General features: G+C 48.6%; 38 protein-coding genes (2 of these 38 running past the window's edge). 13 read left to right on the forward strand and 25 right to left on the reverse strand.

Going from position 1 to position 57,671, the window contains the following annotated elements:
- Together NGM62_RS00715 and NGM62_RS00720 are read right to left on the reverse strand one after the other, a co-directional pair.
- Positions 1 to 676, reverse strand: the 5' end (the start) of a protein-coding gene (locus tag NGM62_RS00715) for a SusC/RagA family TonB-linked outer membrane protein (RefSeq protein WP_315975841.1). It extends 2,537 nt beyond the left edge of the window; the window shows 676 of its 3,213 coding nt (coding positions 1–676); its start codon is at positions 674 to 676; the stop codon falls past the left edge of the window.
- A gap of 163 nt (positions 677 to 839) precedes the next feature.
- A complete protein-coding gene (locus NGM62_RS00720) occupies positions 840 to 4,052 on the reverse strand; it encodes a sugar-binding domain-containing protein (protein ID WP_262245161.1) in 3,213 nt (1,070 codons plus the stop codon).
- Between the two features lie 197 nt (positions 4,053 to 4,249).
- Here NGM62_RS00720 and NGM62_RS00725 point away from each other — a divergent pair, with 197 nt between their 5' ends.
- Complete coding sequence (locus NGM62_RS00725) at positions 4,250 to 5,143, forward strand: AraC family transcriptional regulator (RefSeq protein ID WP_262245162.1); 894 nt, start codon at positions 4,250 to 4,252, stop codon at positions 5,141 to 5,143.
- Between the two features lie 36 nt (positions 5,144 to 5,179).
- Complete coding sequence (locus NGM62_RS00730; protein WP_262245164.1) at positions 5,180 to 5,404, forward strand: hypothetical protein; 225 nt, start codon at positions 5,180 to 5,182, stop codon at positions 5,402 to 5,404.
- Positions 5,405 to 5,495: 91 nt separating this feature from the next.
- Here NGM62_RS00730 and NGM62_RS00735 read toward each other — a convergent pair whose 3' ends face one another.
- The 9 genes from NGM62_RS00735 to NGM62_RS00775 form a co-directional block, all read right to left on the reverse strand.
- Positions 5,496 to 6,575, reverse strand: a complete 1,080-nt coding sequence (locus tag NGM62_RS00735) for a family 20 glycosylhydrolase (protein ID WP_262245165.1) — start codon at positions 6,573 to 6,575, stop codon at positions 5,496 to 5,498.
- A gap of 2 nt (positions 6,576 to 6,577) precedes the next feature.
- Complete coding sequence (locus tag NGM62_RS00740) at positions 6,578 to 10,786, reverse strand: hybrid sensor histidine kinase/response regulator transcription factor (RefSeq protein ID WP_262245327.1); 4,209 nt, start codon at positions 10,784 to 10,786, stop codon at positions 6,578 to 6,580.
- 92 nt (positions 10,787 to 10,878) lie between these two features.
- The gene (locus NGM62_RS00745) at positions 10,879 to 12,687 is read right to left on the reverse strand and encodes an alpha-L-fucosidase (RefSeq protein WP_262245166.1); all 1,809 of its coding nucleotides are present in this window, start codon (positions 12,685 to 12,687) and stop codon (positions 10,879 to 10,881) included.
- A gap of 28 nt (positions 12,688 to 12,715) precedes the next feature.
- Positions 12,716 to 14,149, reverse strand: coding sequence for a sialate O-acetylesterase (locus tag NGM62_RS00750; protein WP_262245168.1), 1,434 nt, complete (start codon positions 14,147 to 14,149; stop codon positions 12,716 to 12,718).
- Between the two features lie 7 nt (positions 14,150 to 14,156).
- Positions 14,157 to 16,085, reverse strand: a complete 1,929-nt coding sequence (locus NGM62_RS00755) for a fasciclin domain-containing protein (protein ID WP_262245169.1) — start codon at positions 16,083 to 16,085, stop codon at positions 14,157 to 14,159.
- On the reverse strand, positions 16,082 to 18,643 hold the full coding sequence (locus NGM62_RS00760) for a glycosyl hydrolase family 95 catalytic domain-containing protein (protein WP_262245170.1): 2,562 nt from the start codon (positions 18,641 to 18,643) through the stop codon (positions 16,082 to 16,084). The genes NGM62_RS00755 and NGM62_RS00760 overlap by 4 nt, the downstream gene beginning before the upstream one ends.
- Positions 18,644 to 18,662: 19 nt before the next feature.
- On the reverse strand, positions 18,663 to 20,291 hold the full coding sequence (locus NGM62_RS00765; RefSeq protein WP_262245172.1) for a RagB/SusD family nutrient uptake outer membrane protein: 1,629 nt from the start codon (positions 20,289 to 20,291) through the stop codon (positions 18,663 to 18,665).
- On the reverse strand, positions 20,236 to 23,316 hold the full coding sequence (locus NGM62_RS00770) for a SusC/RagA family TonB-linked outer membrane protein (RefSeq protein ID WP_262245173.1): 3,081 nt from the start codon (positions 23,314 to 23,316) through the stop codon (positions 20,236 to 20,238). Before NGM62_RS00770 ends, NGM62_RS00765 begins: the two co-directional genes overlap by 56 nt.
- 215 nt (positions 23,317 to 23,531) lie before the next feature.
- Positions 23,532 to 25,982: a glycoside hydrolase family 2 protein gene (locus NGM62_RS00775; protein ID WP_262245329.1), complete on the reverse strand. Its 2,451-nt coding sequence runs from the start codon at positions 25,980 to 25,982 to the stop codon at positions 23,532 to 23,534.
- 198 nt (positions 25,983 to 26,180) lie between these two features.
- Here NGM62_RS00775 and NGM62_RS00780 point away from each other — a divergent pair, with 198 nt between their 5' ends.
- Complete coding sequence (locus NGM62_RS00780; protein WP_262245174.1) at positions 26,181 to 26,789, forward strand: hypothetical protein; 609 nt, start codon at positions 26,181 to 26,183, stop codon at positions 26,787 to 26,789.
- A 219-nt stretch (positions 26,790 to 27,008) separates the two neighbouring features.
- Here NGM62_RS00780 and NGM62_RS00785 read toward each other — a convergent pair whose 3' ends face one another.
- The 6 genes from NGM62_RS00785 to NGM62_RS00810 form a co-directional block, all read right to left on the reverse strand.
- Complete coding sequence (locus NGM62_RS00785; protein WP_262245176.1) at positions 27,009 to 28,499, reverse strand: sulfatase family protein; 1,491 nt, start codon at positions 28,497 to 28,499, stop codon at positions 27,009 to 27,011.
- On the reverse strand, positions 28,499 to 30,007 hold the full coding sequence (locus tag NGM62_RS00790) for a sulfatase family protein (RefSeq protein ID WP_262245178.1): 1,509 nt from the start codon (positions 30,005 to 30,007) through the stop codon (positions 28,499 to 28,501). Before NGM62_RS00790 ends, NGM62_RS00785 begins: the two co-directional genes overlap by 1 nt.
- Before the next feature lie 64 nt (positions 30,008 to 30,071).
- Complete coding sequence (locus tag NGM62_RS00795) at positions 30,072 to 31,583, reverse strand: RagB/SusD family nutrient uptake outer membrane protein (protein ID WP_262245180.1); 1,512 nt, start codon at positions 31,581 to 31,583, stop codon at positions 30,072 to 30,074.
- A gap of 22 nt (positions 31,584 to 31,605) precedes the next feature.
- Positions 31,606 to 34,977 (reverse strand): SusC/RagA family TonB-linked outer membrane protein, encoded by a 3,372-nt coding sequence (locus NGM62_RS00800; protein ID WP_262245181.1) that lies wholly within the window; start codon positions 34,975 to 34,977, stop codon positions 31,606 to 31,608.
- Positions 34,978 to 35,035: 58 nt separating this feature from the next.
- Entirely contained in the window at positions 35,036 to 36,154 is a 1,119-nt protein-coding gene (locus NGM62_RS00805) for a FecR family protein (RefSeq protein ID WP_262245183.1), read from the reverse strand.
- Between the two features lie 59 nt (positions 36,155 to 36,213).
- Complete coding sequence (locus NGM62_RS00810) at positions 36,214 to 36,786, reverse strand: RNA polymerase sigma factor (protein ID WP_262245185.1); 573 nt, start codon at positions 36,784 to 36,786, stop codon at positions 36,214 to 36,216.
- A 326-nt stretch (positions 36,787 to 37,112) separates the two neighbouring features.
- On the opposite strand from NGM62_RS00810, the gene NGM62_RS00815 reads away from it, so the two are divergent.
- Complete coding sequence (locus NGM62_RS00815) at positions 37,113 to 38,021, forward strand: sugar phosphate isomerase/epimerase family protein (RefSeq protein ID WP_262245187.1); 909 nt, start codon at positions 37,113 to 37,115, stop codon at positions 38,019 to 38,021.
- A 25-nt stretch (positions 38,022 to 38,046) separates the two neighbouring features.
- Here NGM62_RS00815 and recA read toward each other — a convergent pair whose 3' ends face one another.
- From recA to NGM62_RS00840, 5 genes are all read right to left on the reverse strand, one after another.
- Positions 38,047 to 39,054: a recombinase RecA gene (gene recA / locus NGM62_RS00820; RefSeq protein WP_262245189.1), complete on the reverse strand. Its 1,008-nt coding sequence runs from the start codon at positions 39,052 to 39,054 to the stop codon at positions 38,047 to 38,049.
- 53 nt (positions 39,055 to 39,107) lie between these two features.
- Positions 39,108 to 39,782 carry an endonuclease III gene (gene nth, locus NGM62_RS00825; RefSeq protein WP_262245191.1) on the reverse strand — a complete coding sequence of 225 codons (675 nt, stop codon included), beginning with the start codon at positions 39,780 to 39,782 and terminating at the stop codon, positions 39,108 to 39,110.
- A 12-nt stretch (positions 39,783 to 39,794) separates the two neighbouring features.
- Entirely contained in the window at positions 39,795 to 39,998 is a 204-nt protein-coding gene (locus NGM62_RS00830; protein ID WP_262245192.1) for a hypothetical protein, read from the reverse strand.
- Positions 39,999 to 40,086: 88 nt separating this feature from the next.
- Positions 40,087 to 41,715 (reverse strand): S8 family peptidase, encoded by a 1,629-nt coding sequence (locus NGM62_RS00835; protein WP_262245194.1) that lies wholly within the window; start codon positions 41,713 to 41,715, stop codon positions 40,087 to 40,089.
- A gap of 70 nt (positions 41,716 to 41,785) precedes the next feature.
- Complete coding sequence (locus tag NGM62_RS00840; protein WP_262245196.1) at positions 41,786 to 42,079, reverse strand: hypothetical protein; 294 nt, start codon at positions 42,077 to 42,079, stop codon at positions 41,786 to 41,788.
- 367 nt (positions 42,080 to 42,446) lie between these two features.
- Here NGM62_RS00840 and NGM62_RS00845 point away from each other — a divergent pair, with 367 nt between their 5' ends.
- The 5 genes from NGM62_RS00845 to argH all read left to right on the forward strand — a co-directional run bounded on the left by NGM62_RS00845 (position 42,447) and on the right by argH (position 47,773).
- The gene (locus tag NGM62_RS00845; RefSeq protein WP_262245198.1) at positions 42,447 to 43,157 is read left to right on the forward strand and encodes a GNAT family N-acetyltransferase; all 711 of its coding nucleotides are present in this window, start codon (positions 42,447 to 42,449) and stop codon (positions 43,155 to 43,157) included.
- 30 nt (positions 43,158 to 43,187) lie between these two features.
- Positions 43,188 to 44,372: an argininosuccinate synthase gene (gene argG / locus NGM62_RS00850; RefSeq protein ID WP_262245200.1), complete on the forward strand. Its 1,185-nt coding sequence runs from the start codon at positions 43,188 to 43,190 to the stop codon at positions 44,370 to 44,372.
- An 11-nt stretch (positions 44,373 to 44,383) separates the two neighbouring features.
- Entirely contained in the window at positions 44,384 to 45,403 is a 1,020-nt protein-coding gene (argC, locus tag NGM62_RS00855) for an N-acetyl-gamma-glutamyl-phosphate reductase (protein WP_262245202.1), read from the forward strand.
- Between the two features lie 3 nt (positions 45,404 to 45,406).
- Complete coding sequence (locus NGM62_RS00860; RefSeq protein WP_262245204.1) at positions 45,407 to 45,985, forward strand: Crp/Fnr family transcriptional regulator; 579 nt, start codon at positions 45,407 to 45,409, stop codon at positions 45,983 to 45,985.
- Between the two features lie 450 nt (positions 45,986 to 46,435).
- Positions 46,436 to 47,773 (forward strand): argininosuccinate lyase, encoded by a 1,338-nt coding sequence (gene argH / locus NGM62_RS00865; RefSeq protein ID WP_262245206.1) that lies wholly within the window; start codon positions 46,436 to 46,438, stop codon positions 47,771 to 47,773.
- Between the two features lie 6 nt (positions 47,774 to 47,779).
- Here the strand turns inward: argH and NGM62_RS00870 are convergent, their stop codons facing one another.
- Both NGM62_RS00870 and galK read right to left on the reverse strand, forming a co-directional pair.
- On the reverse strand, positions 47,780 to 48,850 hold the full coding sequence (locus tag NGM62_RS00870; protein ID WP_262245207.1) for an aldose epimerase family protein: 1,071 nt from the start codon (positions 48,848 to 48,850) through the stop codon (positions 47,780 to 47,782).
- A 15-nt stretch (positions 48,851 to 48,865) separates the two neighbouring features.
- A complete protein-coding gene (galK, locus tag NGM62_RS00875; protein ID WP_262245209.1) occupies positions 48,866 to 50,041 on the reverse strand; it encodes a galactokinase in 1,176 nt (391 codons plus the stop codon).
- A gap of 456 nt (positions 50,042 to 50,497) precedes the next feature.
- On the opposite strand from galK, the gene NGM62_RS00880 reads away from it, so the two are divergent.
- Together NGM62_RS00880 and NGM62_RS00885 are read left to right on the forward strand one after the other, a co-directional pair.
- On the forward strand, positions 50,498 to 52,843 hold the full coding sequence (locus NGM62_RS00880; RefSeq protein WP_262245210.1) for an ABC transporter permease: 2,346 nt from the start codon (positions 50,498 to 50,500) through the stop codon (positions 52,841 to 52,843).
- A gap of 75 nt (positions 52,844 to 52,918) precedes the next feature.
- On the forward strand, positions 52,919 to 55,285 hold the full coding sequence (locus NGM62_RS00885; protein ID WP_262245211.1) for an ABC transporter permease: 2,367 nt from the start codon (positions 52,919 to 52,921) through the stop codon (positions 55,283 to 55,285).
- A 233-nt stretch (positions 55,286 to 55,518) separates the two neighbouring features.
- On the opposite strand, the gene NGM62_RS00890 is transcribed toward NGM62_RS00885, so the two are convergent.
- A complete protein-coding gene (locus NGM62_RS00890; protein WP_262245212.1) occupies positions 55,519 to 56,391 on the reverse strand; it encodes a HEPN domain-containing protein in 873 nt (290 codons plus the stop codon).
- Between the two features lie 132 nt (positions 56,392 to 56,523).
- Here NGM62_RS00890 and NGM62_RS00895 point away from each other — a divergent pair, with 132 nt between their 5' ends.
- Complete coding sequence (locus NGM62_RS00895) at positions 56,524 to 57,237, forward strand: S24 family peptidase (RefSeq protein WP_262245214.1); 714 nt, start codon at positions 56,524 to 56,526, stop codon at positions 57,235 to 57,237.
- Between the two features lie 274 nt (positions 57,238 to 57,511).
- Positions 57,512 to 57,671, forward strand: the 5' portion of a protein-coding gene (locus NGM62_RS00900; protein WP_262245216.1) for a S41 family peptidase. Its footprint extends 3,101 nt past the window's final position; 160 of the gene's 3,261 nt are visible here — the first part of the coding sequence; the start codon lies at positions 57,512 to 57,514; the stop codon falls past the right edge of the window.

Below are 57,671 nucleotides of genomic sequence, written 5' to 3' on the forward strand. Positions count from 1 at the left end.
AATATTCCATGCCGTCTATCATAATTAGTGGGTCTACTTTGTACCCAAATGTGGTAGCACCACGTATAAAAAATTCCGCATTGTCGAGTCCAGGCTCGCCACTACGCTGATAAGCAATCAACCCGGCAAGCCGACCCGCCAACGCTGTCGTCAAGTTACTAGAGGGCACCTTCAATTCGGTGGGGTTTATCGACGTAACAGACCCAATAACAGACGTCTTCTTCTGCGTACCATAAGCGACCACTACAGCCTCTTCTATCTGTTGCACGTCTTTGACGAGGTGAACGTCCATTGAGCGTTGCCGGTCAATCCGAACCTCTTGAGTAAGGTGGCCCACAAATGAAATTATCAGTATACTGTCGGTATCTAAAACATCTAAGACAAACTTGCCATTCAAATCCGTCGAAGTACCAACAGAAGGCCTTTCCTTTACTTTCACCGACACCCCCGGTACAGCCTCATCGTCGACATACACAGTGCCGTAAATCGATCGTTGCTGATGGCTAGTAGCCCCTCGTACGCTTAAGGGTATTATACACCATATCGCTATGGACACGATACATAAACTTCTCAGTGTTTCAAGCACTCGTGTAGTTTTCCTTTTCATAAAAATTCTATCGATCATAATTAGTTTATTATTGAAAATGTCTGCCCTTTTAAATACAACAACCGGCATCAGCCTTATCAAGCATTTCACCAATTCTGGTCACGGCTTCTTAGTTAATCAGCATTTAAGATTATTTATAATATAGTCAATACAAAGATTGGTATAAGCAAAGTTCAAAATAGCCACTTATTCATTCATTTTTAACACTATTTTAACAAGTGTGGTTACCTAATCATTTAGTAAAAACTTCAAATTTTTGCAGCGTGACTTCACCGCTAACTTCCATCACAATTTCCCCATCCTGCGTATCTTCCCGCATAATCGGCAAATGCAACGCATACGCTCCATTTGTGTGGGCCAACGAATAGTGTCGGTTTTCGATTTTGATGCTACACTCATTCCCTATTTCTCGGAAGACCACATTCAAATCGCCCAACAGCCCCTGTGGGACCTTCACGACCAATCGAATATCATTACCGCTCCACCCGGCAGCATGCTCGTCTTTCTGATAAACTACGTTGTAGAATTCGTATGAGCTGGTATCGCCAATCAGTACCTGGTCCATTGATTTGCGATAAACACTTTGGCCATCTGTTTCGGGGCCGGGCAACACGGACAACAGCACATCGGCGAGCGCCGGGGCTTCCTGTTGGTTATCCGGCTGCTCAAATAATTCTCCCAACTGCAATAAATCCATGTCTACCTCCGGACTGAAGCGATTGCTCTCCATATACTTTAAAATACTATACCGGAGTTGCTTGGCCTCGATGGACTGATTGGCCTCGCTGATATCGTAACCGCAGACCAATAGTCGGCCGCCCCCGGCAGTCACTTCGAATATCGACCCTATCCGATCGCTGAAGTGAAAATCACTAATCGGCATGACAATCGGCATGTAAGTCTCGGGGAAGTCATTAAGTAGGAACCCGCGCGCACCCGCCGCGATATTCCACCATTGCCAATTAGAGTAATACGATGTTGGGAAATGATCAAACGAGGGATGATCGTGCTGGATAAGCGCTCCTATTGTTTTTATGCCCTGCCCCGGAAAAAAAGTTGCCGACCAATACAGTGGTTTCCAAGCCGCGAGCGCCCGATTCTCGGTAGGGCCCAAATTATTCGCGATCAACAATACCCTGCGCCCTGCTGCCAACGCAGCTATGGCAGTGTCATCAAACGCGCCTGTTATAAAAATATCATTACTAGCTATCAGATCGGTCTCGCTCGGGAAAATCCAAAGCGGCCAACTATTTGCGTATCCAGTACCTTCGATCCAGACATGTAGTGTTATTTGTGTATTCGCCAGACCCTCGGGGATGATTGCCTCTATCGTTCCCGCTTGGTGCAACTGTCCACTTTCGAACACCTTCTGCCCTAAACTTCCGCTTAACAATATACTTCCATGTTCATCTTTTAAATCCCAACACAGATTGCCGGCTATCGATGCTGCGGCATATTGGTGAAGTAACATGGGCACATTCATGGTCTGCCCCTCTTTCCAGCTGTATGTAGTTAGCTTTACCAGTGGGACCACCTCGTTGCAAAACTGTTTGAAATCGGACGGAGAAGTAATACCCTTTTCATCGTAAAAGGCGTCCAACCAACCAATTAATGCCTCGCCTTGGCCAGTATAATCCTGCATCCCCAACAATTGAAAGCCTGTGGCAGATGGTGTGCGCAAATACGATTCAATTTCATCCTTATAAAGCAGCAAGGCCAGCTTCCCTGAAGCCAACCGAAATTGCGAATCCAACCCATGAACCCTTTTCTGTTTAGCCAGCTGCGCCAATTGGTCTAAGTTCCACGCTTTGAGATTGCCCTGGTATTTTGTGTTTTCAGCCCAGACGGGATGTGTAGGCCACTGTCCGATCTCGTGTGCAATGGTCGGTACGGCAACTTGACTCAGCAGCTCTTCATAATCCCAATTATTATGGTTATACATCCTTTGGCGCACCTGACCCAGCGACGGATAATCATGAGTGACTGCATAGTCGCAGTAAGGCGTGATCGTTCTCGCCGTGGAGGCGGCGTATAGCCGACTTGGGTCTTTAGCTTTCAACGCTTCCACCCAGCGGCCGATTTCCTCGAAATCGGAACTACCTAGCTCGTTCCCCACGCATACCATAAGTAACGACGGGTGATTCCCATACCAATTCACAATATTCGCCAATTCACGTTTTACAAAATCATCCTTGGCCAGGTCGCCCCTTCCCAACCCCAATGGTTTACCCCGGGTAGCCAACTCCGCCCTTCCCTTTTCACTCATATCGACTTCCATCCATGAATCAATCCAAACAGCGGCCTCCGCTTGAATATATATGCCAATCTGATCGGCCGCTTCGAATGCTGCTTCAGGCGGACACCATGAATGAAACCTGACGTGGTTCAATCCATACGCCTTGTATTTCGCGAAAATAGCTTTCCACTCATCGATGTCCATCGGTGGATAACCCTTTAAAGGAAATAATCCGCAATCGTTATTGCCGCGCAGAAATACAGGCCGGTTATTCAGCAGGATACGATTCTTCTGCTTAGTCACTTCCCTGAATCCAACGCTCAACCGTTTACTGCTTCTATTCTTACCCACTTTCAAATCCACTGTCAACGTATATAAAACCGGATTGTGCTCACTCCACTGCACTAATGCCACAGACGGGGCCAGTCCAACCATTACAGAATCAGCATTTACCTGTTGCCTACTTCTGGTAACCAACTTGCCTGCATCGTCATGCAACGTCAGCGTCATTTCACCCTTCTCGGCCAGCAAGTTGGCAATAGATACCCTCGCTTTGATGGTGTTGGCTGCTACATCAGCGCGTACATTTACCGATCGGATATGGATAGGGTCATATGCCTGCAGTTCAATCTTCCCAATGATACCATTCCATAAGGTCTGTGTGTATTCGCCGTACGCGTGCCCCTTATCTCCGATATTGTAAATCATGTCGTTATCTACACATATGGTCAGCGTATGTTCCCCCCGTGTCAGGTGACCCAAAACATGGTTATGAGGACTACCCAGTGCGTTCAGTTTAGACACTTCTTCGCCATCAATAAACACAGTTGATTCCCATAAAACGCGCTCCAACAGCAAGTTAATCTGTTTATCCTCCCAATGACGGGGGACCGTTATCTTTTTCTGGTACCATGCCTTGCCCACGTATTTGTGCAACGGGGTAAGCCGGCCATAGTCTGATACGCTAGCACGGGTTCCATAACCTGCATCGCCAAGGGTCCCGGGAAGCATAATCGTATCGTTAAAATCCAAATTTTGCCAGTCCGCCGCTTTCGCCACACCGCTATGGTCTAAAACAACATTCCAACGTCCGGTTAGCGGAATTAATTCGTTGGAAAACGAACGAGTGAATAAAAACAAAAAGGCACTGAAACAAAGTAAACTCTTCATCGCTATACTTTTCAACTCCGACCGCTCTATAGTGATCATCCGACTTAGTGCAATCACAAAATGTCAATGTTATGGGTCTACAATCATCCGTACAAATAAAGGCCATTATTTAAGCTGATTTTTTCACTTTTTTAACAAAAAAAACACTATTCAAACACGTTTCAGAAAAGAAAGTGAAATTTTTGGCATTATAATGTTAAATATTTAGTTTTGATGAGAAGCTCGCCAAAGAGAATATGAAACCTCAATTGATAAACCTAGATTTTGTCCTGAAAGGTGATTTCCTGATGAAGGAGATCACTGCCCCTTATTTTATCAACACACATCATTTCCACGACGACTACGAGTTGGTTTATGTGGTCGAGAGTTCCGGCAAACGGATTATTGGTAATAGTGTGGGGAATTTCAAGAAACACGATATGGTGTTGGTAAGTCCCAACCTGCCCCATGCGTGGTTTAATGACCGGGAGTACTATGATAACGATGCGTTAACAGCCAAATCCATCGTCACATACTTCCGAAAAAATTGGATAGAAAAACAGTTGCTTGATCGGACCGGAGGAGAAAAATTCAAAACAATGCTTGATCACGCGTCCCGGGGCATTAAAATCACTGGAAAAACCAACAGACGGATCGCCGCCATGCTAGACGAAGCCCTGCATGCCCCCGAATTACTAAAGGCGGCGCAGATTCTGATGATTTTGCACGAATTATCAGAAACAACAGAATTTGAGCTCCTCGCTGATGCGCATTACGTAAACTCCTATGACCAACATGAAGCAATGCGCATCAACCAAGTATATGAGTATGTGATGAAGAATTTCACATCGGAAATCAAACTGGCTACCGTGGCAGACATGGCTCATATGTCGCCCAATGCCTTCAGCCGGTATTTCAAATCACGAACGCAAAAGACATTTTCACTTTTCGTCAATGAAATCCGCATCGGCCACGCGTGCAAACTTTTACAGAGCGAAGATTTTACCATGTCGCAGATTTGCTATGCGTCGGGATTCCAGAGCATGACCAACTTCACCAAGTTTTTCAAGCGGTTCATAAAAAAAAGCCCATTAAGATACCGTAAGGACATTATTGAACTTAATGCGGCTTATAAGAAAAAAACAATGTGAAATAGTTGAATCAACGGGCGAATTTGGGGTACATGTATGTTCGATGCAAGCGCTTTATCAGCCTGTCGAATCAATCATTGGTACGCCTACCTCGCACCCGATGTCATTTACTACTGCTGCTGGGCCTTCAGCACTCCATTATTCATATACAAACAAGCCGACGCCCCATGGTTGGCAATCGCGGGATCGCTGGCATGGGCGGCAGCCATGATTTATTTCACTTACCTACTAACACGGATATCCATCCGACTCAAACTCTAGTAGCCTTGAAACAAGCATTATTCATCCTCATCGGCACAATATCCGCTGGGGTATGTTTTGACCACCAATCCACAACAGGCACTAGTTTTCGCTACAGTTTCCCTATTTCAGCAAACAGCGCTTTGAAACAAGCCACATCGCTCTCTTCGCTAAACGGCTCCGCGCTGTAAAATTCATCCATGAATGCCCCCGCACTACGCCATACCGTTTGCATCATGCCTTGGTAACGTGGCGTCATCTCTTCGTTGGCGTGTTGTTTGGAACGGACCATATCCTGTAATTGGGCAATGGCGACATCACCTTTTCTCCATGGGCATGTAACTACCGAGAAACCCTTCGTCGCGAAGTATACCGCCGTCTGAACAGGCTGTTCGTAATGCCAATCACAGATCATCACGTCTTTGTTGATGAGGTCTATGGCGCGGTGCGTGTTGTTCATGCTGGCTTCCCACATACCGATGCCGGTGGTTCTGCCGTCGATGAGACGGTCTCCCCAAATCCAGAGCTGGCGATCGCGCTGCGCCAGATGGCTGGCGATCTTGTTCACTTCATTGGCAAACAGTTCAGCCTTATCATGCCCTGCACAACGTTCGCAACTGTCGTGACCGATGTAAAACACCTCATCCATTCCCGCATGGAAAGCATCGGCTTCAAAAACATCGCAGATTTCGTCCACGAGGTCAAACACCACGCCGTGCACTTCGGGGTGCAGTGGGCAATAGCTTTTACAGTACAGGCCATCAGCGTTAGGCCATGCATATTCTTCGGGCATCTGCACGTGGGGCGTTTCGTCAAACTGTGGATAAACTTCGAGTAGTTTTCCCAATTGCCCGGCCCACGATTGATGACCCAGCAGGTTAATCTGGGGGATGATCCGTATGTTGTGTTTCTGGCAGACGGCGACCAACTGCTTCACTTCCTTCTTGGATAGCGTGTTGTCGCTACGGAGTTCCGGTCGGCTTTTGAACGCGTAGTTGTGATCTACCCGTAGCACCAAGGTATTGACGCCGCGCGGGGCTAATTCTCCATCTATAAATTTGACAAAGTCGTCTAGCCTGTCGGGACTCGGGGCGGCGATACAAAAGCCGCGGACGGCTAGCTCGGTTTGACCTACCGCAACGCGGCAGCTAAGTAGCGCCAACAGTGCGATAATCGGATAACGTATACGCATGGTTAAAATGAATTGATTTTCTGTGTCAGTACATCCTGTTGCTCCACTGCATCTAGCGCCGTATAAGCCGTGGGCGACTTGCCAAAATAGCCCTTGAATGACTTACCGAAATATTTCGGGTCGCTGAATCCGACCTGATAGGCTACCTCACTCACCGACAGCTGGCCCTGAGCCAGGAGCTGGGCAGCTTTCTTCAGCCGGAGCACGTTGATAAGTTCGATGACGCTAAGATCGGTCATCTGTTTCAGCTTGCGATAAAGCACCGGACGGCTCATGCCCAATTCGCTGGCCAGGGCATTGACATTGAACTGTGTTTCCGTCAGGTTGTCTTCGATCAGTTTGATTACTTTTCCAAGAAACTGCTGCTCAGCGTCTGATATACCTACCGCTTGCTGCGGCGTGAGGACGTAATCCCGGATGAATTTTTTCCGGAAGCGTTCACGGGCTGCCAAGCTGTTGCGAATTTTGAGCGAAAGCACATCGAGGTGGAAGGGTTTGGTGATGTAATCGTCGCTACCGAGCTGGAGCCCTTCGATCACATTTTCCATAGACGTACGTGCGGTAAGCAACAGCACCGGGATGTGGTTGGTATCCACATGCTGCTTGATGTTTTTCAGCAGCGAGATGCCGTCTGCAACGGGCATCATGATATCGGTAATGACCAAATCGGGCAGCTTGGATTGGACCAACGCCCAACCATCCAAGCCATCGGCTGCTTCCAATACGGTGTAGTGTGTGCGGAGATGGTTGGCAATAAATGCACGGATGTCGGTATGATCTTCGACAACCAGAACGACCGGGCGTGAGGTGCCGGCGGTCAAGTTTTCAGTCGGCTCTTCGGGTACCGGGGCTACTATGGGCAAATGCTCGCCCTTCCCGCCGTTGCCGGAAAGTTGCCGTTCCTCGATATGCGTATTACCCAGTGGGAGTTCTACGGTAAAGGCGGTGTAGGTAGGCCTGTCATGGCCATCATAGCTCGTCACATTAATTTCCCCACCATGCATTTCCGTCAGGCTTTTCGCTAAAGCGAGGCCAATACCGGAGCCTAAATTGCCACGGTGCTGTTCACTATTGTGGCGAAGCTGGTAGTAGAATTCGAAGATGGATGTCAGTTTGTCTTCGGGTATTCCTTTTCCGTTGTCCCAGATGGTCACCATCGCCGACCCTTCCCGGTAACGCACCGAAGGTGCGATCTTTTCGACAGTTACCCGTACACTGCCGCCTACCGGCGCGAATTTAAACGCATTCGATAGCAGATTATAGATCACTTTCTCGAATTGATCGGCATCAAAGCAGGCCACAATGGTCGTAGTGGGCTTGCTATACTCCAAGTGGATGTGTTGCTCCTCAGCAAAATGCTGAAATTCGCTGACAATACGGTCGATGAACGCAATGAAATCGTGGGGCGAAACGTTCAATTCGAAACTACCGTTTTCCTGCTTCCTGAAATCCAACAATTGATTAACGAGATTGAGCAGCCGCAGGGAGTTGTTTTTTACGGTCGTCATCATGGCCCGCGCATGCCCATCGAGGGCCGCACCGGCCAGCAGGTGCTGCACGGGTGCCAAGATAAGGGTGAGTGGCGTACGGAACTCGTGGGATATGCTGGTGAAAAAATTGAGCTTGATTTCGTTGATTTCCCGCTGCCGTTCGTTTTCGAGATGCTCCAGTGCCAACTGGTGCTCAAGGCGGCTTCTGATTTTGGTAAACCGGATGACGGTGTAGAGGCCCGTTGCTACCAACAGCGCATAGATGAGGTACGCCCACCATGTTTTCCATAGGGGCGGTAAGATTTTGATGGTGAGCTTGGCCGGCACCTCGTTCCAAATGCCGTCGTTGCTGGACCCCATGGCCAATAGGTTGTACGTACCCGCGTGCAAATTGGTGTAGGTTGCCGAGGGTACATCGACGTAATTCCATTGGTCTTCCAAACCGTCGAGGCGATAAGCGTATTCGTTCTTTTCGGGCAGCACATAGTTGATCGCTGCAAACTCGACGGTGAAGATACGTTGCGAATGGCTAAGCACAACGGTGTCGGTGATGGAAATCGGCTTGTGCAGCACACTTCCCCCTCCGGGCGTAACCGGCTTGTTGAACAGCCTGAAATCGGTAAAAAGGATCGGCGGGACGTAGCTGCTCGAACTGAAATCATTCGGATTGAAAAGGGTAAGGCCGTGGGACCCACCGAATATCAACTGCCCAGATGCCGTACGGCAGTAGGCCCCGATGGAGAACTCATTGCCGCCGATGCCGTCTTTGGTATTATACGATTTCATGGTGCCCGAGTCGGGGTCGAACCGGCATATGCCGTTGTTGGTGCTTAACCACAGGTGGCCTGCATCTTCGAGGATGCCGAAGACGTTGTTGCCGGGAAGTCCGTCCTCCGCCGTCAGGTGGCTGAATGTTCCGGTATCGTAGTGGTACTGATTCAACCCGTTTTTGAAGGTGCCGAACCAGATGCGTCCCTTGCTGTCTTCGAAGATGCTGATGATGATGTCGCCGCTGATGCTTTGGGGGTCGTCGAGCGAAAAGCGGAAAACCTCGAATCGGTCGGCACCCGGGCGTTTGAGGTTTAGGCCGTCTTCGGTGCCTACCCAAAGGTTACCGCGGCTATCGATGAACACGGTCCGCACCAGATCTGAACTGAGGTGGTAACGTCCCGTTTTCCGCGCCCGGTAGCTTTCGAATTGCATCGCATCGCCGGGTTTTTTCACGTTCAAACCACCACCGTAGGTGCCAAACCATAGGTTGCCGTGCGCATCTTCCTTGATGGCATAGACGTTGTCGTTTGATATCGAGTGGGACACCGAAGGGTTATGCCGGATGTGCCGAAACGTATGGGTGCCTTTTTTCAATACGTTCAACCCTCCTGCATAGGTGCCCACCCATAGGTTTTCGTCTTTGTCGAGGTAAAGTGATTTGACGTGGTTATGGCTCAGGGAACCGGGAACGCCCGGGTTATGTTTAAAATGGCGATACACGTGACCTGACTGGTCCATATAGTTCAGGCCGCCCCCCTCGGTACCCACCCACAGGTTTCCTCGCGCGTCTTCCAGGATGCTGCTCACCACGTTATAACTCAGGCTACTGGTATAGGGCTGATGTGCGTGGTTTTGGAAGGTGGGGATATGGCGGTCATAAACGCAGACGCCACCGTAATACGTGCCTATCCATACCGATCCCCGCTTGTCTTGAAAGATAGGTCGGATGGAGTTGTTGCTGAGGGAGAATTGATCGTAGTCCTTGGCCGAAAACGTTCGGAAGCCCTCTTCCGGCGTATAATAATTGAGACCATTGATAGTCCCAATCCAAAAACCGCCGAATCGGTCCTCGATAATCGAACGGACGTCATTGTTGGCCAATGACCGGCCATTGGCCTCAGGCTGGTGGGTGATGTAAGCAAACGCGCCGGTATGGCTGTCATACACATTGATGCCGCCATCTTTGGTTCCGAACCAAAAAATACCGTCGGTTACCTCTCGTATCACACGCACCTCATCGCTATTCAATTGGCCCTCGCGACATCGGAAATAGTGGACAATACGTAGTGGCGTACCGGGTTGATAGGAGTCAAAAACGAGCACACCTTTTTCAGTTCCCAGCCAGATCCCACCGAGGGAATCTTCGTAGAACGAAAGGACACTGTTGCATTCCAACGGTACACCTTGGTCATTATACATGGTAGCGTCAAATACCAATATGAGCTGATTTGAGTTTACCTGATCATCGAGGCAGTACAGCCCCTGTGACGTGGCAAACCACACCCGGCCTTTACGGTCTTCCACGATGGCCGATACGTCGGGCTCTGATAGGATGTTACCCGATTGGTTGTTGACCAACGGGAATCGTACAAAGCGATCGAGATGCCGATCGTAAAGGGTGATGCCCGAACTGGTGCCCACCCATAGCCGCTTTTTGCTGTCCTCCAGGATGGACAGGATATAATTGTCGGTAAGTGAAGTGCTATCGGAAGGGATATTCCGGTAGGTAGTAAACTTACGCGCATCGTACCGGTTCAGTCCATCCCGTGTGCCTACCCACATGAAACCGAGGTAATCCTGGCAAAGTGCAAATACGCTGCTTTGTGACAGCCCTTCGCGTAGCCCAATGTGTGTGAACTTGGCCGTGTTTTCCGTGGGTTGGCCAAATGCGCCAACCGCTAGCAGGGTGGCAATTGCCAAGAGAAAGTAACGTATACCCACAGTGTGCATGATCACTCGCTTAATTACTAGGCAACAATCGTAACTGCAATATCGAAAATTAATTGGCGATATGCAATTTTTATATTTCGTTGTCCATACAGCTAATCGGCGGAAGCGAGGGTACGGACTGGTCTGACAACAATCGATTTTAATTTGAATAACTCTTTGCCGTTCGTTAACGGTGTAATCTTGATATTATAAAGTTGTGAGCTGTGGAGCTTTATCGTGGCAACATTGTGTTCAATGAATAACAAAGGCGCTTTCCGATCATATTCTCCTGTTTTCAGCGTGCGGAATAGAAAGCGTTCACCGTTGATGTCGAGTATTGCCTCTTGACCCGCACTCGCTTGTGGACAGGAATATTCCAACGCCACCTGATACACGCCTTCGTCGACGACTTTTACCTGAAACAGCGTACTGTCTGCCAAGCCAGCCATACCTACAATACAGTTTGTGTGCTTCCAATCGCCGTAGTAGTGACTGTGCGTTAGGCTTTCCAGTTTGGTTCCTCCATAGGGCTTACCATACACCGCATCTACCACACTTTCCTTATTATACTTGTCGGAAACCACTATTGGAGAATCCGCACCCAAGACCGATGCTGCATCTTGATAGGCTAAGACAATGACATTATGGGGGATGTCTTGCGGAAAGTCGCCGATATCAATCCACAAGTCGGCACCTTTATTTTCCCAGGCGAGGTCTCGGTTTCCGACAAGGGTATATATTCTTGTGGGCGTTGCGCCGAAATCTGGTATTAATAGCTTTCCGTCGATCGGTTTTTCCCAAACATGCAAGTATTGCTTTCCTTCCTTGGAGGTACTTACCCCCCATTGCTGTGGGGGTATCAACCCTTGTGTGGTACCATAAATGCTCTCGCCATTCAGCGCTAACCATTGGCCAACACTACGCAAAAAGCTTGCGGAATATGGAGGAATATTCCCAAGGCCGTCCGGCCCCACATTGAGCATTAAATTACCGCCTTTGGATGCTGCTTCCGAAAGTAATCTGATAATGACTTCAGGGGTTTTGAAATTCATATCGTGTTTGATAAACCCCCATGAGTCGTTATGGGTATAAATCGATTCCCAGGCTCCGGCAATAGGGAATGCAGGCATTTCGGAGTCACCGTAATCCCGGTAATCGCCTAACCCGTGGCCCACCCGGCTACTAAAAAGAGCGTTGGGTTGTAACGTCCTTAGGTCTGAAATAAATTCTTTGGTTTGCTCTTTTGTCAACCCTCCAGGTGTATCAAACCATACGATTCCTAGAGGGCCGTAATTTGTCATGATTTCTTTAAGTTGTGGAATCGCCTTCTCGTTATAATATTTTTGATAATCCTTTTCTGACTCATTAAAGTCCCAGGTATTCTTTCCCCCATTGGGTTCATACCAATCTTGAAACTGTGAGTAGTAGAATCCAAATTGGATACCTCGCTTTCTAACCGCTTCGGAAAGCGCTTTCATCGGATCTTTCTGATAAGGTGTGGCATCGACAATATTGAAGTTGCTCACGGCCGACTTGTACATCGCAAAACCCTCATGATGTTTTGCGGTAATGACCACGTACTTCATGCCGGCATCTTCGGCGAGCTGGGCCCATTCCTCTGCATCAAAGTTTACAGGATTAAATCCCTTTGCCGCGGCCTCATATTCTTTAACGGGTATTCGTGCCTGATTCATGATCCATTCCCCACTTCCGTAATAACGTTTGCCATTCCATTCCCCACCTAGATGGGAGTAAAGGCCCCAATGGATAAACATGCCAAATTTAGCGTCTTTAAACCATTGCACATTTGGATGCTCTTCGCCTGATGAACGACTGTCCCACATCTCATCCATCGTTTGCGTATTGGCCGTCAGGCATATCATAAGCGCTAAAAGCGCTGTTATCATGTTTTCTTTCTTCATATTTCTTTTGTGTTTAACTGATAGGGGTTCACCATTCCCAATTATCGGTTCGAAAAGGGGAGGCTGGCAGGCCCGCCTCATTGTATAAATTTGGGCGTGGAAAATTTTTCCATGCGAAACGTACTGCAATGGGCTGATTCACCTCGCTACTGGAGACCACAATAATATCCTGTTCGATGATGGCGTTTGCTTTGACAAATACCCGGTCCGCACCGCAAATCTCAAATTCCGTCAATGCCCCACCATTTGCATGCAAGCCTTCCGCGTATTTGAAAGAAAGCTCGATTTTCCTACCCGCTATCCTCATGGTATCATAAATCGGACCTGATGGACACACCCCCTCGATCTGATATACGTTCGCCAAGGCAAGTCTGGCCAGCCTATTGCCTGGTGTTTTTTTATCCCTTGGGTGAATATCTAACGAATCGGCTGCATCCGTGATGACGGCCATGCCCGTATGAGAAACTTGCTTCAATGTAAGTAGTTGCGCTTCTCGGATCAGAGGCCCTTTTTGGGCATGAGGTGCTATTTGCACATAGTAAAAAGGCAATATTGCCTTCCATTCGTTTCTCCAACTCTCAATTAGCGCGGGAAACAGGTGTCTATATTCTTTGGGTCGGTCCGAATTGGATTCACCCTGGTACCAGGCAATGCCCCTCATCGTAAAAGGAGCTAGCGGAGCAATCATGCCATTGTAAAGGACCGTAGGGTATTTAACCGGTGCATTCCGACCAACATGCTTTTGTTCCCAATTGGAAAGCTCGGACACTTGTTCGCGGATGTTGGCATACCTGGTGATATCATCATAAAAGACTTCCTTTCTCATCCAACTTTCAATTGCGGTCCCTCCGTATGAAGCATGAATAATGCCTATGGGATATGCCGTTTTTGCTGCTAATTCTTTAGCAAAATAATAGGCCACCGCCGAAAAATTATCAGCAAATTCCGGCTCACAGTACTCCCATTTCCCGTTAACATCGGTTTGGGGTGTGGCAGCGGTATGGCGTTTCACTTGAAACATTCGGATATTGGCATGAGACGCTGCTTTGATTTCTTTTTCGTAATCAAATACCCCCGTTTTCCACCTGCCTTGGAAGCCCAAAGGAAACTCCATGTTAGACTGCCCCGAACACAACCAGACCTCGCCGATGAGCACCTGTTTTAGCACGATAGCATCGCCCACTCCAGAGACCTTGATTTCATACGGCCCTCCTGCAGATGGAGTAGGAATGCGAACAAACCATCGCCCGGTGGAGTCGGCGGTAGCTTTTTCTTCTCGTAAACCCCAATCCGTACGTATCGTTATTTCGTCAAACGGTGTTGTCCAACCCCAGAAAGCAACCGAAGCATTTTGCTGAAGGACCATGCCGTCTGAAAACAACGCCGGCAGTCTAAGGTCTGCATAGGCGTGGACAGGGATAAACCAAGTCAGTATGCACACAAATCTTAATAAAACAACCATCTGGCAATCAACTATCATTATCTTCTGGAAGCAACAATAGCTGCTGGTCTTCAGCTACTTGTAGTGTTACTTTATTATTTAAAATATCGATGCTGGCGATTCTTTTTTTTCCTTCGAAATCCACTTGGTATATGGCCGCTTTCTTAACCCCTTTCCATTCATCCGGCAATTCCCATGTTTTGGAAGTATAGCCTGCTGTACTGTATGCAATAATCGCTTGGCTATTTATCCATTGTGCGGGCACAAAGACATCTCCGTTTATCATCAATGCCCGCCCATCTTGCGTGAGCGAATAGTTCCCCGCTTTATCGAGGCGCGATTCCACGCCTTCAGAAAAAATAGCAGTCTGAAAATCGCTATTTTTTTGGTAAGCTAGCCGCTCCAGCCTATTGAGGAAATACCAAGGTAATGTTTTTGTGCAAAAGTTGGCTTTAATATTCCCCATATTTAAGTGGAAACTCGTGCCAAATAGCCTTCCTAACTCGGTTTTATCCAATCCTCCGCAATAATAGGAGGCAGGCCAGTCTAAATATTCCTGGGCAGTGATTCTAAAATGCCAAGCAAAATGTTGATACCCCTGAAACCCAAAATCCCGAAATTCATGGACAAACTCCGAGGTCACATTAGCCCCTTTGGAGGCAACATATGCGAACATTTCTTTTTGGGCTTCTTCTTCTTGTTCGACCGTATAACCCAGATATGGACTCATGGGCCCTCGCGGATCGAGGGGACTGTACGTATGAAATGCATCTACATGCACCACACCGGCATCTTTTAATGGAAGGAGTTCAAATAGCCGGTCTACTCTTTTTTTGAAGTAGCCGGTTTTTAGTTCTTGTACATAACTGATGGGGTATCCCCATCCTACGGCCTTACGAATATGGCCGCCTTCCAGACGGCCGATGATGTCATTAGCCAGGTATTCTTCCCACAAAGGACTGTCCTCATACGCATCTGTAAAATTGATATGCAAACTTACGGTCGTATTAAATTTTTTTGCTTCGGCCATTAACCATCTCAGGCTTTCCAGGGCATCCTTGTCTTGCGGGCGTTTTAATTCATCATTACCCTCGAAAAAGGCAGGGTACTTGGAGTCATGTCCGCGATACTGCCACCCCACCAAAAAAATGATTTTTGGGATTCCTAAAGTTAGTTTATCCAGCTGCTGGATAAAATCAAATGCCTCCTGCACGGTATACCTTATTTGGGAACCTCCATTATCCCTTGTTCGTGAATTGCCATCATAGGTAGCAAATGACATACCCAATGTCAACGTTAGTGTCTGGTGATACGCATGGTTGGGTTTGATTACTTCATGGAGCTTTTTACCCGAAGGGTACAACGTTAGTGTTTCGTGAAAAAAAGGGTGGTGGGGCAAAAGAACCTCATCAGTGACAAGGATAGTGCCATTTTTTACGATTATATCTTCACCACGTATACGGGAGACTCTGTTGTTCTCGTCCTTCAAAATTAGCTCATCGTTTTGAGTGACTTCCGCAACAACGAGTTTTCCCGAGAGCGTTGTGAGTACTGCCTTCCCGTTTCCTGATTTGACCAGGCGGCGAATATCGCGTTGCCCCAGGTTTCCTTTTATGATATTGTAAGACATGATATCGTATAGGGCTGGTTGCTGTTCGGGTAGGAGCTCGTCAAACATGACCTCAACGGTTCCGGCTGGCATTTTATGGATAAAGGCATCGCTCGTAGCGGCGAATACCGTGAATGGTCCATCGTCTCTCAACAGCTGGTCCAGGCCTGCGGCTTTAATGACAGCCGAGAAAACGGTATGATCTCGCGTTTTCGAAATGTTTTGCATGATGTCTTGCTGACTATCCATCACAGTCCCACCGACGGTAGCGTTGGTCGGTTTATCGATCTGTTGCCCCGAAACGGTAATGTATACCGCAAGCATCGATATCAAGGAGAGCCATTTCATAATGTGGTAAGGTTTTGTTTATACTTGAGTGGGTCGTCACCTCTTTTTACCAGTACGATCCGGTCCCCTTGGCTAGCCTTGACGGTTAAAACCTCTCCCCGTAAAAATCCTTCCCGCTTACCATTGCGGTATACTGCGACGGCGCTTCCCTTCCATGGATTTACAAGGTCAGCCCCCCGGTTTCCCTGTACAGAAAGCTCGATGAAATTAACCGCTCCGTTTTTTATAGCTGAACTTACTAGGATATTGTTTCTGGTGAGCAGCCGAAAGGAAGCGTTCCAATCTTGCGGCCATGCATGAAAAACCCGGATAATGGGTTCGCTACCCGGTTCCGGCGGGGCATTGAAGCAAAGTGCGGCGTGCAAGGCTTCAGCCCCCCTGCCCAACCGTTGTATATTGGTGGTAAAGAAGCCTTCGCTCAAATCCATTCGGTTGGGCATAACCTCATCTTTCGGGTCTCTTCGCAATTGATTGGGCAATAAATATTTGACGGCATCTGAGCGGCCTAATATGGCACCTGTTATCGCAAGTTTAGACAATACGTATGGATAATGATCTTTATTCAATCCATTAGGGAAATAGGCGTCAAATGTATTGTTTGCGATTCTCCAGTCCTTTGGATTTGCGCCGGGATTACCTAAATCGAAATACCAAATGGGCATGGTATTCCGATCGGGCAAACGTTTTGCATTTCCCCTAACAGGGCTAGTGGAATTTAAAGCGCCCACCCAGACTTCTGGTTGTTTCGATTCGCCTTGGATACTTGTATTGGTAGCCAATGGTGCCAAATTTGACAGAAATTCCTGCCAGACCGGCCTCATGTCTTCATCTACGCCTAATCGTTCGGAGGCCTTGATCAACGCGGGGATAATACCCCGCATTGATGATATTTCTTCAACAGGGTCTTTGCTGCGCCATAGCGATTCATTATCGTTAACGTGGCTAATGTGATATTTGCCATCTTCCTCTTTTTTCAGATTGGGAAAATGACGATAAAATTCGACCATCCCCTTGAGCATAGGATAGGCGTGTTCGCGAAGCCAGTTCTCATCCAGGGTATATTCGTATTTCTGCCAGTACTGATAAGCTATTTTTGCGCCTCTGGAAAAAATATGATTGACAGGGCCGAATGGCCCATCTCCCCGCTCAACATACGTCCAAGTGCCCGAATCCCATTGCCCCGTATGTTTCCAATTCCACCTACTGAGAAACGGAATCTTCGTGTTGGCATAAGCCATAAATTCATCCGATCGCTCCTCCCACGGCATCTGTAATAAATACAAGGCCCTCAACTCTTTTGCGATGTTGTCCGGCAGCTCGGGCACACCATCATGCCCCATGGTCTCGGGGATATAGATGCCTTTGGAACCCCACTGTTGGCTTGCAGCCGTCTCAAGCGTAGGGTAAACACTTGAATACATGTTGAATAGTGGGTCCAAAAGAGCGATATGGTTTGTTGGGAACAACGCGTTATATAAACAACCTTGGTTGGCTCCCCAGAATGCATTGCCCCATTGCCGGATGTCGCCCCCGGTCGCCCAAAGCATACCATTGAACTTGGTTGGATACTTGCCCCTTGAAGAAGAGGCCATGACATAGAGGTAGTATGTATAGTTTTGTTCGATGAAATCCGCTTCGCCATCTTCGCTATTGAGGTATATATAAGACCGTTCCCAAAATGACCGCCACCACTGCTGGTTTGAATTAACGATTTGATTGAAACCGCTTGTTGTTGCCAGGGCAAGTTTATTCAATGCCAACTTTTCTACATCTTCATTTGGATCAAAACTGGCGGCACTTGCTACGAAAACGGTAGTTTCTTTACTTGAAGGACTTATGAGGAGGCGGAGCGTCATTTCGTTTATTTGCTCCGAAATTGCCTTGTCGCCCAAAACAGATATCGCTATCGCCGATGTGCAATAGTAATCGTCTTCCCTAAACTCTTGTACGAGTACAAGTTGGTCTCCATAGTGTTTTAAGGAAGAAACCGCGGTATGATTTCCGTTTTTCACAGTGGGCAATCTTAGCATTCGCAGATTGACTGCTTTGAAAGGCTGGGCACTCCGGCTATCGTTTATATGCACGGCCAGGACATCCTGATGCTGCCACGCTGTTGCTGTCGCTTTTATGCCATCGCCGCTGATCGTAGATATCCCGTTATAACAGGAGAGATGCTGGCTGTAATGGGGTATACTAAAAACGGAGGTGCCAAAATCAATGTCTACCCAACCCAATCCACCTCCGTATTCCGTATTCCGCTGATAAAAGTTATTTGACGTGGAGTTATTCCCGAACACATCAACCCGATTTATCTGCATACGTATTTGGGAGGGGGTGGTCCATACCAACGAACCCATGACCCCATTTCCTATCGGTTGCCCCTCTTCACTTTTTTGAACAGGGGTTTTATAGTGTAAATCTGCCCTGCCGACTAGTTTTTCGTAATCCACCTGAATGAGGGGGCTATTATTCCCTTCATTAACTGATTGTGCGGGTAAGTGTGCCGGAATAAAGTATAAGAGCACGGTGAACCAACATGTTAATCTAATCTTTTTCATATTTCAATTGTTAAGCCCGCTACCTATAGTCTGGATTCTGAAAATCGGCACCCATCTTATCCACTTCAGCCTGTGGAACAGGCCATAAATAATGTTTATCTTCAAATACTCTCACATAGTTTCCAGGGTCCCTATAACCGTCCATAACTTCTTTTGCTATTTTCCATCTTCTGATATCGTACAATCTTAATCCTTCGAAGGCAAGTTCCACCCGCCTTTCGTTGCGTACGATGTCGCGGGTTAGCACGGTTTTCGGTGGCATTTCCACACCAGGTCTAGCCCGAACGTCATTTAATGCTTTCAACGCTATCGGATCGGTGGTTTCGCCACCCGCCATTTCAGTGATCGCTTCGGCATACATGAGCAACACATCTGCATATCGTAGTTTTACAAGGTGCTGTTCACTTCCGGTAAGGCCACCCCTGCCGTCATTTACCGTCAGATTGATATATTTGCGTATACCTAGGTTATTGACCGAGGGGTTTTCTGTCCTCGCGGTAGCTACGTTGTTGAAGCCGATATCTGTATTATACGCCCATTCATCCCCTGGTGTAAAGATGGTGAGTTTGAGCCGGGGATCCCTATTCTGATAAAAATCGTTTCGCATGCGGTCACTCGGATCGTAGGAAGATGGCACGATGGGTGCTACAGGTGCTGAACCATCGCGCATTTCGTAGGCATCCACCAAACTATGAATCGGTACCATGGAGAACCGAGAACCATATAACAAATCCATATTATGTACTGCAACTGGACTTTGTGCTCGTATGGAGAATATAATTTCAGGATTGTTTGCTTGTTCTCCCCAAAATATCCCTTGGTAGCTTTCCGCTAGACTAAAGCGATTTTCATCGATGACTAATTTGGCAGCTGCTGCTGCTTCGCTCCATCTTTCATGATATAAACAAATCCGTGCTTTCAATGCCAAAGCGGAGCCCCTTACCGGATGCCCGTTTGTATACTGCTCGTTAGGCAATCCGGTAGCTGCGATATCCAGATCCTGAATGATTTTATCGACAATTTCAGATCGGGGAGTCTTGGTTACCTTAAAAACGTCTTCTCCAAATCCTAACTGCTCTGTGATCAATGGTACATCGCCGTACAGCATGACCAATTCGTTGTAGAAGAATGACCTCAAAAATAGCGCTTCAGCTTCCATGATTGCATACTCACTTTCGGTTAAGTTTGGAACCCGCGATAGGTTCCCTAAAAACCAGTTACAACGGGCGATTCCTTTATATGCATCAGACCAAACACGGGATTGAATTCCCCCCGTTGACGGATTTAGAATACCTCTTGAAATATTGGTGTAATTGTCTAACGTGGAGTTGCAATAGGCATTGTCTGTTAACCCCTCAAATTGCATGGAGGAAAAGGAACTCCCATCGATAAAAAATGCCGGGGTCCGCAAAGCACTATAACAGCCAGCCAATGCCAGTTCGGCATCTTTTTTGGATGTCCAAAATTTTTCGTTGGTTAACTTATCGGTGGGTTGCCTGTCTAAGAATTCTCCTTGACAGCCGCAAAAGAAGATGATATTGCAAATCAATAATCTTGTAAATATTTTTTTAGTCATTTTCATGATCGTAATTTTAGAAGGTAACGTTAATACCGAAAGTGTATAAATTGGCTTGGGGGTAAATGGCAAACCGTCCGCTGGTATTGTCTTGGACCACACGTTCGGGGTCACCAACGAACTTAGTAAACGTCAACAAGTTGTCTCCAGAGAAGTAAGCACGGATATTTTTCATTTTAATCCGGTTTACAAACTGTGATGGCAGGTTATAACCGATCATCAAATTCTTTAGACGCAGGTATGAAGCGTCTTGCAACCAAAAAGACGAGGCAGTTGTGATTGGCGCATAATTATCTACATACATGCCCGGTAGCTTATTTGTCGGATTCTCCGGTGTCCAACGATCCCGCCAGAAAGTGGGTGGGGGGGACCATTGCCTAAACGCCCCGTATCCCCATTCGGAAGTAAATACCTTCCGCCCTTCAACTCCTTGGAAAAACACCGAAATATCAAATCCTTTGTACTCGACAGCGAAATCAAACCCATAGGTAAATGTGGGGTGTTGCCCGTCAATTATCACCCTGTCATATGGGTCAATCCGGCCATCGGGTTCTCCATTGGGGCCACTTCGGTCAGCAAAAATCAAATCTCCGGGCCTGGGATTATTTTGATGAATAGGACTATTGGCTATCTGTTCCTCATTTTGGAACACGCCAATCCATTCCAGCATATACCATGAATTCCAAGGAAGTCCTTCCCTCCGTATTTTATTCGATTGGATTTCTTCGGGTCCAAACTTCACCACTGTATTTTTGTAGGCGTAGAAGTTGGCTCCTACCGAGTAACCGACATTTCCAACTTTATTTCGGTGACGTAGGTCCGCTTCGATACCCTTATTGTTCATCTCTCCGGAATTGACTGTTGGCGCCCCCAAGCCTACAAAGTCGGGAAGTTGGGTTCTCCTTAATATATTGGTTGTGTTTTTATTAAAGTAATCAACCGTTCCGGACAGCTTGCCGTTCCAGAGTGAAAAATCCAACCCCAATCCCGCTGCTTGCGTAGTCTCCCAGGTAATATTGGCGTCAACGAGGTTTTGGTGCATGACACCGGTAGTGACGTTATCATAGACATACAAACCATAATCCAACAAATTTTGGTATGGATAATTATCCACATTCTGATTGCCCAATTTGCCCCATGACCCACGGATTTTCAATTCTGTTAACCAGGATACATCGGACAAAAATGATTCCTGTGAAATTCGCCAACCTCCAGAAAACGAAGGGAACACTCCCCACCTATTTCCCTTTCGGAACTTTGAAGAACCATCGTAACGTAAACTGGCTTCGAAAAGATATCGGTCGTTAAAAGCATAGTTTACCCTTCCAAAAAACGACTGCAATGCCCAATCATAACCATAGCCATTGGCTGTTTGGGCATCGGTACCCCCTGCATCCAGCGCCAACAAATCTGGCGAGGGAAAATCTCGTCTGAATCCGCCTTGTTGCTCATATATCCGGTTCTCCTGGTTGTAACCGGCTAACGCGGTCACATGGTGTACACCATTGAATGTCTCATCATAGGTTAACGTTGAAAACAACGTATAATGCACAGATTCCTGTTGTGTCTTCCTTAACGTGACGAAATTACCCAAGTAGTTCTGTTGTGGCGTATGATTCCCGCTCGCGTCGGGTTGAAACAAAAAGGTGGGTAATGGAACGCGCTGAGCCGTCTGTCTATCCGAATTAAATCTCGCAGCGCCACGCACTTCTCCGACTAATCCTTTAGCCAGATTCAGCTTTATATAACTTAGGGCGGAAACGTTGTATTCCTTGTTTAAGTCCTTGCTCGTTTCCATCACGGCATAGGCATTTTGATTAGTGGTTTCAAAATCGTATGCTTTGCTGGTAACCCGTCCACTTCCATCAGGCAAATAAGGAGACCATAACGGATGCTGGGCGTAAATACTTAACACCAAATTCTCCGAATTGTCAACTGGATCATGTCGGTCGCCGTACATGAGGTTAATATTACTTCCGAAAGAGATGAAGTTATTCAGCTCCGTATGGAAATTAAACATAGCATTATACTTCTTATACCCGGTATTCATTAGTATACCGTCCTGATCCAAGTATCCTAGACCGAAATTGTAAACCGTACTTCCCTCGCCGCCATTGACGCTCAAAAAATGTTGTTGAATGCCTGCGTTACCAAACATCAAGTCGACCCAATCGGTGTTCGGAAATTGGGGGGATCCGGCTCCATTGCGATACGCATCGATTTGCTCGTCCGAATACAGTTTGGCCAAATTTTGTCCCGTTCTCCTGATCCCTTCGTTATTCAACTCCATAAATTCAACAGAATTCCAAATCAAATCGGGTACACCGGCTGGCTTTTGAACACCATAATTGTAGGCGTACTCTAACTTCATTTTGCCTTTGCTTCCAGATTTCGTCGTCACGAGAATAACGCCATTTGCTCCTTGGACTCCATATATTGCTGCAGATGCCGCATCTTTCAATACAGTGACTGACTCAATCATATTCGGATTTAAACTGGTCAAACTACCTTGGACTCCATCAACAATGACGAGCGGATTATTCCCTGCTGCGCTAAAGGTACCTTGTCCCCGTACCTGTAATGATGCATTCTCCATACCGGGTTGTGCTGAATTCTGTACAACCTGAAGCCCGGGCACCTTGCCTTGCAACAAAAGCGACGTATTTGGGACCGGTCTTTTCACAAGCTCTTCCGATTCCAGCGTCGCGACAGCACCGGTGAGATTTGCTTTTTTCTGTTGTCCGTAACCTACAACTACCACCTCGGCCAACTCCTCATTATCATCTTCTAGAATCACATTGATTACCGTCCTTGAACCTACAACTTCCTCATGGAATTTTAGGCCGATTTGTGTAAACTGTAAAATCGATTGCTGACTCGCTTCTATACGATAATTACCGTCACTGTCCGTACTTACGCCTACCGAGGAATCTTTGATAAACACACTAACTCCTGGTAACGGTGCACCAATATTATTCGTGACCTGCCCTGTTATAATAATACGGTTCTGCGCGAACGAATCATTGGTGGATAGTACAATAAATAAAAGTACAATAACTCTAGCGGCAATCGTACCCCGTCTAATTGTTTTTTTCATATCTAAGGTTATTTTTTTGAGTTTAAAGTTAAAATGTTTAGCACTGTTAAACATGCCCCTACGATAACGTGATTAGGACGCGTAAATATGTAATACTATGGGAAAAAGCATTTGAATCACAAGTAACGTATATTGGTTATCATTTTATCATTCATTGGTTATCATCGCAAAAGTCATCTAAATCACTAGGAAATAACGGGTAATTATCGTTTAAATTAGTGGTAAAAAACGTTCGGATCGCTCAAATCGAGCATCGCGGTAGAGAGTCCGGGCGACTTTGCTGCCACCACGAGTTTCTCCCCATCAGCCGCCGTTCTTTTCACCCGGATGATAGCACGTCCGTTATAGGCTTGCACTGTACGGGCACCGTCGGAGGTACCCAGATCGGCCAGTAGCTCACCATCCCCAATTGCCGAGAAGTGGATGTAATCGACAGCATCCAGGCACTGTATGCCGTGTTCATCGAGCAATGTGGCTTGGAGGGTAACCGTGTCGGCATTCGTTTCCAACGCTTCGAGGCGGACGGAAGCCGGCTTGCCCCATGCTGCGGTTTGGTAGACTTGTGTGATACTGTCTTTAACGATGATGCCATCTTTCTTTGCCACGACTTCCAACGTATTCTGCCCTTCCTTAAACTGCACCATCCACCGCAAGCCCGCCGCCGGGAAATCCTGGCTGTTACGCTTCCTGACCCCATGGCTCACGCCATTCACAAACAGTTCGGCCTCGGTACCGTTGGAATATACCTTCACCATCTTCTCTTCGCCGGCTTTGCCCCAACGTATGGGCCAACTGTGGCCATAGATGTGGGCCATCGGCTTTTCTGTCCAGTACGACTGGAAGACGTAATACGATTCTTTCTTATTGAAATTACGCTCTACCACGCCTTTTTGGTTCACATAGGGCACGGGGTTCTCCGGCCGGATGGGGGTGGAGAAATCCTTGAACGGCCAGTAAGCGGTGCCGGTAAGCCACGGCATGGTTTCCTGTTCTTTGAGGTGCCAATCGATGAGGTTGACGATGTAGCTCTCGCTCCAGTCGCCGTCTTTTGAGACACGTGCCGGACCGCCGAACAGCGAAGCGTCGCCCGCGCGTTCATCGGCCGTGGTGCTGTTCATCACCGCCGACAGCCCGTTGTCGGGGTTCTCCGAATGGCGGCGGGCGTGGCTGTCGCCGCCCCATTCCACGTGGAGAAAGTGGTCTACTTTCTCAAATTCGGTCTCCGAGGCTGTCTTGTAGTCGGTGTACACACCACGGTACCAACCCGCCCATATAGAGGGGGAGTATACATCAACGATGTCTTTGCAGAAATCGCACCGGCGGATGGCTGTTTTGCGTGAGGGGTCGAGCTGGTGGGAGAGGTCATTCAGTTCCTTCATGAACGCACGGATTTTTTGTTTGTCGAACTCTTCGAAGTCGCCCGGCCAGTCGTTTTCGTTGCCCAGTCCCCAGATGATGACCGATGGATGGTTGTAGTGCTGTTCAATCATATTGGTCAGCATCCGGCGGGCCTGTGCTTTGTACACTTCGCCACCCAGTCCACCGCGGCACCAGGGTATTTCCTCCCACACTAATATACCCAGGCTGTCGCATGCCTCCAGCACGATACGCGATTGCTGGTAATGGCCCAACCGGATGAAGTTTACACCCATATCTTTCATCATGTGCATCTCTTGCCAGATCATCTCCTCGGTCATGGCGGGCCCTACACCGGCGTGGTCTTCATGGCGGTGGGTACCGCGGAGCAGCAGTCGCTCACCGTTGAGGTAGAAGGGGCCTTTCTCTGCAAACTCGAAGTGGCGGAAGCCGATACGCTCGGTATGGATGGCGGTGTCACCTCCCGATACCAGTGTGAGCCTGAGGGTGTATAGCGACGGGCTTGCCGGCGACCATAACAGGGGGTGTTTCACGATGAGGCCATCGAGGGCCAAGGTGCCGCCAGCAGGTGCCACCCGCTGCTGTTGCGAAGCAATCCGTTTCCCATCGGGACCGAAAAGTTCGACCGATACGTCGGCTTCCCCTATATTATCGGGATTATGGAAGCTGGCGCTAAGCGTGAGGTGTCCTTCGCGTCCTTTCGTGTCGACCGTTGCCGTTGCAAACAGCTTATCCACGGACAACCGGGGCACATAGACTAAATTGAGGTAACGGTACAGTCCGCCGTACACATTAAAATCAGACAGGTCGGAGGGGATCAGCTCGAGGTCGCGTGAATTATCCGAGCGGATGGACAGCTGGACTTCGTTGAGATCGCCAACTGCTTCCGTGATATCCACGGTCCATTCATCATATCCCCCCACATGTTCGGCGACTTTCTCCGTATGGATATATACTTCCGTCTTCTGGCCGGCCCCCTCGAAATGGAGCAGGATACGGCCATCGGGGTAAGGGTTGTTGATGGCCAGCGTGGTACGGTACCATGCAGGGCCCTGGTAATAATTGACATCCGGTGCGACGGCATCAACCGCGTTATAACTATGTGGCAAGGTGACGGCTTCCCAGATGGGCAATGTCTCCGGACTCCCGGGCTTATGGGGGCGCACGGCCTCCCACACCCCACCCAGGTCGCCACGCACAAACTCCCAACCGTCTGTAAGGCGCTGCTTTTGCTGGGCTACCGAAATTGTTGCTACTAATACGGGCAATAACAAAATGATGGATCGAATGCTTCTCACGATTAATAATAAATTAATGTATCCTCAGGCTATAATAACTGGGGATAAAATTACTGCGGACAGGCTACTGAGGGGGGTATTAATCGATTGATTAGGGGGGTAAAATTGTTCGATATCCGGGTATTTTGGTATTTTTCGGAAAACAACTACCTTAGTACTACCAAAATATAAAAATTAACTAAAAGCACCATGAAAAAACTAATCAGCACCGGTACAGCCCTACTGTTTATCATTACAATGGGGTTCGCACAAAAAATGAAAGTCATATCCGGCAATTTTGACTTCCTGAAAGGCCAGGAGACAATCGTTACCAAACTGGACTTCGGGGAAGTCACGTTTTACAATGATAACCTCACCGAACAGGAGTATATCGACAAACGTATCAAGGAAATCGAGGAGAAAGACCCAGGCGAGTCGGCGAATTGGGTTAAAGATTGGGAGTCATTCAAAAACGAACGTTTCCTGGAAAAATTCACTGCCGTTGCCACCGAAAGTTCGAAAAAAACAAACATTACGTTCGCCACTGAGGGTAGCGCTCCCTACACGCTTATCGTAAAAGCGACTTGGATCTATCCGGGTTGGTTCGGCGGTGTAATGAAACAGCATGCAAAGGTCAGCACCTTGCTTCAGTTCGTCGAATCGGGCAATCCCGGCAACGTGCTGCTGACGATTGAGGCAGACAAGGCCCCGGGCGACATTGCCTTCGTGGGTATTCCCAATAACAACGACCGGATTGCGGAGGGGTTTGCCAAGACCGGCAAATCGTTAGCACGTCTCATCGAGAAAGAATTGAAATGAAAAGCTGACTTCGGAATGCTATAATGACATGGAACAGGCATAATGGCACTTCTGGGAAAAGGATTTGATAAATAAAGGCCCTGAAACGGGGAGAATCAGGGCCTTCTAACTAACCAATTATAAACCTAAATTATGAAAAGACAATTTTACATAGTGACATGTACAATTTGCATGCCTAAACCAATCAGCAAATGTTAAAATTTGTTAAATAGGTCTTCCCTACTGGATTACGCCTAACTCTCGTTTCCAATATTCTAAAAACTCTTCATCACTGATGGTAGGTGCCAGCCCCTTTTTTTCCATTCCGCTCTCGAAATTTTCCTGCATCATATTCGTTGCATACTCAATTTCTTCAGCAGGCTCAGGATATACCCCATGGTCTGCCTCGATAAGCCACCAGTCCAAGACGCCCCGATAATGCTCCAACGTATCTTGGAAGCTCGTCGAAGAGGCGAGGTTATGAAGCTCATGTGGATCTGCCAACAGATCATACAGCTCCTCCGGGGGGCGGACGTCTGCCATAAACCGCTGCTGGCTTTCATTAAGCTGCCCATGGCTACGCATCACCTGCAATTGGGTCAATACCGGATAGTTCAACTTTTTATAAGCGTTGAACTGGGTATAAGGGCGCTCAGGGTAAAAATTACGGATATACTTAAACCGATGGCTCCTCACGGCGCGTATTCGGTCTACGGTTTCGTCACACCGATCGCGCATGGAAAACGTATAAACCCGGGGAGGCACCGTGCTATCCAAGAAATCGACTCCCTGCATACCTTCGGGGATTGGAATTCCTGCCAAGGCCAACGAAGTTGCCGCAATATCGATGGTGCTGACCATCCGCTCAGTCTTTTCCCCGGCATTGGGCATCCCCGGGAACCGTATGATCAGCGGTGTATGGATCCCTCCATCATAAAGGAACTGTTTTGAACGGACATGCGGCCTACCCTGGTCACCGAAGAAGAAAACGATTGTATTATCAGCTAATCCATCTTCTTCCAACCGCTGCAGTATCTCACCGACATACCGATCGGTGAGTTGAACGGTCTCGAGGTACATAGCCCAATCCTTTCGTGCTAAAGGCGTATTGGGGTAGTAGGGTGGGAGCTGTACACGATCGGGATCGACCGGGTTGATGGAATCGGTCACAAACGGCCGATGGGGATATTTGATTTGTACTTGAGCGAAAAACGGTTGTCCGGCGGTTCGCTGCCGCCAATCGGAACCGTCGTATAGTTGTTTTGGCTGATGCGCAAAATTGTAATCTGTTTTGCCATTAGAAGCCATATTCCCACCACTACCATTGGTGACAAAATACCCTTGCTGGCGGAAATATGCGGAAATGGGATGGATGTTTTCCGGTAGGCTGTCTTTAGTGCGCGCACGGTGCTGATGGCTATTGATACTTACGGGATACATCCCGGTGACAAGGGCAGAACGGCTTGGTGAGCAGACGGCTGCGACACTAAACATGTGTGTATAGGTGACCCCCTCTGACGCGAACCTATCCAGATTGGGTGTTTGTACCGATGGCGTTCCGTAACACGCCAAATCCGTCCCCAGATCGTCCGCAACGATCCAGAGGATATTAGGTCTTGTGTCTGGCGCAGCCTTTTTACTGGCTACAGACGCACATGCCTCCAGAAGCACCAGTGCGCTGACGATGAATAGGGCCGCAACAAACGGCTTAATATGTACACGATGAACCATTACCACGTCCCTTTGAATAAATGATCTTTCCTTTTTGCTTTAATGCGCTTGAGCGGGATAGACATACCGTCACTCTCCTCAAGCCAGTCCCAAAGGGCTTGGTTGAGCTCTGCCGCCGTCGACTGGTGTGCCGCATCGCGAATAAGGTTATTCACTTCATAGGGGTCTTCTTCTAAATCGTACAGCTGATCGATATCCCACACCCCCTGGCTTCGAATAAATTTATATTTATCCGTGCGGACTGCAAACTGGGTGGGTGTCTGTGGAAACGCGTTTTCCCAGTAATACTCATAGAATATCCGCTTGCGCCACGGGATGTCTTTGCCCGACAATAACGGCAGCCATGACTCCCCTTGCATCTGGCTGGGGGTGGTTATGCCTGCCAGGCCCAAGACCGTGGGTGCGATATCGATATTCAATACCATCTGATCTATTACGGTACCGGGTTTGATAAAACCGGGGCACCTTGCAAGTAATGGTACCCGCATCGACTCCTCGTACGCATGGCGCTTGTCGATCAGGCCGTGCTCTCCGAAAGAGAACCCATTATCGCCCATGTAGATAACCAAGGTTTCCTCTTCCAGGCCGCTTGCTTGTAAGAAATTGAGTACGGCGCCGATACTTTCATCCACTCCTTGCAGGGACTCTAGATAATCGATCACCATTTTATCGAGATCGGTAGCTCCATGATACATATAGTCTACCCCGTGCCAGCTGTAGCGCTGCTGCCTTACCCATAGCGGGATGTCTTTCTCATTGATGGGATATGCCCCCAAGCCCGTACGGCGGTCTTCCCGATAGGATCTGCTGGAGTCGGTGGCTGTTATAAACATCGAGGGGGGATAGTTGAAATCGACATCGTGATAAATGCCTTCATGCCTTTTTGCAGGCTTGAAGTCGGAATGCACTGCTTTGTGGGAAAGATAAACGAAGAAAGGCTTCCCTGATGCTGCCTGCTCTTTCATCCAATCCACAGACATCGATGTCAGTAAATCGGTGATGTACGTGGTATCGTTGAATTTATGGTTTTTGCCATCGATGTTCAGTGTTGGGGCATAATAGACCCCCTGGCCCTTAAAGCTCACCCAATGGTCGAAACCCGGCTGCGGGCTACCATTGTCATTCCCCATGTGCCACTTACCGAAAAAAGCAGTAGAATATCCTGCTTGCTGAAGGTACTCCGGGAAGAACATCAGATCGTCAGGTGCCGGGGACTGGTTATCGACGATTGTATGGGTATGGGCGTATTGACCGGTGAGTATGGACGCCCGTGACGGGGAACAGAGTGCCGTCGTTACGAAAGCATTTCTGAGATGTGCTCCTTCAATGGCCAACCTGTCTAAATTCGGTGTTTTTAACCCCGGAACCTTATCCATGAACCCCATGAAATCATATCGATGGTCGTCGGAGAGAATAAAGACAACATTCTTGGGTTGTTGAGACAGCGCGGGCCAAACAACCATTGAAAGTAATCCCAGCAGTACGTAAGCTATCCGGTTATTTGCCATAGCGGGTGAAATAAGGGAGAACAATCCACATCTAATACAAGGGGAAATACACGGTGCCTTGCCATCAGTAATTTGGATTCTGTACCAGTTTTGTATTTGTCAACTCTTCCAATGGAATGGGAAGCCGTTCATTTTTGCCGGCTACGAACCCTTTCGACTGCAAGACCGTTGCCGCTTGGCCGGTGCGCACCAGATCGTGCCAACGGTGTCCTTCAGTAGCCAGTTCTTTCCTTCTTTCCAGATGGATATTTTCCAATGTTGCTTCTACCGGTTCCAGCCCCACCCGCGCTCTCACGGCATTGAGCAGTGCTGCTGCCCTTGTGATGTCACCGCCGGCCTCAATCAATGCTTCGGCCTCCATCAGGTACGTATCGGCAAGTCTCATTTCGATATAATTTTGGGGGTAGTTGATGGTAGCGGGGCCTGCTCCGGTATTCCGAAATTCCTGCAGGGGTGCAAACTTATTTACGAAATAACCAGTGTTCAAATACCCTGGCACGTAGGAAGCCAAGCCCAGCTCTACCAAGCTGTCGACATCGCTGATTGTTGTTTTATACCGGGGATCGAAATGCAGGAGCGACACCAGCTCCGGCGTAATCGGACACCCGCCCCAACCTGAATAATAAGTAGGGCCATTATAGCTCCGCGGCCCGAACATGGTACTGGCTATAAACCCTTCGACTAACGATGTGTTGCCCCACCCTGACGCCGCCGAAGAGGTATGCGTAATTTCATGGATAGACTCACTGTGGAACCTGTTGTCGGGCCGGAAGATGTCGTTGTAATTGTCAAGCAATCTATAACCGTACGTGCTTTCGCCCCCCGGCGTGCCATTTACACGGGCAAAATTCTGCGCTGCCTCACCCCATTTTTCCTGATAGAGCAGTGCTTTACCTAGAAGCGCAATTGCCATGCCCTTGGTGACACGGCCGCCTTCCGTAGCTGCCGGTACTTTATCAGGCAGGTTTTGCTCTGCTATGGCATCTCTTAAGTCTTGTTCGATTTGCGCATAGACATCCGAGGGGGAGGCTTGCGTAACTTCGTAAAACTCATTTATGGAAAGCGGTGAGGTAATCAAAGGGACATTCTCGAAAATACGGACGAGATCGAAGTAATAATAGGCTCTCAAAAATTTGGCCTCGGCGGTATAGCGGGCTTTAACTGCTTCATCCAATCCTTCTACCGGATTCTGTTCAAGCACATTAAGCAAGGTGTTTACGCGGGTTACCCCGGTGAAACCCTTAGTCCAGAAATCGAGTTGCGGGCCATTTGCCGGATCGAGCAACCGATAGTCGTTGAGGGTTTGTATATACCATAAATCGGAAGAACTCCCGCCTCCGCTGTAGGCCTCATCGCTACCGGCCACGAACGAGACGAAGTTACCATAAGTCCCCTTCCCTTCCCATCCCATAGGGTCATAAGCGGCAACGAGGCCGTTGAACACCTCTTGCGGGTTGCGGTAATAGTTTGATTCGATCTGGGTAGCGCGGGGGTCTACGTCTAGAAAGCTCTCCCCGCAGGAAATGAAGCCCGCTGTAATTAAAGAAGCTGTTGCTAATGTCAAATATCTTTTCATCACCATAAATTTTTGAATGATTTTAAAAACTTAAGTTGGCACCGAATATAAACGATCTCGATTGTGGATAGATCGCCCTATCAATTCCGTAACTGCTGCCGCCTATTTCGGGGTCATACCCTGTATATTTTGTCAATGTGAGTAAATTGTTGCTGCTCACATAGAGTCTGATTTTATTGAGACCTATTGGGTCAAGGAGTGTGGTCGGTAATGTATAACCTACTTGAAGTGTCTTGATGCGGAAATAATCGCCCCTTTGAAGGTGGAACACCGAGGGATTAGAGAAATTTTTATTGACGTCTTGGGTTGTTAATCTCGGATAAGTAGTAGAGGTACCCTCTCCGTGCCAACGATTGAGTGCGCTAGCCTGCCAATTGGCGGTTGGGATATCCAGCCGGCGCAGTCCCTGGTAAATCTCATTGCCGGCCACACCCTGCCCAAACACTAGGAAATCGAAGTTTTTCCACGCAAGATTCAATGTGAATCCGAACGCCCAATTGGGTGTCGGATCACCTACAAACGTACGGTCGTCTGCTGTGATGGCACCATCGCCATCCAAATCGTCCCAGATGAAATCACCGGGTACCGCCGCGGGTTGAATCAGGTCGCCTGCGGCATTGACGTAATTATTGACGTCTTGCTGATTCTGAAAAATACCGAGTGTTTTGAACCCGTAGAATGAGCCTATGGCGTATCCTACGGCAGTACGTGTAATCGGGTAGCTCGTACTTTGAATGGTTTCGCCGCCATCGAGGAAAGATTTTCCCTCACCAAGGAAGGTTACCTCATTATTCAGGTAGGAAACGTTACCACGTACGTTGAGCTTCACATCTCCTATATTCTTACGGTAACCAAGCTCCAGTTCAACCCCCGTGTTGTCCATATCCGCCACGTTGCCATAAGAGGAGCCGGTTGCGCCAACGTAGCCGGGCAGCTGTACCGCTTGGAGGATACCGTTTGTGGTCTTTTTAAACCAATCGACTGTCAAATCGAAGTTATTGAGCAGTATGGCGTCAAAACCGATATTCAACTGGCTAGTTTCCTCCCATCTCAAATCAGGGTTCGCAGGGGCGTCGGGGCTATAGCCAATGTGATAGATGTCATCACCGAAGATGTAATTCCGCCCGCCGCCGACGGTAGAGACATACCTGAAATTACCCAAAACATCATTACCCGTGATACCATAGGAAGCCCTGATTTTTAAGAAATCAACAAAATTTGAAGAGAAGAAGTCTTCTTGCGTTGCAACCCAGCCCACCGAAGCCGAAGGGAAGTAACCAAATTTGTTGTTAGCACCGAAGCGCGACGAGCCATCGCGCCTTAGTATACCGGTGAACAGGTATTTTTCGCCGTAATTGTATGAAACCCTGCCGAACAATGAGCTAACCGTATGCGTAATACCCTCGTAACCGCTTGCCTGTATATTATCTGCTGCGGTGCTGTAGTTCATGGAGGCGTCGTCGAATGTGTTAACAGGTAGGTTGAAATACGTTACGCTCAAGCCACTGCTGTTATTATCAGAGTACGCCCCCTGTCCCACCAGCACGCTGAAATCATGCTGGTCAATCTGTTTGCTGTAGGCCAATGTGTTTTCTATATTCCAGTTCAGTGCCTGCTGGCGATTCCTCGCAAATGATGTTTGCGTGGTGAACTGATTGGAATTGAGGTAGTATAATGGCGTGAAGCTTTCCCCGCCCGAATATGCCAACCTCGCGCCAACCGTGGAGCGGAACTGCAGGCCTTCCAGCGGACTGATTTCAACATATGCATTGCCTACAATATCATCAGACCAGCTGTAGTTGCCATCCCTCGTGCTGATATAGGCAAGCGGATTGGTTACCTGTTGGGCCACGTGTTTGGAAATCCCGTATGGATTGCCCAAACCATCCCTAACAACCGGCTGGCTGCTATAGGGTACCTGGGCTATTTCCGAAGGATCTGTAACGGTTATTGGCGTAAGGGGGTCCATCATCAGGGCACCGCTCAAAGGGCCACCGAAATCGGTATTGCCCGATACACCGCTTAGGTTACGAATCCGAGAATAACCGACATTTTCGCCAATGGTAAGCCAATCGGCAACCTTGTGTGTAGAATTAAGGCGGATGTTCACACGTTTGAAATTAGATATTTCTGTGGCAACAATCCCATCCTGGTCAAAGAAGCCTACAGATGAATAGAAGGTGGATTTTTCACTGCCCCCACTCAGACTGAATTCATGGTTTTGTACGATAGCTCCGTTATTGAAAATAACTTCCTGCCAATCGGTCCCGTTACCAAGCGACTGCGGGCTGGTAAATATTTCGGCCCCGCCACCGTTTACCGATTGCTCATTCATTAGCGTGGCATACTGTGCCGCATTGAGCAGTGTCAGTTTTTTCGCCGGTGCTTGCGTACCGATATAACCGTTATAGCTAAGCCGTACGGCTCCGGTCTTTCCTTTTTTTGTTGACACGAGGATAACGCCAGCTGATGAGCGCGCGCCATATATCGCTGCTGACGCCGCGTCTTTCAGCACTTCGATCGACTCGATATCATTGGGGTTGAGGTAATCGATACCGCCGATATCGACGACGACACCATCCACCACATACAGCGGGTCACTTGCTCCCGCATTCAAGGAAGTTGCCCCCCGCACCCGTACTGTCGCAGCCGACCCCGGAGCCCCGGAACTCGATGCAATGGTCAGGCCCGAGGTACGCCCTTGCAGCGCCTGCTCTACACGGCCGATTTGCTGATTTTGCAGATCTTCAGATTTTACACTCGAGATAGCGCCTGTGACGACACTTTTTTTCTGGGTACCATACCCTACCACCACGATTTCGTTGAGGGTCCGCTCCTCCGATTCCAGAATGATGTTGAGCGATTGTTGGCTCCGTACGTCTACCTCTTGGGCAATGTACCCCACGGAGGTGAATACCAATGTGCCCATGCCCCCTGGCAGGGGGAGATTAAAGCGCCCATTGCCATCCGTAAAAGTGGCTGATTCGGATCCTTTCAGCTTAACACTTACACCTGCAAGCGGTTCGCCATTTTCGTTTTCCACCACTCCTGCAACGGATTGTTGCTGAGGCTCTACCCTGCTGCTCAGGACGATTAGCTGTCCGGTTACTTCATACGCCAGGTTATGTTTGTCGCTAATGTCATCCAAAATGGCGGACAACGGTGTCTTTGCGTATTTCAACGTGACCCGTTTTTGTGTCGGAATCGACTCTGCGCTATATGCGAATTTGACATGTGCTTCACTTTCGATAGCATGTAGTACTGTTATCAATTTGACGTTACTCAAATTTAGCGACAATTGCTGCGTGAGATCGGTCTGCGTATACGCTTTCCCATCGATAAAAGACAGCAGTAGTACCAACGGTAAGACAATAAGTTTTCTACTTGATTTCATAAAAAAAGACAACTAAATAATCTGTTTGAAAAATAATCGTTGTTTAAACGGTAAGCGCTTAGAGAATAATCACTTTACCATTGATGACTTCATAATGTGCATTGATAGTTTTGCAGATAACATCGAGCTTTTGGTACATTGTCAGTCCCGACAGGTCTGCGGTAAGTGTACGGTTAGCCAGTAGCTTGTCGTCGTGGATGATTTCAATACCATATTCCGTACCCAACGCTTCCACTATCTCCAGAATAGGGTAATCGATAAATTTATTGGTTTCTAGTTTGGTATCTATAGCCACTGGATTATCTACGAGAGTAGTAACCAGCCGGTTACGATCTTTTGAATATTCGGCCTTTTGGTTACGGGTGAGGATGACCTCACCGACTTTGCTCTTTGTAATGATTTCATTGGGCTTTTTACTGCCCATCGGGTAAACGGTAACAACCCCTGAAACGACTTCTACGGTAGCCTGCTCCTTTATATCTTTCGGCGCGTAAATCCAGAAACTGGTTCCCAAGACTTTGGTAACCGTACCATTAGCATAAACGAGGAACGGTCTCGCGGTATCTCGCTTTACGTCAAAAAAGGCCTTTCCTGTGAGATGTATCTCCCTAAATTCGTTGCTTGCAAAAGAGGAAGCATAGCGGATGCTGGAGCCGGGTTCGAGTACGATGTCACTCCCGTCTGCCAACTTGATTTCCAACGACCGGTTGGAAGTGTTTGTCCTTTCGATTGACTGGCTTGCTCCCGTACCCATCCAACCGTCAGCATCGGACTGGGATATCTCTTCTGCGTATGGCACACCATCACTTACGCGTAAAAGGTTTGGTAGCCCCATTAAAACAGCCGAGATAAACACTAACGCCACCGCAACATACAACGGGGCTTTCAATCGTCTATATATTGACCTAGCCGGTAATGAATCGTCGCCAATCTTTTCCATGACTGTGCTGACAAGCTCCTGGGCCTGGATAGTTGAAAGCGTAGGCCCCGGCACCTTCATCCGTAAGATTATTTCGCGGGCTAGGTCGATTTCTCGTTCTTTATCGGGAAACTGTATAACGAACTGGGTCCAATAAACGGTATCTTCCGCCTTTGCCTCCAATACCCATGACCGGAATCGATCATCCCACACAAAGTCCTGGGTTTTATAATATTCGTATTTGAGGAAATCGTCCATTTTTCTCGCTATGTGCACCTACACATAAGCATAGACACCAGGATTGCACACCGATACTATCACCTTTTCAAAAAAAAGATGGCGTTCATAAGAATCAGCCTTAAATCAGTACGGAGTTTTTTGAGTGCGTTCTGAAGCAGGTTGGATACTGTTTGGGGACTTATCTGCATGATGTTGCTAATCTGCTCCCTACTCATATCCATGAAAAATTTGAGATATACTACTTCTTTCTGCCTAGCAGGAAGTGCAGCTACTTTCATCTGGATCTGCTGCTCTATAAATCGAAGGCTTTCATCGCGTATATAGCGTTGTTCAACGGATATCTCCATATTGAAAAACGTAACTTGATCTTCTAAGTCATCGTAATTGACCACTTTCGGATCCCGGTTGATTTTTCTAAACAACATCCTTCTCAGTGAGGCGAAGAGGTAGGCTTTTACATTGGCTGCGGGGCTTAAGTGCTCCCTTCTTTCCCACAACTTGATGAACAGCTCTTGTATAGTATCCTTTACCAATTCTTCTTCTTGGCAAAACTTGGTACCGTATTTAAATAAAAGATCGACGTGGGATTGCATCAGCTCCTTAAACGCATCCCTATCGCCATTAACAAATTGATTCCACAAATCTACCATATTCCTGGGTTACCCTCCATCCCTCGGGGCTGCATAGATACGTACTTAAGGCTAACTTAATGTTAACAAATTAACAAACGTATGTTTCCGTCAACCGGAGATAACGTGCGCATGTTCGGGTTTATAATATTACCTCTGCCGAAACAATAGACACCTATTCGGTTTATATATACTATACCAAAAGTAAAAAAAAGTAAAAATATATAGCAGCACTCCTAACTATTGACTTCGCCGAAAGCATTATTTTATTTTAATTCTCCCAACCATAGTAAGAATACCATTCGACCGTATCTATAAAAGAAAGAAACACATTGAACACAAGAGAGATGATTTCAAGAAGAAACTGGTGCAAACAAGCAACGTTGTTGGCGATAGGAAGTATCGTGGCGCCCGCATTGCAAGGCCGTGGCATTTCCAAACACCCAACGATCGGGGTTCAGTCTTACAGCCTCCGCGACCGTTCGTTAGACGAAGCGATCGATGCTATGAGCAACCTCGGCGTTAACACATGTGAACTCTGGGCCGGCCACATCGAGCCCTTGGAATACCGTTGGCAGCGGGGGCTTTCTGCCGAGCAATTGAGGGAGAACCAACAGCAACTCAGTAAGTGGCGGGCGAGTCTCCACATGGATACCATCCGATCTATAAAACAAAAGTTTCAACAGGCGGGGATCCGTATACTAGCCTATAATGCTAATTTTAAAGACAACTCTTCTGATTTTGAAATCGATTTGGGGTTCCGTATCGCGGATCAACTGGGCACCGATACCATTAACACATCTGCCACAGTGCGCGTGATGGATCGGTTAGACCGATTTGCACAACAATACCGAATGCGGGTAGGCATGCATAACCATGCCAACATAAACGACCCCAACGAATTTGCCACACCCGAAAGCTTTGCAAAGGGGATGGCTGGCAAATCTTCCTATATCGGCATTAACTTAGATGCGGGACATTTTACAGCTGCTGGTTTCGATCCGTTGGCATATTTGGAAAAATACCACCAGCATATTTTTAGCATTCATCTGAAAGACAGAAAAAAGGACGAAGGTATCCGCACGCCATTTGGTGAGGGTGACACGCCGTTGGCGGAGATGCTGACCTTGATTAGGGACAACCAGTGGCCGATACCCGCTTTTATCGAATACGAATATAACGGAGCGGACACACTTGTCGAGCTCCGCAGGTGTTTGGACTATTGCCGGAATGCCCTCATGGCTGTGCAGGGCTGACCCTGCCGGGGAATGCTGGGCGCCATTATAGCTCTTCCAGCTTCTCTGCAGTTACCTCGGCTTTTATCTTAGCTTCCAATTCATCCATCAAATCAGGGTTGTCCAGCAGCAGTGTCTTCACCGCGTCTCTACCCTGGCCGAGCTTGGTATCGCCGTAGCTAAACCAGGAGCCTGATTTCTTGATGATATTGAAATCCACACCCAGGTCAATAATTTCGCCGGCCTTGGAGATACCTTCTCCGAACATGATGTCAAACTCAGCTATACGGAATGGCGGTGCCACTTTGTTCTTGACAATTTTAACCTTCACCCGGTTCCCTGCTACCTCGTCTGCATCCTTGATTTGGGCCATCCGACGGATGTCCAGCCGTACAGAAGCGTAGAATTTCAGGGCGTTACCACCTGTTGTCGTTTCCGGATTACCAAACATAACCCCGATTTTCTCACGCAATTGGTTGATGAAGATGCAGCAGCAATTGGTTTTGGAGATGGTACCGGTAAGTTTCCGGAGTGCCTGCGACATCAACCGTGCCTGCAACCCCATCTTGGAGTCGCCCATTTCGCCTTCGATCTCGCCTTTGGGCACCAGTGCCGCAACGGAGTCGATAACGATGACATCGATGGCGCCGGACCGGATCAGGTTATCGGCAATTTCCAACGCCTGTTCGCCGTTGTCGGGCTGGGCAATCAATAGGTTGTCGATATCCACACCGAGCTTCTTCGCATAATATTTATCGAACGCATGCTCCGCATCGATGATCGCTGCAATCCCACCCTTTTTCTGGGCTTCGGCAATAATGTGTGTGGCAAGCGTTGTCTTACCTGATGATTCGGGGCCGTATATTTCAATGACCCGTCCTTTAGGTACCCCACCGATCCCCAAAGCGATGTCCAGCCCGATGGATCCGGTTGATATCGCATCGATTGGTTCTACTGCCGAATCTCCCAATTTCATCACGGCACCCTTACCGTATGACTTTTCCAGCTTGTCCAATGTCAGCTGCAAGGCTTTCAGTTTTTCTTGGCTACTCATTTTATTAGTATTTTAACAGACGAAGGTAAGACAATTTATTTTTATTTGCTAATTTATTTCGTTTTTTGGGTATTTCTTTCCAATTTCGGGCGCACCTCTTTTTCATAATACCTGCACATCCAGGTGATTGGACATATCTCACATTTGGGTCTTCGGGCCACACATATATACCGGCCATGTAAAATTAGCCAATGGTGTGCAATCGCCAACGTATCTTTTGGCAAATACTTGACCAATTGCCGCTCTACTGCCAATGGCGTTTTGGCATTATTGGTCAGTCCAATCCGGTTAGCCACCCTAAACACATGCGTATCTACCGCGATTGCCGGCGCATTATACACCACCGATGCAATGACATTGGCTGTTTTGCGCCCAACACCGGGAAGCTTCTGGAGATCCTCCACTGACTGCGGCACCACACCGTCGAAATCACCTACCAGCTTCTGGGCCATCCCCACCAGGTGTTTTGCCTTGTTATTGGGATAGCTCACACTGCGTATGTAGGTGAACACTTCGTCGGGGTTGCTCGCCGCCAGTGTTTCAGCATCTGGAAACCGTTCGAACAGTGCCGGGGTTACCTGGTTGATCCGTTTGTCGGTGCATTGTGCGGACAAGATGACAGCGACGAGCAGCTCGTAAGGGTTACGATAGTTGAGTTCGGTTTGGGCATCTGGACTGTGCGTAGAGAAATACGCCACAAAAGCCTGGTAGCGTTCTTTTTTAAGCATATCTCCCTTTCCTTAAACCAGTGGCATACGCTGCGACCGGGAATACGATGTAATCCTATCAACGCTCCCCATGCGCGGCTCGCGGAGCAGGGAATCCAAATCGCCTTTAAGCAAGTCGTAAAACAGTTGGTTATCCACATCCAGCCGGATGATATCGTTGTCGGAGTTCTTGGCAGCTTTGCGGAGGAGGATTGTTTGTGTATACGTTTCTGTCATAAGCACATCAATTATTAAGCGTTCCAGTTATATGGTATATAACGCGTCAGCTCGCCAATTAGTATACTGATAAGAGCGTTGGTCCTGTTTATTTTTTCTTTAACGTGCTGGCAGCCTGCTCTGCCAGCTGGAGGGCCCGGTAGGCGTTCACCACGCCACCGGTTACGCAGATATCATTCATGGACACCCGCATGTTTCGACCATCTGGCCCTTTCACCTTAACACGCTGGTCTACCCGGGTAACCGACTGCATGATTACACGCTTCACCTCCACCGCGGGCAATTGCGGATAGTAGGAACGTATCAACGCAGCGAGCCCGGCGACAACGGGAGCAGCCATACTGGTACCCTGTTGGTCTTTGTATGTAGATCCCGGCATTGTGGAATGGATCTTTACGCCCGGGGCGAACACATCTACCGACCGGCGGCCGTAGTTGGAAAAGGCCGCCACCAAATCTCCGTCGTTATTCCATTGCGAGGCCCCTACTTCCAGCCAAGCTGTAGCTTCTCCTTTGTTGATACCCAGGCTATCGACAAAGTTGCGGTTGGGGAAATTCGGATTGGCGTCATTGTCCTGCCCGTCGTTCCCAGCAGCATGTACGAGGAGCACATCGTTCTCGATAGCGAACCTCACCGCTTCGTCGACCACCTGTTTATCTTTGGCGAATGCTTTTCCGAAACTCATGTTAATCACTTTCGCACCATTTTCCACAGCATAACGGATCGAATTCGCTACATCTTTATCCCGCTCGTCTCCATCGGGGACAGTGCGCAATACCATGATGCGCACGTCGTCGGCCACGCCCTTGATTCCGATATCGTTGGTACGCACCGCACCGATGATACCCGCTACGTGGGTGCCATGGTCGGCATCGGGTCCGATTACGTCCGCATTGCCATAAAAACGCTCGTGGCTATTTTCATAATCGTCTCCCACAATGTGGCGCGAATCGAACTCCTTATTGAGGTGGTAGTTTACCTGGTTGTTAAAATGCGCTACACCATCCTTCAAGTCTTCATAGAACACACTGAAATCGGGCTCGTCTTTCAGTTCTTTTTTGACTATCCTCAGGGCCATCTTTTCGAGGTCGCCCTCGGCTTTGTAGTTGTTGAAATCGGCCAATGTGGGGTTTTCCTTTCCTATCCGAGCTACCATCGTATCCACGACACGTTTCAGGCCTGTGTAGCTAACCTGGCCAAAGTGGGCCTCTTGTGTCTTACCTGCGTAATAAGTCACCATTTTCTGGTATTCGCCAAACTCCCTGCGCTCTTCGCCGCTCATCGGCGTACTAGGCAGCACAGAGATGTACTTCGGTTCTAACTCCCTGACAAGGCGGGTCACCTCCAGGTTGTCGTAATGTACATTTTCCCCATTGGCATTGCCAATGAAATTCCAACCGTACTTATCGTTTATATAGCCATTGCCGTCCTCATCAATCCCGGTAGCGGCACTGTCTTTCTCGTTGATCCAGATAATGTCTTTCAGATCTTCATGGTTCACATCCACGCCGCCATCGATTACGGCTACGACGACCGTAGTGCTCTTTTTATCTTTCAGCAGCTCGTCGTATGCTTTCTCCGTACTGATGCCCATCACGCCATCGCGTTCATAGTCGAGGTTAAACCAGTTTGCCGGTGGGGTATCTTTTGACTGTCCGAAAGAAAGTACAGGAAATAGGATGATAAAAAATGCGTTGCGCAAATTCCAAAACGCCATATAGTGTTCTATTTTAGTGTGCTCATTAAGTGCTTTGATGATGATTTAGACAAAAGGTTTAATGACGGGGTCATGGCATGACTGCCGGTGTACTCTTTTCTTGTGCTTCCTTTTTCCGTTCCTCGAAATTCTGGACGGCATTTTTGCTCGCTCTGATCGAGGCCGCCAACCCGGCTACCACGAGTATCACCACGATAACGATGCCCCAGATCCCTTTACGTCGATCCTGTTTCATCAGCCAAAGGAGAAAGGCGATGAGGGGTATCGCAAATATCAGTATAAAAAACCAGCTGGTTCCTGTCATGCGCCAAAGGTCGGAAGAAAACCGGCGGCATGCAAATGGATTTTGTACGCCAAAGCACATATCATGAGTTTTTTACAGAAAAGCCTTTGTATTTCCGATCCATTTTCACTAAATTTGGCACCTTAATTGCAGCTCAGTGCTGTATATCAAATAGGATGAACACAAAAAATATGATAGCTCTGTCTGTCGTGCCACATTTCCAGTATCGCACGAGGTGCTTTTTTTGTGAAAAATCAGTAGCCGAGAAACCGGTGCTCCGGTTCCGACGACCCATATTGCCCCGGGCTTAAGAAGGGGCATAACTCTCCGATAATTGTGCGGCAAGGAGTCCATCCGTACATATTAATCCGTGTTATTTTTAAATTATTTAAAACAGCGCGACACAACTTAGGTTGTTCGTTTTTAATTTTCGGGGTCGTATATTCCAATGGAACTTTCAGACTTTAATATTATCCCAGCTACCGAAGAATATATCGGTTATGCACAGCAGATCTGCGACGAGATGGCAGAATCTGCCAAAGCCCGTGGAACGGGTATCGCCCGGCGCAGTCCGGAATATGTAGCCAATAAGATGAGGGAGGGGAAGGCCGTCATCGCCATACGCAAATCCGACAAGGCGTGGGCGGGCTTTTGCTATATCGAAACCTGGAGCCATGGTGACTTTGTAGCCAACTCGGGGCTGGTCGTCAATCCCGAGTTCAGGAAAGTAGGGTTGGCAAGGGCCATAAAAAAGCGTATCTTCGACCTCTCCCGGGAGAAGTATCCTAAAGCGAAGATATTTGGGCTTACTACCGGGTTGGCTGTGATGAAAATCAATTCCGATTTGGGCTATGAGCCTGTGACGTATTCGGAACTGACGCAGGACGAAGATTTCTGGAAAGGTTGCCAAAGCTGCGTAAACTATGACATCCTGACCATGAAGCAGCGCAAAAACTGCCTCTGCACAGCTATGCTTTGGGATCCGGTGGCTAAAGAAAAGGAAATACGCGAGCGGATTGAAATGAAAGCCAAGGCAAAGGAGCGGCTAAAGCGCATCACCAAGAAGTCATCACTGCTGAAAAAGATTGAAGCGAGGCTTTGGAGGTCCACCAAGAAGATGGTCACGGCATTTATCGCCCGGCATCCCAAAACAGTGTAAATTACATAACTGAAAACCAATAGATAGTCAATGAAGAAAGTCGTATTAGCGTTTAGTGGCGGGTTAGATACCTCGTTTTGCTGCATTTACCTATCCAAAGACCGGGGATTGGAGGTCCATTCGGTCGTTGTCAATACCGGAGGTTTTTCTGCGGAAGAACTGGCACAAATCGAAAAACGGGCCTATTCACTTGGTGTCAAATCACATACAGTGGTAGATGAGACCCAACGCTATTACGATAGCAGCATCAAATACCTTATTTTCGGGAATGTGCTCAAAAACGCTACGTACCCCCTGTCGGTAAGCGCCGAGCGGGTAAGCCAAGCCACGGCCATTGCCCATTATGCCAAGGAGATCGGTGCCGAATATGTAGCACATGGCAGTACCGGGGCCGGCAATGATCAGGTACGGTTCGATATGATTTTCAATACGCTCATCCCCAACGTTGAAATCATCACCCCCATCCGCGATCTCAAATTGAGCCGCGAAGAGGAAATCGAGTACCTCCATAAGCACGGCGTGGAATTCAACGCCGAGAAGGCCAAATATTCCATCAATAAAGGGATATGGGGTACTTCCGTAGGCGGAAAGGAAACGCTCACGTCTCACGAAACATTGCCTGAGGATGCGTGGCCAACACCGGCAACAGCAACCTCCCCGCGCCGTATCACCCTGACGTTTGAAAACGGAGAACCCGTAGCATTGGACGGCAACCGGATCGGGCCCGTGAAAGTAATCCAGGAGCTGCAGGCCATTGCACAACCGTACGGCATTGGCCGTGATATCCATGTGGGAGACACCATCATCGGTATCAAGGGCCGGGTAGGGTTTGAAGCTGCGGCACCCATCATTATCATCAAAGCGCACCATACACTCGAGAAGCACACCCTCACGAAGTGGCAGCTGAGCTGGAAGGATCAGGTGGCTGCTTTCTATGGCAACTGGATGCATGAAGGCCAGATGCATGACCCCGTTATGCGCGATATCGAGGCTTTTTTAGCGAGCTCCCAGCAAACGGTGAACGGAGATGTTTTCGTGGAGCTGCACCCCTACCGCTTTACGGTAATCGGCATAGACTCCCCGAACGACTTGATGTCTAACGCTTTTGGCAGCTACGGAGAGATGAACAACACATGGAGTGGGGATGACGTGAAAGGATTCTCCAAGATATTCGGCAACCAGGTTTCCTTCTGGCATAAGGTGAATGAGAAGTAAGTTGATAACAAATGGAAAAAATTAAAATAGGCATTATCGGTTCGGCAGGCTATACCGGAGGAGAGTTGTTGCGGGTACTCATATACCATCCCCATGTTGATATTGTATTTGCTCATAGCGGCAGTAATGCAGGGAACAAGGTATCGGACGTGCACCACGACCTATTAGGTGATACCGACCTGCGGTTTTCAGACATCCACCATAACGATATCGATGTATTGTTCCTCTGCGTAGGTCATGGCGATTCCCGTAAATTTCTGGAAGCTAATAATATTGCCCCACACGTGAAAATCATCGACCTTTCGCAGGATTACCGGCTTAGTGCTAATAGGGAGTACCGGGGGCAATCATTTGTTTATGGCCTCCCGGAATTGCAACGCGACACCATCCGGTCTGCACAGTATGTTGCCAACCCGGGTTGTTTTGCCACCGGCATCCAGCTTGCGTTGCTGCCATTGGCAGCAGCAGGGCTCCTTTCCGACGAAATCCACATCAATGCTACCACGGGGTCTACCGGTGCCGGACAGCGACCGACCCCTACCTCCCATTTCAGCTGGCGGAGTAACAACTTATCCATTTATAAGGCTTTTTCGCACCAGCACCTCCAGGAAATCAGCGAATCGTTGACACAGCTGCAGCCTGGCTTCCTGCCGGAGGGTGAGGAGCCCCTGCTGCAGCGCGCCACACAGCGTTTCAATATCATTCCCCAACGGGGTAATTTCCCGCGGGGTATCCTATCGGCCATTTACCTGGATTGTGACCTTGATGAGGAAGCGGTTCGGGAACACTACAGGACATATTATGCCGAACACCCGTTTACCCATGTCAGCGACTCAAGCGTTGACCTCAAACAGGTGGTCAACACGAACAAATGCATCTTGCAGATCGAAAAGCATGGCAGTAAACTGCTTGTCACCAGCATTGTAGACAACCTGCTGAAAGGTGCTAGTGGCCAAGCAGTACAAAACATGAATCTGATAACCGGGCTGGACGAAACAGCGGGCCTTCGGCTGAAAAGTGTGGGATTTTAAGCTATGTTTACCGCCATTAACGACTATGTAAACCGGTGTGGCATCTTCTCTCTGCAAGACATGGCGGTATTCAATGATTTACTCAAACCCCAGTCGATTAAAAAAAAGCAACTGTTGCTGCGGGAAGGTGAGGTATGCAATTTCGAGGCATATATTGCGAGTGGTTGTTTGCGTACGTTTTACATCGATGAAAATGGCAGCGAAGTCATCTTGCAGTTTTCAATAGAAGATTGGTGGGTGAGTGATATCGGCAGCTTCCATGACCGCACACCGTCGTCGCTCTACATCGAAGCGATTGAAGACAGCGAGCTGTTAATGCTCAGCCCTACGAGAAAAGAAGAGCTCCTAACCCGCTTGCCCCAATTTGAACGGGTTTTCAGGTTAATGGTCCAGCGTCACGTATCAGCATTAGAACACCGGCTTATCCGCACCATTGCCAAAACGGCAGAGGAGCGGTATGTGGAATTCATCAACCGGTATCCGCAAATCGCCATGCGGGTACCTCAACATTACATCGCCTCTTACCTGGGCATGACCCCCGAATTCTTGAGCAAAATACGCCGGCGGCTGGTTACACGATAAACTCCTTAAAAAAGGAACGGCACCAAGTCCCTCATCTTAGCGCCGTGCTCTTTTGCTTAAAACTAAACATTAAAATAGGTTTATAATCGGTTAGTAAACATTCCAGTTTTAAGACCTAGACGTCTACCACTAATTTACGTTTACAATATCGAGTAATTCATGATTCACTCACCAGTCCCAACCGAAGCTAAAGGCGTTTGAATCAAACCATTTTCCCCTTTGTTGGTTACAAACGTAACAATATAAACGATATCCGCAAAAGGTTTTTTTAAAAATAAGTGAGTCACCACTTACCTATCAGTTTGCTTAATCCTTTTAGCTAATTGTGCTGATCCAATTTATCCCGTGTTAACGCTGTAGCCACGAAACTATATGAAATTTGGGGATAGAATGCCGCTGAATACCGGGCATTTTACTAAGTTTGGCGTTGGAATTAGATTTTAGCTATAGATGAAGATTTGGCAAAAGAATACGGACGTGAACTTTTTTGTGGACCGCTTTACGGTTGGCAACGACCGCGTACTTGATTTGCAGCTTGCGGCAGCCGACATTCTGGGTTCGTTGGCACATACCCGCATGTTGCACAGTATCGGGTTATTGGACCAGGCCGACCTCGCTGCGGTACAGGCTGGACTCCGGGAGCTTTATCGTGAAGTGGAGGCGGGCACATTCGCTATTGAGGATGGCGTGGAAGACGTGCACTCACAGGTCGAGCTATTGCTTACCGAGCGTGTCGGCGATGCCGGGAAAAAAATCCATAGCGGGCGCTCCCGAAATGACCAGGTGCTTGTGGACCTGAAGCTATACTTCCGCACGGAGATCGAGCGCTTGGTTAATCATACACAAGCGCTGTTCGACCGGCTTACTGCCCTCAGTGAGACCCACAAAGCCGAACTGCTGCCCGGCTATACGCACTTGCAGATTGCCATGCCTTCATCCTTCGGCCTCTGGTTTGGTGCTTATGCCGAGAGTCTGGCAGACGACCTCGCGGTGCTGCACGCTGCTTGGACCGTCTGTAACAAAAATCCGTTGGGGTCTGCTGCAGGCTATGGCTCGTCGTTTCCGCTCAATCGACGAATGACCACGGACCTGCTCGGGTTTGACGACCTTAATTACAATGTGGTGTATGCACAAATGGGCAGGGGCAAGACCGAACGCATCCTGGCGCAAGGAATGAGTGCCATTGCAGCTACACTGGCCAAATTTGCCATGGATGTATGTCTTTACATCAATCAGAACTTCGGGTTCATTTCGTTCCCCGACCACCTCACCACCGGGTCGAGCATCATGCCCCACAAGAAAAATCCCGACGTTTTCGAATTGGTGCGGGGGCGGTGCAACAAGATACAGGCGCTACCAAATGAAATAGCATTGATGACCACCAACCTTCCGTCGGGCTACCACCGCGATCTGCAACTGCTCAAGGAAAATCTGTTCCCGGCGTTCCAGTCGCTCAACGAATGTTTGGAGATTACCACGTTCATGCTTGAGCACATCGAAATCAAGAAAAATATCCTCGACGACCCCAAATATGATTACCTATTCAGCGTGGAGGTTGTCAACGACGAGGTCCTTAAGGGGATTCCATTCCGTGAGGCATACCGTAACATCGGCCTAGCTATCGAAGCGGGTACATTCAGTCCGCAGAAAACAGTAAACCACACCCACGAAGGCAGCATAGGCAACCTATGTACATCGGAAATCCGTCGGGCTTTTGACGAGATGGTTGGCCGCTTCGGTTTCGAGCGTGTCCATCATGCGTTAAACGCTTTGCTGGGTGATAATTAACGGTGGTTACTTGACCACTGAAAACCGATACGTTGTCTCCGATTGGAATACCTGCCCCGGTTCGAGCAATGTGCTCGGAAATCCAGGTTGGTTGGGTGCATCGGGAAAATGCTGGGTCTCCAAGCAAAATGCACCATATTTGCCATAAGGCTTACCCTGCTTGCCTGTATCCTTGCCGGTTAGGAAATTCCCGGTGTAAAGCTGCACTCCCGGCTCGGTGGTATGGACATCCATCCGGATACCGGTAAGGGGGGATGTCACTGTCGCGATCGATGCTCCAGCGGCGACATTTTCTGGCCGTATTATGTAATTGTGATCGTAGCCATGGCCAATGCGCAACTGCTCGTCTGCGTGGTTTATATCTCTTCCTATTGGTTTGGCAGCGGTAAAATCAAAAGGTGTCCCGGCCACATCCGCCAACTCACCCGTCGGTATCTGGTATTCATTGCAAGGCAAGTATCGATCGGCTGCAATGGAAAGCACATGATCAAGCACATCACCATTCCCTTCGCCGTTCAGGTTAAAGAACGCATGGTTGGTAAGGTTGACTACCGTAGGTTTATCCGTTTCGGCGCGGTAGCTGATAACCAATTCGTTATTATCCGTTAGGCGGTACTTCACCATAACGGAGAGCCGGCCCGGGAATCCCTCTTCGCCATCAGAAGAGACGTAGTAAAAGTCTGCCTTTTGCCGGTATACCACGCGCCGGTCCCATACGCGGCTGTGGAAGCCCCCCTCCCCGCCATGCAACGCATTGGGGCCGTTATTGGGGCGGATACTGAACGTTTCATTGCCAATGGTAAAGCGACCATCCGCAATACGATTGGCGAACCGACCCACCGTTACACCATGGTAGATCTCGTCGGCAGCAAGGTATCTTTGTATACTATCGAACCCCAGCACCACGTCTGTTGGATCGCCGTCCCTATCGGGAACGATAAGGCCCACAATGCGCGCTCCGAAGTCAGAAAGGGCTACGGCCATCCCCCGGCTATTTTCCAACGTAATGAGGTGGGTAGGCTTTCCGCCAACCCGGTGCACAAATTTGTCTTCTTGGGGTAGTCTGTAGGGTGTCATAGCGGGATTGTTAAGTTAATCCAAGATTAGGTTTGTGCCGGCAGAGATATTAGCGATATATGCTTGAGTGGTCCGGCCAGTCTTTTGTTTATATCCGGCGGTGACCGCATCAACGACGGCTTCTACCTGGTCCACTTTCACCAAGTTGATGGTACAACCACCGAATCCGCCTCCCATCATGCGGGCTCCTAGCACGGCGTCGTTATCGCGGACAAGGTCTACCAAGACATCCAGCTCGTGGCAGCTTACTTCATACAGATGCTGGAGCCCCTCATGCGTTTCAAACATGCGCTTACCGAATGTGGCAAAGTCGTCTTTTTTCAAATCGTTGCATGCATCTTGCAAGCGCTTGATCTCGGAGACCACATAATAGCACCGGCTGTACACCGTAGCATCCACCGGCCGTACATACTCATCCAGCTGCCGGATTGTTGCGTCGCGTAAACTCTTAACCTCCGGGCGGCATTTCTGGATGAGGGCCACGCCACGCTCGCACTGCTCCCGACGCTCGTTGTAGGCCGAAGAGGCCAATGAATGTTTTACCTGCGTATCGAATAATACGATGCGGAGGTCTGGGTTGTTGAAGGGGATGTATTCATGGGAAAAATCGGCACAATCCAGCTTGATCAACCTTTGCTCCTGTCCGAACACGCTGGCAAACTGATCCATCAGCCCGCACTTCACTCCCACGAATTCATTTTCCGCTGCCTGTGCTGTGAGGGCAATATCCAAGCGGGATATGCCGAGGTCAAACAACTCATTCAGTGCAAATGCTGTGGCGCATTCCAATGCTGCTGAAGAGGACAGTCCGGCACCTTGCGGGATATCACCGCCAAACACAATGTTAAAGCCGCCTAATTGGTGGCCCCGCTGCTGCAATTGCTGCACGACGCCGAGGATGTAATCCGGCCATAGCAAAGGCGACCGATCGAATGCGTCAAGGTCAACGCTATAAGACTCTTGCTGGTCCATTGCATAAAGCTGGATGGTATTGTCATCACGCTTACCGATAGCCACGATAATGTTCTTATCTATTGCTGCCGGAAGTACTAGTCCTTGGTTGTAGTCGGTGTGTTCGCCAATCAGGTTCACCCGGCCCGGCGATCGCACCAGCAATGGTGTAGAACCATGGTAGTCCAGGTATTTCTCGTTTACCGCGTCGCGCAGGGAAGTCGTAGCTTCAATATTCATGTAACCTCTATCGAAATGAGCGCTAAAAATACGTAAAAAAATAAGGCCGTGCAAAAGCTGCTATGGGGTTTGTATAAAATGACCGGCATCGCTACGTCCGCAAAAAACCTGTCTTATACGTAAATTGATACTGCCCATCTGGATGGCTATCTTAGGGAGCAAATCTCGTCAAGCCCCAAGCGCCCCGACTGTCCGTATACGAACAACAGGTGTTCGGAATCGAACACCAACTATAAGACATACAAAAACAATGCACTGATAAACAACAAATTGTGATTTTGGCTTGAAAAGTGGCGGTGTGGATTGTGGGGGCCTGCGTTAGATGGAATAGAGATAAAAGAGCGAAGGTAAAAAAAGTAAGGAGTAAAAACAGGCCGGTCTAATGTCTGTTGTCTAATGTCTAGTGTCTGTTGTCTAACGTCTAATGTCTAGTGTCTAGTGTCTAATGTCTAAAAAATGACAAATAACCTTAAAATCGCATGGAGAACCCTTGGCAAGCGCAAGGGCTTTTCCATCCTGAATATCGCTGGGCTGGCTCTTGGATTGGCCAGCGCCCTGCTTATCCTGCTGTGGGTGAAGCACGAGCGGAGCGTCGATGGCTTCCACGCCAAGGGCGACCGCCTGTATGTGGCCATGAACCGTGGTATGCTGAACAATGAACTCCACTGCTGGCCCAATACCCCACAACCCTTGGGGCCTACCCTTGCTTCCGACTATCCGGAGGTCGCGCAGGTCACCCGCTATGCCCGCACAGGTTTCCTATTTACGGTGGAAGAAACCCAAGCCAATGCCGCGGGCGCGTTCGTAGACAGCACGTTCCTCTCCCTATTTGATTTCCCACTCGTTGCCGGCGACCCCACAACGGCACTATCCCGTGCCAATGATATCATCATCACCGAAGCGTTCGCCATGCGGCTGTTCGGTAAAACGGACGTGCTGGGGCAACAGGTGCGCATCGATAGCGCGGACTATGCCATGGTGTCGGGCGTGCTGAAAAACCTACCCACCAACACACGGTTCCGGTTTGACTACCTACTGCCGTGGACATACATGGAACGCCTTGGCCGGGCGGACAACGGATGGAACAACAACTCCGTGAACACCTACGTCGAGCTCACCCCCCAGGCACAATTCGCTAACGTCAACCAGAACATCCAGGATGTTTCCATCAAAAACGGCGATACGAAAAATGAAATCTTCCTCCATTCGGTCCCGGATTGGTGGTTGCACTCCGAGTTTGAAAACGGCCATCTTGCCGGTGGGCGCATCGAAATGGTGCAGCTCTTCACGGCAATCGCTGTATTTATCCTCCTCATCGCTTGCATCAATTTCATGAACCTATCCACTGCCCGCTCCGAAAAACGCGCCAAAGAGGTGGGTATACGGAAAGTGGTCGGTGCAAGGCGGTATGCGCTCATCGGCCAGTTCCTCACCGAATCCATCCTATTGGCCTCGGTTGCCGGCATACTAGCCGTTGCCCTGGTGCTGGTGAGCCTCCCTGCTTTCGGCAAGCTGGTCGGCGTCCAGTTGGCCATCGACTTCAGCAGTGCCACGCTTTGGGCAGGCATCCTGGGCGGCATCCTGTTTACGGGAATCCTCGCGGGAAGTTACCCGGCATTCTTCCTCTCCGGCTTCAAACCGGTCAAGGTGCTCAAAGGTACGTTCAAAGGGTTCAATAGAGCCGTCAACCCCCGCAAGGCGCTGGTGGTACTCCAATTTACCATCGCCATCATCCTCATGGTGGCCACTTTCATCATCCGGCAGCAAATCCAGCACGCGCAGGATCGCCAGAACGGGTATGACAAAAATAACCTCATCTACGTCTACCTATCGGGCGATATCGTCAAAAACTTCCCGTTGATTAAGCATGCGCTGCTCAACGATAACGTGGCCACGTCGATTACCCGCAGCCTCTCTCCTGTTACGAGCATCATGAGCAACGGCATGATTGATTGGGATGGGAAGATGCCTGATAACACCCAGACGTTTGACCGCCTCCATGTGGACGAAGACGCTGTGACGACGCTCGGCCTGGAGCTGGTGCAGGGCCGGGATCTCGACCTCACCAAATTCCCCACCGATTCCAATGCGGCACTGATTACCGAATCGGCCCAACGTGCCATGGGCTTCAGCGAGCCCATTGGTAAAATCATTCGCGACCACGGACAGGACTGGCACATCGTAGGCGTGGTGAAAGATGTCATCATGGGTTCACCGTTCGAGCAAACCCGACCCATCGTGATGTATGGTGCCAGCAGCTGGTTTTACGTGATGCACATCAAGTTCAACCCCGATCTGCCCACACAGGCAGCGGTGGATAAAACCCGGGAAATCCTGAAAGAATACAATCCCAACGAACCGTTTAATTACAATTTCGTCGATCAGGATTATGCAGCCAAGTTCAGGGACACCCAACGGCTGGGCAGCATCGCAGGCCTCTTCACTTTCCTTACCATCTTCATCTCGTGCCTCGGCCTATTCGGCCTTGCGGCCTATATGGCTGAAAACCGCACGAAGGAAATCGGTGTCCGCAAGGTGCTAGGTGCATCGCTGCTGTCGCTGGTCAATTTGCTTAACAAGGAGTTTTTGATACTTGTTGCAATAGCCTGTCTGGTGGCATTCCCAATCGCGTATTGGGTGATGGATCACTGGCTGGATACATTCAGCTACCATACCGACATCCATTGGTGGGTATTTGTTACCATCGGCTTTGGCGCCCTTCTTATTTCATTGCTCGCGGTAAGCTGGCAGGCCATCCGGGCGGCGGTGGCCAATCCGGTGGACAGTTTGCGGGATGAGTGATTTGTTGAGTTAAAGATAAAAAGAGCAAGGAGTAAAGACGGGGCAGTCTGTTGTCTAATGTCTAGTGTCTAAAAAATGATCAAGAACTATTTCAAAACTGCGTGGCGGAGCCTCAGGGAACACAAGTTCCACACCTTTGTTAATGTCTGCGGCTTGGCGTTAGGCTTAGCGACGGCCATTTTATTACTGTTATGGGTACAACACGAAAGAAGCTATGACCGCTTCCATCATGATTATTCTCGTATCCATCAATTCTCTGCACATTTTGATGCCAATACGGTTTGGGAGGGGGTACCGGGGCCGTTGGCCGTGTATGCCCAATCGTTGTCCGACGTCGAGGCCATCGTACGTATCAGCCAAGATAATGACCAGATATTGGCCAACGAAGACCGGAGCATCGTGCTCGATGGTTTCGCAACCGCCGACGTAGATAGCACGTTCTTCGACCTGTTCAATTTTGAACTACTCAATGGGACCGGAGTCTCACTGTTCCCGAATCCGCATAGTATCATACTGACCGAATCGACAGCCCGGAAGTTCTTCGGCAACGATGACCCAATGGGTAAGGTCCTTCAATTCAGGGGCGAAAACTTCACTATTACCGGGCTGCTACGCGACTTCCCGGATAATTCGTCCATTGCATTTGATGCTATCCTACCCATGGCCCGCTACGCACAGCAATTTACTGCCAATGGTGGGAATGGCGAGTGGAAAACCATCGATGTGGACGTAGGCAGTTTCAACTTTCAAACTTTTGTCAAACTAAGAGATGGTGCAAAGCCGGAAGCGGTTGGTGCAACGTTTACCCGACTATATGCAGATGCCCGGAATGGGGAAGTTAGCGTGCAGTTTAAGTTACAGCCGCTCGCGGATATCCACCTGATTAGTGCGGATGGAAACACCGCTGCCGCACGGATGGTGCAGATATTCCTGCTCATTGCCATCATGGTACTGGCTATCGCAGCCGTCAACTACATCAACCTAACCACGGCCCGGGCATTGGTTCGGGCGCGTGAGGTGGGTATCCGCAAAATAGTGGGCGCTAACAAGCTGCAACTCTTTTCACAATTTACCATAGAAACCACAGTGCTATTCGGGCTAGCGCTGTTGTTCGCCCTCGGGCTGATTTTTATGCTCATGCCGCTCTATAATAATATTGCGGGCAAGCAACTCCAGTTTTCCTTATCCAACATAGCAATATGGAAAGTCGTTGCTTACTCCGCATTGGGCACCTTACTGGCCGCGTCTATCTACCCGGCATTGCTGCTTTCGGGGTTCCAGCCATTACATGTAATGAAAGGGAAAATGGCCACCGGCATGGGCTCTACCTTCCTACGGAAAGTCCTTGTAGTCTTCCAGTTTGCTATCTCCATGGTGCTCATCGTTGCCACTTTGGTTATCAGTGGCCAAATGACCTATATGCGGGAAATGGACCTTGGCTACGACAAAAGCTACGTGTTCAGTGTACCGCTCACCGGAGATGTGGTAAAACACGTCGATGCCGTAAAAAACGAATTACGGAATCATCCTGGTATCGTTAATGTAGCCCTTTCGGATATATATGATATCACCAATTCCCAGAATGCTACCGGCGACCTTGAGTGGCCCGGAAAACCTGCGAACAGTAACCTGATCATCACCCAGTCAATAATCGACAACGGCTTCATTCCCACCATGGGCATTGAATTACTGGAAGGGCGAAATTTAACGGGCACCGCGGCCGACAGCAACCTATATATCGTCAATGAAGCAGCCGTGCAGGCGATGGGGCTGACGCCACCCTATGTGGGTACCCCCATCAGCTTCCACAGTCGCCCTGGAACAATTGCCGGTGTGGTCAAAGATTTTAATTTTAAGCCCCTTAAGGAGAAAATCGGTCCGTTGCTTTTCTTCAATTGGTGGAAAGGCAATATATTATACGTGCGTACCACGGCCACAGCCGCCTCCTCCGCCATCAAGGCGGCTGAACAGCAGTATAAAAAATATGCGGGGGATGCCCCGTTCACCTACACCTTCGTCGATAAGCAGTTCGAAGCCAAGTACCGAGCCGATCAGCGTGCAGGCTTACTTTTCAACATCTTTGCCGGCATTGCCATCTTCATTTCCTGCCTTGGTCTGTTGGGGCTTTCCACATATACAGTACGCCAGCGCGTAAAGGAAATCGGCATCCGGAAAGTGCTGGGGGCAAGCACAGGGAGCATTGTACAACTGCTGTCCGCCGGGTCGATTCTATTGGTGCTCTTGGCCGTCGTCATCGCATCACCCGTCGCGTGGTGGGTGATGACCAAATGGCTGGATGACTTTGCCTACCGGACCGATGTACACTGGTGGATGTTTGGGGTGGCTGGACTTGCGGCAGTGATGATTGCTCTGCTTACGGTAAGCGGGCAGGCTATACGGGCGGCGCTGGCCAATCCGGTGGACAGTTTGCGGGATGAATGATTTGTTGAGTTAAGATAAAAAGAGCAAGGAGTAAAGACGGGGCAGTCTGTTGTCTAATGTCTAGTGTCTAATGTCTAATGTCTAAAAAATGATCAAAAATTATTTCAAAACCGGTTAGTTAACTGACTCCCCCACCAATACCTCCAACTCCGCTATCCGTTTATTGCATAGCTCCCCTGCGATCCGTAANTGTCTAATGTCTAAAAAATGATCAAAAATTATTTCAAAACCGGTTAGTTAACTGACTCCCCCACCAATACCTCCAACTCCGCTATCCGTTTATTGCATAGCTCCCCTGCGATCCGTAACAGTGTGGATGTACGGTGGTATAGTGTCCATGCTTCATTTTCATTGACCTCAAAGCCGGCCGCATACCGACTATCCATATAGCTGCTTTTGAGCAAGTTGAAAAGTGTCTTATCCTCTGGGGTATCCCGTGGGAATATCGAAGTAATTTCAGGAGCTATTGTACCACATAACTTAAGCATCCAAGCCAGGTTGTGGGTGCTGGGACGTATATAGAGCATTACTTTGAGCATTGCCTTGCACGCCTGCTCTACGGTTTGATGCAGCATGAATACAGCCATGCTGAATTTATCCTCCATCAGGCAATAGCAAGCGCAGTCCATGAATTGGCAACTATTGTTGAACCAACGCCGCCACCCCTCCCGCGTCTGCTTAAGCAAGGTTTCGTGACATACGAACATCCTGCGTTGGGGTAGGGTATTGGCACGGCTATGGAGCAATGCACCGCATTGAAATACCGTGCCTACGAACGCATCGCCATTGGCTAGTTGCTGCATCGCCTCGGTGTAAGTCATCGCTACTGCCACGTACTGGTGTTCACCCATTTCCACACTATTGGCAATGTGATGAATATCCTGGAGGGGATACTGCTCATGCTCGTTGTATACCAATAGGATTGCCGCATGAAACCACTGCTTGTTGAGTTTATCGGGAGCAAAACAATTCGCATAGCGGACCTCATAGCGTTGAAGTGCGAAGCAAAAAACAAACGCTATCGGCAAGCGTGTTGTAAGTTGTTTGGCCAACCGGCGTAACGCGGCCTGCTGTGCTGCGGAGAGGTCATCGAGATTGATATCCATAACGGTCTATTTAATTATAATATACGTTTTTAATTTGCATACCCTGCCAAGTTCATTAAGTTTGCATCTAGGCATTCCCATACAACAAAGATAATATCTTTAGATAGTTTTTCAATATCAAAGTGGCTCGGCATGAAAAATATTACAGAATCCATTGATTTACAATCTGAAAAAATCGGCCCCCGTCTCAAGGAAATTAGAAATTCATTGGAAATGACGGTAGAAGAATTCTACAGTCCACTGATGAAAGCCTTCAATAACGGCTCTTCAATTGAAAATAACAAGCGTAATCTGGGTAAACGGCTTGCAAAAGATATTATCGAATACTACAACATCAACCCCGATTATCTGCACACCGGCAAGGGGGAGAAGATACTGACGGTACGGCCGTATCACAAAAGGACTTTCCGGCCCCAACCAGACACAAGTGAGGAGAGCGTACCCTTTTTTGACGTCAAACTTACCCAATTGCAGGCGGCTGTCCCCAATATTTTCAGTGAGAGCACACCCGATTATTACGTAGACTACCGCCCCTTCAACGACTGCTCGGCTTACCTACCCATATACGGAGACAGCATGTATCCGCAGTTCGCCAATGGCGAAATCATTGCTGTTAAAGAAGTGACCAACTACGATGTCATTTTATGGGGCGAGGCGTACCTCGTGGTGACCGACGAACGGGCTAACAGCATAATAACCGTGAAACTCCTTCACCAGCACGACGATACCGGCAAAATCATCCTCCGGTCCAGCAATCCGGCATACGCCGGGGATACGGTTATCGACAAATCATCCATCATCCAATTGTATATTATCAAGGGCAAGATTACCCGGAACCAATTGTAATGTAATAGGGTGGTGGCATGGTTTCTTCCTGATAATGAAAGTAAACCTCAAAAAAATAAAAAAGATTAGGGCAGCCCGCGATTTTGGCATCGTTTTCGCTATTACCAGAGTAGGTTTAGGTTGATAGCCCCTAACCCCATTGGGGCGGCCGTCCCGACTAACGTCGGGACGGTTTTTTTATTTTCCGACTACTCCCATTGCCCCTTATTTGAAAATGAATTCCTTAACTTAGTTGCCGCACACTTATATTAATTCAAAACGTTAATTGCATCCCATGAAGAAAATCAGTTTACTTATCGCTACACTGTGCAGTATATTGGTCACTATGGCGCAGGAAGAAGCGCGGTTGCTCAGATTCCCGGCCGTACATGGCAATCAGGTAGCATTTACTTATGCAGGTGACCTTTACATTACGTCTGCCAACGGGGGAATGG

The sequence above is a fragment of the Parapedobacter soli genome, from assembly GCF_025460835.1.
GTDB classification, from domain to species: Bacteria; Bacteroidota; Bacteroidia; order Sphingobacteriales; family Sphingobacteriaceae; genus Parapedobacter; species Parapedobacter soli.

Bases quoted from the DNA above. Each gene is read 5' to 3' on its own strand.
- NGM62_RS00720 (WP_262245161.1), bottom strand. From the start codon at position 4,052: ATGATCACTATAGAGCGGTCGGAGTTGAAAAGTATAGCGATGAAGAGT.
- NGM62_RS00725 (WP_262245162.1), top strand. From the start codon at position 4,250: ATGAAACCTCAATTGATAAACCTAGATTTTGTCCTGAAAGGTGATTTC.
- NGM62_RS00730 (WP_262245164.1), top strand. From the start codon at position 5,180: ATGTTCGATGCAAGCGCTTTATCAGCCTGTCGAATCAATCATTGGTAC.
- NGM62_RS00735 (WP_262245165.1), bottom strand. From the start codon at position 6,575: ATGCGTATACGTTATCCGATTATCGCACTGTTGGCGCTACTTAGCTGC.
- NGM62_RS00740 (WP_262245327.1), bottom strand. From the start codon at position 10,786: ATGCACACTGTGGGTATACGTTACTTTCTCTTGGCAATTGCCACCCTG.
- NGM62_RS00745 (WP_262245166.1), bottom strand. From the start codon at position 12,687: ATGAAGAAAGAAAACATGATAACAGCGCTTTTAGCGCTTATGATATGC.
- NGM62_RS00750 (WP_262245168.1), bottom strand. From the start codon at position 14,149: ATGGTTGTTTTATTAAGATTTGTGTGCATACTGACTTGGTTTATCCCT.
- NGM62_RS00755 (WP_262245169.1), bottom strand. From the start codon at position 16,085: ATGAAATGGCTCTCCTTGATATCGATGCTTGCGGTATACATTACCGTT.
- NGM62_RS00760 (WP_262245170.1), bottom strand. From the start codon at position 18,643: ATGAAAAAGATTAGATTAACATGTTGGTTCACCGTGCTCTTATACTTT.
- NGM62_RS00770 (WP_262245173.1), bottom strand. From the start codon at position 23,316: ATGAAAAAAACAATTAGACGGGGTACGATTGCCGCTAGAGTTATTGTA.
- NGM62_RS00780 (WP_262245174.1), top strand. From the start codon at position 26,181: ATGAAAAAACTAATCAGCACCGGTACAGCCCTACTGTTTATCATTACA.
- NGM62_RS00785 (WP_262245176.1), bottom strand. From the start codon at position 28,499: ATGGTTCATCGTGTACATATTAAGCCGTTTGTTGCGGCCCTATTCATC.
- NGM62_RS00790 (WP_262245178.1), bottom strand. From the start codon at position 30,007: ATGGCAAATAACCGGATAGCTTACGTACTGCTGGGATTACTTTCAATG.
- NGM62_RS00795 (WP_262245180.1), bottom strand. From the start codon at position 31,583: ATGAAAAGATATTTGACATTAGCAACAGCTTCTTTAATTACAGCGGGC.
- NGM62_RS00800 (WP_262245181.1), bottom strand. From the start codon at position 34,977: ATGAAATCAAGTAGAAAACTTATTGTCTTACCGTTGGTACTACTGCTG.
- NGM62_RS00805 (WP_262245183.1), bottom strand. From the start codon at position 36,154: ATGGACGATTTCCTCAAATACGAATATTATAAAACCCAGGACTTTGTG.
- NGM62_RS00810 (WP_262245185.1), bottom strand. From the start codon at position 36,786: ATGGTAGATTTGTGGAATCAATTTGTTAATGGCGATAGGGATGCGTTT.
- NGM62_RS00815 (WP_262245187.1), top strand. From the start codon at position 37,113: ATGATTTCAAGAAGAAACTGGTGCAAACAAGCAACGTTGTTGGCGATA.
- recA (WP_262245189.1), bottom strand. From the start codon at position 39,054: ATGAGTAGCCAAGAAAAACTGAAAGCCTTGCAGCTGACATTGGACAAG.
- nth (WP_262245191.1), bottom strand. From the start codon at position 39,782: ATGCTTAAAAAAGAACGCTACCAGGCTTTTGTGGCGTATTTCTCTACG.
- NGM62_RS00830 (WP_262245192.1), bottom strand. From the start codon at position 39,998: ATGACAGAAACGTATACACAAACAATCCTCCTCCGCAAAGCTGCCAAG.
- NGM62_RS00835 (WP_262245194.1), bottom strand. From the start codon at position 41,715: ATGGCGTTTTGGAATTTGCGCAACGCATTTTTTATCATCCTATTTCCT.
- NGM62_RS00840 (WP_262245196.1), bottom strand. From the start codon at position 42,079: ATGTGCTTTGGCGTACAAAATCCATTTGCATGCCGCCGGTTTTCTTCC.
- NGM62_RS00845 (WP_262245198.1), top strand. From the start codon at position 42,447: ATGGAACTTTCAGACTTTAATATTATCCCAGCTACCGAAGAATATATC.
- argG (WP_262245200.1), top strand. From the start codon at position 43,188: ATGAAGAAAGTCGTATTAGCGTTTAGTGGCGGGTTAGATACCTCGTTT.
- argC (WP_262245202.1), top strand. From the start codon at position 44,384: ATGGAAAAAATTAAAATAGGCATTATCGGTTCGGCAGGCTATACCGGA.
- NGM62_RS00860 (WP_262245204.1), top strand. From the start codon at position 45,407: ATGTTTACCGCCATTAACGACTATGTAAACCGGTGTGGCATCTTCTCT.
- argH (WP_262245206.1), top strand. From the start codon at position 46,436: ATGAAGATTTGGCAAAAGAATACGGACGTGAACTTTTTTGTGGACCGC.
- NGM62_RS00870 (WP_262245207.1), bottom strand. From the start codon at position 48,850: ATGACACCCTACAGACTACCCCAAGAAGACAAATTTGTGCACCGGGTT.
- galK (WP_262245209.1), bottom strand. From the start codon at position 50,041: ATGAATATTGAAGCTACGACTTCCCTGCGCGACGCGGTAAACGAGAAA.
- NGM62_RS00880 (WP_262245210.1), top strand. From the start codon at position 50,498: ATGACAAATAACCTTAAAATCGCATGGAGAACCCTTGGCAAGCGCAAG.
- NGM62_RS00885 (WP_262245211.1), top strand. From the start codon at position 52,919: ATGATCAAGAACTATTTCAAAACTGCGTGGCGGAGCCTCAGGGAACAC.
- NGM62_RS00890 (WP_262245212.1), bottom strand. From the start codon at position 56,391: ATGGATATCAATCTCGATGACCTCTCCGCAGCACAGCAGGCCGCGTTA.
- NGM62_RS00895 (WP_262245214.1), top strand. From the start codon at position 56,524: ATGAAAAATATTACAGAATCCATTGATTTACAATCTGAAAAAATCGGC.